This window comes from Pseudoalteromonas sp. M8 (genome assembly GCF_018141365.1).
Classification (GTDB): domain Bacteria; phylum Pseudomonadota; class Gammaproteobacteria; order Enterobacterales; family Alteromonadaceae; genus Pseudoalteromonas.
In genome coordinates this window covers 2406742-2464412 of sequence record NZ_CP047240.1, presented here as the reverse complement: position 1 = coordinate 2464412, position 57671 = coordinate 2406742, and the positions used below count along the sequence as shown (strand labels likewise).

The window sequence follows — 57671 nt, the reverse complement described above, 5'->3', positions numbered from 1 at the left end:
CGGTAACGGCTGGCGAGTTTGGTGAGTTTCAAGAGGGTGTTCGTGCGCTGCTTATCGATAAAGATGGCAAGCCCAATTGGCGATTTAAATCTGTCGCCGAGGTTACAGACGATGCAATAGAACGCTTTTTTGCACCTCGCTGGGATGAAAACGATCACCCATTGCGTGACTTATAAGGAGTGACTTAAATGGCACAAGTAGGATTTATCGGCTTAGGTAATATGGGTGGTCCAATGGCCATTAACCTATTAAAGGCTGGCCACCAAGTATGTGTATTCGATTTGAACCCAGAGGCCGTTGCGACGCTTGAAGCAAGTGGCGCGACGAAGGCGACGGTTGTGAGCGATGTATGTCGCGAAGCTGATTATGTGATCAGTATGCTGCCTGCAGGCAAACATGTTCGAGCAGTGTATACCGGTGATGACGGATTAATCAATTACCTTAGCAAAAACACACAAGTAATTGATTGCTCGACCATTGATGCTGGATCTGCTCAGTTTGTTGGCAACAAGTTGGCAGAATCGGGTATTTCATTTGTCGATGCGCCAGTGTCTGGCGGTGTGGCAGGTGCAGCGGCCGGTACCTTAACTTTTATTGTCGGTGGTAATAAAGCGGACTTTGAACGTGCGCATGTGGTACTGACCAATATGGGTAAGAATATCTTCCATGCTGGAGATATTGGTGCCGGACAAGTCGCTAAGATATGTAACAATATGCTGTTATCAATACTAATGGCGGGCACAAGTGAAGCGCTGCAGATGGGTGTAGATCATGGCTTAGATCCTAAAGTATTGAGCGAAATCATGCTAAACAGCTCTGGTCGTAACTGGACGCTAGAGCTATACAACCCATGTCCTGACGTACTAGAAAATGTGCCTTCTTCGAACGGTTATAAGCCGGGCTTTATGGTTGATTTAATGGCTAAAGATCTTGGTCTTGCGATGCAATCTGCGCAGCAAACGAATTCTGCGACGCCCATGGGGGCTCTGGCGAAGAATTTGTATAACTTGATGCAAAATCAAGGCAAAGGCAGTGAAGACTTTAGTGCGATTTTTAAGCTTTATTCAGAGAAATAGGACACTATGGATATTAACAATAAAACAGTTGTGATCACCGGTGGTGCGCAAGGCTTAGGTCTTGCCATGGCGACTGAAATGGCAAAGCATGGGGCAAAACTTGCCCTGATTGATATGCAAGAAGACGTTTTAGCAGAAGCGAAGCACGAACTAGCTCAATTCGGCACCCAAGTTAACACGTATGTCGCTAATGTTAGTCAAGAATCAGACGTCGAAAATGTGTTTAATGCGATCGTAAATGACTTCGGCGATATTTCGGTATTAATTAATAATGCGGGTATTTTGCGTGACGGTTTGCTACTCAAAGCAAAAGATGGGCAAGTCATCGACAAAATGTCGCTTTCGCAATTTCAATCCGTTATTGATGTCAACCTCACGGGTGTTTTCCTGTGCGGTCGCGAAGCTGCTGTCAAAATGGTAGAAGCGGGTAATGGTGGCGTGATCATTAATATGTCGAGCGTTGCACGCGCTGGTAATATGGGACAAACCAATTATTCAGCGGCAAAGTCTGGAGTCGTTGCGATGACTACCAGTTGGGCTAAAGAATTAGGTCGTTTTGGTATTCGCGTGGGCGCAATTGCGCCAGGTGTGATCCGTACAAAAATGACCGATGCAATGAAGCCTGAAGCCAAAGAGCGCCTAGTGAAAATGAAGCCAGTAGGGCGTCTTGGCGAAGCGCAAGAAATTGCCCATACTGCAAAATATATCATTGAAAACGATTTCTTTACGGGACGTGTCGTTGAGATTGACGGCGGCATTCGCTTGTAATGAAAAAATAGGCTTGGTTTTACAACTTGTAGTCCAAGTTCCTACTTGAGTGTGTGAAGCGGCAATGCAAATTGCCGCTTTTTTATTTGAAAGACATTAAATTAGTTAGGAGAAGTGCTTGAAGTTATCTGGAATACATCACGTCGCTGTTATTTGTTCTGACTACCAAAGATCAAAAGTGTTTTATACCGAAGTACTTGGTTTGCACGTACTCAGGGAGAACTATCGAAAAGATAGAGCGTCCTATAAATTAGATCTTGCGCTGCCTGATGGGAGCCAGGTTGAGTTGTTTTCGTTTCCAAATCCTCCCAAGCGACCATCACATCCAGAGGCGCAAGGGCTGAGGCATTTAGCATTTAGTGTATCAGATATTGATGCTTGTATTGCACACCTTGTGCAGTATCAAGTTGCTGTAGAGCCTGTTCGAATAGATGAATATACAGGCAAACGGTTTACCTTTTTCAGCGATCCTGATGGTTTGCCGCTGGAGCTTTATGAGCAATGTTAGTTAACTACTCTAAAAGGGTTAAATTATGTATGAGATATTAGTGGCGATGGAAATTCATAACAGCGAGCGATATGCCAAATATCGTGAAGCGATGAAGCCAATTTTAAGACAATATGGTGGTGGATTTAGTAACGATTTTCATATTGCAGAAACCTTTCTAACAGAGGGACAGTGTCAAGCTAATCGACTTTTTACCATATATTTTCCTGATCAAGCTTCAATGGAGTCCTTCTTCAGTGATGCTGAATATGTAGAGGTAAAAGCGCGATACTTTGAAGATAGCGTCAGTGGGTTCGATATTTTGGCAAGCTACATTAGGTAAGGCTAAAACAAGGAGCAAAATTGGGTAAAGTTTATTCTATGTGGGTCGATAACATTTAATAACTCCGCGGTAAAATGAATTTGTAACAAGGATATAGGTTATGAATATAAGACCACCATATCAAATGAATAACGGCAATGTTGTAAACTCAACATCGTCAGAAAAACTACATGAAAAGGTCAGAGAAGTTGCGACAAATAGGGCCGACGATGAGCCCAATCAATTACCTAGTTCAGACAATGAATTAACTATTGATTTTTCTTACACACAATCACCAGTCACATACAGTAAAGAATTTTTTCTCAACCTAGACCTCAGCATGATTGGGCTTAAGCGCTATGGGATTCATCGAGAGCATATGGGGACGGATGAAAATGGCCATATTTATAAAGATACCTATGGTGATTTTGAAGGAAGAGAGAAAATTGACGAATTTCTAGCTATTTTCGATCGTTTGGACGAAGAACAAAAAATAAAGTTTTCCCACTTTAAACCAACTGAAGCACTTCTTGATGTTGCTAACAGATTAACTGATGAGGAGCTTGGACAGCTCACCGATTTTATTGTCGAGTCGTTGTCTATCAACATACTTGATCCAAAAAAGGATGATTATTCTACCAAGCTAATAAATAAGCTTAGCAATATGTCAGATGAGGTATTAAAAGATACGGTGAGGACCATGTCTAAGCTGATGGAGCAAGCTAACAATAAAGTCTTCGCAGAACCAAATTTACCAGCTTATCTGCTTGATAAAGACGGCCATGCTGATTTCGATTTAAATGTAAGAGATTTGGGCTTTTTTGAAGATGTAAATGAGTATGGTGACATGAACAACCAATTATTAAATGACTATGCAAAATTTGTCATTGATAACAAATTCTCAGACGGTGATCTTTTAGATCTGAACGCGCATATAGCAAATTCTGATTTTGATACGAGTCGTGGCATGCTAGATATGGCAACCTTGGTTAAGGCAAATGACCGAACTACTTTTATAGAAATGTTAAACGAAGTGGATACGCGGGAGCCGAATAACCTGTTCGCAAGATTGAGCAAACTCAATTACGAAAATGAGAACACAGAATACTTTAGAACTGACAATCGAGAATACGTTAAATTTAAAGGTGCACCAGCTGACGATAACGAAAAAAGTAGGTTATACAATCAGCTGATAAAAGCCTATGAAAATCAGGGGCTCGGTTGGATGAATGACGTAATGGAGCAGTCAGAAGGTATGCCTGTGCGAGCTGAGCTCAATATGTGGCTATCTATTTTAGAAGATGTTGAAGAAAACCCCGGTGCGTTTAAACGCTCAGATTCTGTCGAAACTTGGATGGAGCGCAATTTAGCTGGAATTGTAAATGACTACTATCAAGGCATAAAAGAAAAGGTATATGCGCATAATGAGGAACTAGATAACTTTCTCAATATGTCTATGCTTGAAAGAATTGAACTCGATACAACTGAACTTGACGAACAAACTCCTATAGCTGAATAGAGAAAGATCTATTACATCCCGAATATTGTTCTACACTTAATTAAGAACGAAACAAGCTAGTTAATTCAAAGGCTTGTTTCGAGTTGAGTCTTGACTATATAACGCAGCAACTTCGTTAAGGGAGAGTTTAATGCGCGGCGTGATATTTAGAGGTTTAGAAGAATTAGTTGTAGAAGCGATTGGCATGCAAGCTTGGGATGAGTTACTCGAAGCACATGCACCTGAGGGAAGGGTTTATGTTTCCCCTACATCCTACCCAGATGCAGAGTTATTTGCGTTAGCGCAAGGCGTTGCTGACAAATTGAATAAGCCATTGACAGATGTATTGGCCATTTTCGGACAGTCGTTATTTGGATTTTTAGCGGAAAAGCACAAAGGTATTTCATCAAAATTTACGTCGTTTGAAGAATTGGTTTTATCTATCGATAGCGTGATACACATGGAGGTAAAAAAGCTTTACGATGAACCGAACCTCCCCTCAATTGCGGCGATAGTGAAAGATGACAAAACTATCGTATTAGAGTATTGCTCGAATCGTAAATTGTGTTTTTGTGCGGAAGGGCTTCTTTATGGTGCCGCCCAATTTTACAGTCGCAAACTAAAAATTGAACATCCACAGTGCATGCACAGCGGCGCTAAACATTGCGTACTCATTCTTCATTTGGATTAATTCGATGTCTGAATATAACGACTACAAAAAGGCGTATCTAAGAGAGCGTCGTGCACGTGATGAAGTCGAGTCATTACTTGAAGAGAAAACGCGAGCGTTATATCTAGCCAATCAAACACTTGAACGTCAATTAGCGCAACTTAAGAATCAACAAGCCGTATTAATAAACAACGAACGTATGGCGACGTTAGGGACACTATCAGCAGGCGTTGCGCATGAATTAAATAACCCTTTGGCATATGTGGCAGGTAACCTTGAGTCACTTAATTATTATATCTCGCCCATATTACAGTTGCTTGAGACAGTAAAATTACTTGAGCAAAATGAATTGAGAGGAGATCAATTGGAAGCTCGCCTTATTGATATATATTTAAGGCAACGTATTGACGAAATTACGAATGATTTGCCAGATCTCGTTCACGATACGCTGCACGGCTGCGAGCGAATTAAAACCATAGTAAACGATTTAATGAATTTCTCCCGCTCCAATAATGATAGTTTCGGTAGGGCGTCTCTAAAGTCTATTGTTGAAGACACGCTTCGTTTACTTCATGGTCAACTTAAGGGATACGAGCTGACCGTCGCGGTCGAAGATGTGCCAACTATCTATTGCAAGGAGGGAGCGCTAAAACAAGCGATCATCAATCTTTTGGTGAATGCTAAATATGCGGTAGACATGAGCCATAAATCGCATAAATCAATAGAAGTGTTACTCGCACCGGGTAACGATCAAGATATTATCTTAAGCGTTAGCGACAACGGAATTGGAATTGATGCTGATGTGCTTCCTAGATTGTTCGATCCTTTTTTTACGACTAAGCCTGTCGGTGAAGGTACGGGTATGGGACTTGCCATTACTCATGCGATTGTAAAAGAGCACAAAGGGAAAATTGATGTTCAGAGCCAAGAAGGCGTAGGTAGTCAGTTTACTATTTCCTTTCCTCTGGAGCAGTGAAAAGCTTGCGCCTGTCCCTATTTTATAATACGTTAATCGACTAAATCAGATATATCTCAGTGATTTTCATCTGAGGTTTCGAGCCTCATCTTTTAATACTCAAACGTAATAGGGAAATTATGACGGTTGAAATGAAAGTACCCGTGTTGCCTGAGTTAATAGATACTGCAAAAATTGCAACACTCTATGTAGCCGAAGGACATCAAGTTGCAAAAAATCAAGTCTTATGTGATATCGAAACGAGTAAGGTCGTATTGGAGCTACGAGCGCCAGAAGCCAGCCGTATCGGTAAAATCGTGGTGAACGAAGGCGATGTTTTGAAAGCCGATGCGCTTATTATGTCAATCACTCCAGATCCAGAATTAAACCACTTAGTTGCACTTGAGCCGAAGAGAGTTCATCGGTTGCTCAGTAATGAAGGCATCACAACTGACCATAAGTTGAAAGGAAAAGGCAATATTGATGTGCAGATCGATGTATTACCCGATTTTGTTGATAGCGCAACGATTATTGAAATCTATGTCAAAGAAGGAGATAAGGTTGCTTGTGGCGATAGGCTTTGCGATGTTTATACTGACAAGGTCATCCTCGAAGTTTGTGCTCCCAATGATGGCGTAGTGTGCGATTTTATCAAAAAGCTTGAGCAAGCAGTCGTTGCAGGTGAAACGATCGTCACTTTGTATCACCCCGAGTATATTGGGCCTGAGACTACACTTCCTGAATCGAAAGAAGATAATATTGATGCCTTAATAGCTCAAGTATTGTTAGATCCAGCTTTGGATAATGAACCTTCTACGCTGGTCGAGTTCAATAGGCCTTCTCATCAGGCTACATGCGATAATTTAGAAGCGCATAACGACATAGCGGCAGTTGAAGCAACCGATAGCACGGTTATTGACACACAGCTTAAAAATGAATCTCCCCCTCTTAGTACTCAAACTGGCGATAGCTATGTTGATTTAACAAATGACCATGTTAGTTCAGCTTCAACGCCTTTACGAGCAGAGTCTACAGTTATTGAGCGCATAGGGGAGGGTAACAACAGCGGAGTCGGAGGGGCAAGCTCTGGCAAAGTGTTTACGTTTGCCGCCAGTGTAATCGTTATTGCGCTGGCGGGTTATTTTTTGCTGATATAGCTTCGCGCTTGTAGCATCTGCAAAGAAGTTAACCAGCTATTTTACTCAAAAAGGAGATTTTTAATGAGTTATAATGTCATTGCATATCAAGTCGATGCAGAAAAAGTAAAAGCGGTGTGGGGAAGTAAAGATCAGCAATTTTTGCAACGATTTTTATCCAAATACCGAGATGAAATCGCAGGACAAGAAGACGAGCTGGATGTTAAGGGATATGCCGCTTGCATGGCGAATATTATAAATGGAACGAGTACGGATGAGGACGACGAAGACAACTTTATTTACGGTTATCTATATGAAATGCTGTGCCAAGAATTTGGTGAGATGGTTCGCCATGATGACTTTCTAGACATAATGGAAGATGTGACGCCATCTAATCATAAAGCATTTATTCCTATCCCCAAAAATGATGATTGGCCTGAATTCTACAGCGTCCCTCTTGAAGAATTAGAGCAGGGTCGACAGGTCTTTCTTGGCAGTGACGAAACATACACTAAAGAAACCTCCTATATAGAAACGGTAAACTTCATTTTCGATACAGCAGTTCAAAACCACAAAGCTTTGGTTTTCTTTGGTTATTGATTTGAGGTCTCAATCTACTGATTAAAATTTTTTACAATACATACGGCGCTGTTTGGAGCAGCGCTAATAGCCTCTACATGAAAAGACGATAAGTAACAATAATCTAGCCATAGTCAGTATTCCTTGAGTTTAAGTAATCATGTTGATGTGGCTAGAATAGAAAAAGAAACTTTCTCGAAACTTACAGCTCAGTAATTAATCATATAAATGCAAAATTCATTCGTTCGTATTGCCGTGATGGCTGCAAAAGCTTAGTATCAGGTAACTTTGCAAGCGCTCGAGTGCTTGATATATAAGAATCAAAACCGATTTGCTGAATAATTTGCTATGAAACGCACTGCGTAAATAACAATAAAGTAAAAAGCAAATAGGTAATCTAAAAGAATAAAAGGGCGAACAATGAGTGAAGAACAAAACCAACCGCAGCAAGAGACATTAACACCAGAACAACAGCAGCAAAGATCAATACAATGGCAGCGTAGCTGCGTACAAGCTGCACAAAAACACCTCGCGGATAAAGGAGTGTTACCGCAAAGTATAATTGAAAAAGAATGTCGTTATATTGAGCCATTGGTTGCGCTTTGGAAAATCAAAGGTCAAAACGGCAAAAAGTATTGGGTGATCACAGGTAATCTACCGACGGATCATATTGAGGCTTCCGCTGCAGCGACAGCACGTGAAGCACTGCGCTATTTTTCATTCCATTGGCAAATGAAAGCAGAAGAAATTATGTCTGCAAAGCCAGTAGAAAAAACACAAGCCCAGTTTGCTAATCTACTAGTAAACCGAGCTCATGGTCTATATGACCTTTTCGCTAAAGATGAACTTTGGGCTAATGAAGCATCGTAAACGGTTCCATCTTGAGTGATTGAATAGGGCATTTCAAGCGCTGTCTTGGAATGCCAGCTTCCATAAATACGTGCCCATGCGTGGAAAACCCCGACTGTAAAAATTCGGGCACTTCATCCAAAATGCATTGGATAAAAACATCTTCAAAGCCTTTGTCTTTTGCCAAGTCAACAAGTCCCCCGATCAACGAAGCATAAGCATCTCGATTACGGTGAGATTTGAATATGGCAATGCGGCTTAATAACCCGTCTTCGCACAGTCTCCCTGTGCCAACTGGCCCATCGAATTCGTCAATAATGATTAAGTGCTCAGCAGTGATATCCTGCTGATCAAATTCGACTTCTTTAGGAATATGAAGTTCATACACAAATACGCGCTCGCGTATCGCTTTTAGCTCCAATTTTTTGGTTTGCCAAGTTACTCTACTGATCCTATAACTCATACTGCCCCCATCTACAGATTGCACCTGCATTCCCTGTTTAGCGACAAGCTAGAGCTTGCGAAAACCTTGAAGATCAAGGATTTCGCGGCATATTGTTGTTTTTGTGAACGCGGCTATCTTGTTCTAACAGGCTCTACTCCCAGCCCTCATCGAAGTCAGCATCGGCTGGATCACTGTCTTCAACGAAGTAGGTCCCATCATTAATCAGTTTAGTTAACGTTTGTTTAAATTCCAAACTATTTAATGCAGGAATTATTGCATTAAACTCAAACACAACATGATCGCTTAGCTGCTTTACGGCATCTAAACAATGATGGTCTAATTCATAGTTTTCACCATTAACACTGAACAAAATATGATCGTCACAGATTTGGTAAATAGCACGTACTCCTCCAGCGCGATAAATCAATGGGTTATCTTTGGCGATCTCGAGAAGCTCCAGAGGATCAATTATGGGGTCTAATGGCGCGAGATCCATCTCATGTTTTGGTTCGCTGAGTGTCTTTCCAAGCCATTGACTGTATAGTGCCTTATCTTCAAGTAAAGCATTGAGCAGAGACTTTATCTGTTGTTGGTCGCTGCAGGTGACTTCGCCAATAGACGCTCTGAGTTGTAATTCTGGATCGCTAAAACGGCGTTTGCCAGCTTCCATATCAATTACGTGATCAGCAAAGCTTGAAAGTAAGTCTTTTTGATCAGGCGCTCGAAAGCCAACTGAGTAGTTTAAAGCATCCTCAACTGCATAACCTTCGTGAGGACAAGCTGGCGGAATATATAAGATATCACCCGGTTCAAGAACTGCATCAATGACCGCTTCGAATTGCTCTACTTGTAATAGACTCTTGTTGCGCGCAAATTGCTTTAGGCTGTTGTCCCGTTCGCCAACTCGCCAATGACGTTTACCTTGTCCTTGAATTATAAAAACATCATATTGATCTAAGTGCGGACCAACGCCACCACCAGGAGTCGAAAAGCTAATCATCAAATCGTCTATGCGCCAATTTGGTATGAATCTAAACGCTTCTATTAATTGTGCGGCTTGTGGGTGCCAGTGATCAACGGCTTGGACCAATAGGGTGCTGTTACTATCGGTGAGTAAATCAAATTGTTCAAAAGGGCCGTGATGAGCTTCCCAGTTATTATCGTGATTAGTGACAATTCGAGATTCTATGCATTCTTCAGTTGCAAGGCCGGCAAGTTCTTCTGGCTCAATTGGGTCTTCAAAGTCTCGGAATCCTTGTTTGATGAGTAATGGCTTCTTTTGCCAATACTGGGCAAGAAATTGTTCGAAGGTAAGGTCATTAATTTGCAGTTGATACATAGGGAAATTCCAGTAATAAAAAAGCGAAAGAGTGCACTCTTTCGCTTATTCTATACCAAGTAGTAAAAAGCTGGTGTCGCTTTATACTTAGTTTAGTTCGTCAATGAACGCTTCAGCACGACCGATATAGTTTGCTGGCGTCATTTCTTTCATTTGTGCTTTTACTTCATTTGGCAAGTCTAGGTTATCGATGAAGTCAGCCATGATTTCTTTGTTTACGCGTTTACCACGAGTAAGATCTTTTAGCTTTTCATATGGCTTTTCGATACCGTACTTACGCATTACCGTTTGGATTGGCTCTGCAAGTAGTTCCCAGTTATCATCAAGCTCAGCAAGCAAACGATCAGCATTGACTTCTAACTTGCTAACGCCTTTTAACGTTGCTTGATACGCGATAAGCGCATAACCCATACCAACACCTAAGTTACGTAAAACCGTTGAGTCGGTTAGGTCACGTTGCCAGCGTGAAACAGGTAGTTTTTGTGCAAGATGCGCAAAGATAGCGTTAGCAATGCCAAGGTTACCTTCAGAGTTTTCAAAGTCGATAGGGTTAACTTTGTGAGGCATTGTTGAAGAACCAATCTCACCAGCAATGGTTTTTTGCTTGAAGTGGTTTAGCGCGATATAACCCCAAACGTCACGGTCAAAGTCAATTAAGATAGTATTGAAGCGTGCAATCGCATCGAATAGCTCAGCGATATAGTCATGCGGTTCGATTTGTGTTGTGAACGGGTTCCAAGTCAAACCTAGGCTCGATACAAAACGTTCACTGTGTGCATGCCAATCGTAATCAGGGTAAGCGCTTAGGTGAGCATTATAGTTGCCAACGGCACCATTGATTTTACCAAGCATTTGTACGTTAGCGATTTGCTGGCGTTGACGTTGCAGACGAACATACACGTTTGCAAACTCTTTACCCATGGTTGATGGTGAAGCAGGTTGGCCGTGTGTACGAGTCATCATTGGAATTGACTTATACTCAACCGCTTTGTCTTTGATTGCGCTCAGTAGCTCATCACAGTATGGCAGTAATACCGTGTCACGCGCTTCAGTTAGCATTAGGCCATGAGAAAGGTTGTTGATGTCCTCAGAGGTACATGCAAAATGAATAAATTCATTGACGGCATTTAGCTCGGCATTGTCAGCTACTTTTTCTTTAAGAAGGTATTCTACAGCTTTAACGTCGTGGTTAGTGGTGCGCTCAATCTCTTTTACGCGTGCTGCGTCTGCTTCGCTGAAGTTTTCAACGATGCTATCAAGAAGTGCGTTGGCTTCATCGCTGAAAGCAGGTACTTCTTTAATGGCGTCGCTGCTCGCTAGCGCTTGTAGCCAACGAACTTCTACGATGACGCGGTATTTGATCAAGCCAAATTCACTGAAGATGCTTCTCAGTTCTTTGGTCTTGCTACCATAGCGACCATCCACAGGAGAGATAGCGGTTAACGCTGAAAGCTCCATAATAACTCCTAACTATTTGTTTTTGAACGATACTTAGATAGTGGTATTAGAACCACTACGAATTTTATACCAACTTGATTAATTAAGTGGTCTACTTTGAGGCGATAAAATCTAGTCGATAACACCGCTTCCGCATCCTGCTCACGCCAAGGTACCTACATCCATATAGGCAAGGCGAAAATTTTGCTATTTAGTTGTTCTAAATAAGAAATTCTTAGCCCTGTTAGCGTCAGATTTGCTCCTTCAAATTGAGCAAGTATTAAGACAAATTGGTATTACATATAACTTTTTGCAGCAGTAATGATTTTCTTTTTCGCAAAAAAGAAATGACGACGTTTACCGCCGAGCTGGCGCCACAATACTGCACTACGGATCCCCGCAAGTAATAGCGCCCGAATTTTTTGTTGTGTTGCTGTTTGTTTTAATAGCTCAGGCTTACCGAATACTTGGATCTTAGGGCCAAGAGGGCTTATTACTTGACCGTAAATGTTGGCAAGTGCGGCAACAACTTGGCTTTCACAGATATCAAAGTGTAATAACTGGCGCTCAACTTGCTGAATTTTTTGTGCTAACAAATCAAGAGATTTGCTATCGTTACTTAGCACTCGCTCTAATTGCATCATCGCGCCAACATATTTAACCATTTCAACGTCTTTTTCGCCGCCAGCCGAAAGCTGCTCAATTAGCGTTCGACAGCCTGTTTTGATGGCAAATTTGTCTGGGTAAACGTCCTCTGGGCGTTCAGGAGAAGTATTAATAATGCTTTTTAAAAAGCCCTCAACTTCATTTTCATTGAAGGTGCCGTAACGCGCACATTTTTGTACCAGTTTACTGATCTGACACATTGCCGCCAGAGGCATTACGTATTGGTTTTGCATTATTTAATCACCGACTCAATAATACCGCCGCCAAGGCACACGTCATTTGCGTAGAATACCGCAGATTGTCCGGGAGTTACGGCTTTTTGTGGCTCATCGAATAGCACACGTGCCATACCATCTTGGCCAACTAATAACGTACAAGGGATGTCGGTTTGGCGATAACGTGTTTTTACCGTGCAGCGAGTTGTACCTTGCGGACCTACGCGGTCGACCCAATGTAGTTGATTTGCGTTTAGACCATTGCTGAACAGGCGAGGGTGGTTTTTACCTTGACCAACAACCAGTACATTACGTTCGATATCTTTATCTACCACATACCAAGGTTCGCCGTTGCCTTCTTTAGAACCACCAATTAATAGACCCTTACGTTGACCTAGCGTGTGGTACATCAAGCCTTCATGTTCACCAACATGATTACCTTCGCAATCTTCAATCACACCAGGCTGCGCGGGCAAAAATTTGGCAAGGAAGTCTTTAAATTTGCGCTCACCGATAAAGCAGATCCCGGTTGAATCTTTTTTATCGTGTGTGATTAAGCCTTGGTCTTCTGCAATTTTACGCACTTCTGGCTTTTCAATTTCACCCACAGGGAAGAGTGTTTGCGCAATATGTTCATGGCTTAATGTGTAAAGGAAATAGCTTTGATCTTTGTTCTCGTCATCTCCACGAAGCATAACGAATTTACCGTCACGCTCTGCGCGACGAACATAGTGGCCAGTTGCGATATAGTCTGCACCCAACGCTTCTGCTGCAAACTGTAAAAAGGCTTTAAATTTGATTTCTTTGTTGCACATGATATCTGGGTTTGGTGTACGGCCAGCCTTGTATTCTTCAAGGAAGTGTTCAAACACATTATCCCAGTATTCAGCAGCAAAGTTTACGGTGTGTAGCTCAATACCTAGCTTATCACACACTGCCTGAGCATCTTTTAGATCTTCAGCTGCTGCACAATACTCATCATTGTCATCTTCTTCCCAGTTCTTCATAAACAGGCCTTCTACTTGGTAGCCTTGTTGTTTTAAAAGGTAGGCAGATACAGAAGAATCTACACCGCCGGACATTCCGACAATGACTTTAATGTGACTATTATCGCTCATAATTTCGCTATTAATCTTAATGCTCAGATAGAAAGCGCTTATTATACTCAAATCTCTTTAAATTGCACGTCCGTGAGCTGTTCAAGCGCAGGAGAAAAGTCCCACTAGGAAATGCTAAAGCACTCGATATTCACCGTTTTTAAGATCGCCCAGACTATATTTGCCTATTTGTGCGCGAATAAGTCTAAGCGTGGGATGACCAATATGCGCCGTCATACGACGAACTTGTCTATTACGCCCTTCTTTGATGGAGATAGAAAGCCAGGTTGTTGGGATATTTTTGCGTTCTCTTATCGGCGGGTTACGCGGCCAAACATTGGGCTCAGTTATTACTTCCACTTTGGCAGGTAAAGTTGGACCATCTTTTAGTTCTACACCGTTTCTTAGCGCGTTTAGGCATTCGCTACTTGGCTCTCCTTCGACCTGAACCCAGTAGGTTTTATATGTCGATTTTTTAGGAGAAGTCAGGGTGTTTTGTAATTTACCGCAGTTGGTAAGTAGCAATAGCCCCTCACTATCTCTATCCAAGCGACCTGCAGCATAGACATCTTTGATATCAATAAAATCAGCCAATGTTTGACGATTTTGATCATCAGTAAACTGACACAAAACATCAAAAGGCTTATTAAATAGAACGACTTTTACTTGCTCTGGCGGTAGGGCGGGTTTTGACAGCCGATTAGTTATTGGCTTTTTCCGTGCTGTGTTGTGTCTAGAGAATGCGGGCTTATTAGCATGTGATTTTCTTTTGTTATTTGTATTGGCTCTACTACTTGTGTTCATCGCCACATTCCTAAGGTTCACGAAAAATGGCATTTTAGCGCAATTGCTCCTGAGTGTCGCCTGCAAGCAAAAAAGCGACCCTCAGGCCGCTTTTTGACTGTTATCCGAAGATTACAGTGACGCTAGTACGTCGTTAAATACCGCAGAAGGACGCATAGCTGCGAACGCTTTGTCATCTTCTGGCTGGTAATAACCACCAACATCCATTGCTTGACCTTGTGCTTCATTTAGTGCTGCAACAATATCAGCTTCTTTTGCTGTTAGTTCCGCAGCAACATTTTCAAACTTAGCTTTAAGCTCTGCATCTTTGTCTTGTGCAGCAAGCTCTTGAGCCCAGTACATTGCAAGATAGAAATGGCTACCACGGTTATCAAGCTCTTTCACTTTACGTGAAGGTGACTTGTTTTCATCTAAGAATTTAGCCGTTGCTGCGTCTAGTGTGTCTGCAAGTACTTGTGCCTTAGCATTACCCGTTGTTTGGCTCAAATGCTCAAAAGAAGCAGCAAGTGCAAGGAATTCACCTAGCGAGTCCCAACGCAAGTGGTTTTCTTTTTCGAACTGTTGAACGTGTTTAGGCGCAGAACCGCCCGCACCAGTTTCAAATAAGCCACCGCCATTCATTAGTGGAACGATAGATAGCATTTTTGCACTCGTACCAAGCTCTAAAATTGGGAATAGGTCAGTTAGGTAATCACGTAACACGTTACCCGTTACTGAAATAGTATCTTCGCCCTTTTTCATGCGCTCTAGAGAGTATAGTGTTGCATCCACTGGTGCTTTGATTAAGATTTCAAGGCCATCAGTGTCATGCTCTGGCAGATATGCGTTTACCTTTTTGATAAGTTCAGCGTCGTGAGCACGGGCTTCGTCTAACCAGAAAACGGCAGGTGTATTCGTTGCGCGAGCACGGTTAACCGCTAGTTTTACCCAGTCTTTGATCGGTGCATCTTTCACCTGACACATACGCCAGATGTCGCCTTCTGCAACAGTGTGCTCAAGTAAAGTGTTGCCCGCCGCATTTACAACGCGGATTGTGCCAGCTGATGGCGCTTCAAACGTTTTGTCGTGTGAACCGTACTCTTCCGCTTTTTGTGCCATTAGACCGACGTTAGGGATCGTACCCATAGTACGTGGGTCAAATGCACCGTTTTCTTTACAGAAATCAATCGTTGCGCCGTACACACCTGAGTAACAACGATCTGGGATCACAAAAGCCGTATCTTGTTGTTTACCTTCAGCATTCCACATCTGACCGCTTGAACGAATTGCAGCAGGCATTGATGCATCAATGATCACGTCACTAGGTACATGCAGGTTTGTAATACCACGGTCTGAGTCTACCATCGCGATATCAGGTGCTGTCTCGTAAACGGCTGCAAGGTCAGCTTCGATTTCTTTGCGCTTCGCATCGTCCAACGACTCAATTTTTGAGTACACGTCGCCAACACCGTTGCTTGCATCAACACCGATTTCAGCAAATGTCGCCGCATGCTTTTCGAATACGTCTTTGTAGAATACTTTTACAGCATGACCAAAGATGATTGGATCTGACACCTTCATCATTGTTGCTTTCATGTGTAGCGAGAACAAAACGCCTTTATCTTTTGCTTCTTGTACTTGTACTGCTAAGAATTCACGTAGTGCCTGTACACTCATACGAGAGGCGTCAATGATTTCACCCGCAAGTAGTGGCGTGCTTTGTTTTAGTACGGTGATGTCACCATTGTTCGCTACGTGCTCAATACGAACATCAGTCGCTTCAGCAACCGTTACCGACTGTTCAGAACCGAAGAAGTCACCGTCAGCCATTGATGCAACATAAGACTGTGAGTCTTTAGACCAAGCACCCATTGAATGTGGGTTTTTACGAGCATAGCCTTTGACTGAAGTTGGAGCACGGCGGTCTGAGTTACCTTCACGAAGTACAGGGTTTACTGCACTACCTTTGATTTTGTCATAACGCGCTTTAACATCGGCTTCTTCGTCTGTTTTTGCTTCAGAAGGATACTCTGGAAGCGCGTAACCTTTAGCTTGCAATTCTTTAATTGCTGCACGAAGTTGTGGAATTGAAGCACTGATATTAGGTAACTTGATGATGTTAGCTTCAGGCGTTTTAGCAAGTGCACCTAGCTCAGCGAGTGCATCACCAATACGTTGTTCTTCTTTTAAGTACTCAGGGAAAGTCGCAATAATACGTCCTGCAAGTGAAATATCGCGAGTTTCAACTTCGATATTTGCAGGCTTAGTGAATGCTTGGATGATTGGCAATAGCGAGTAAGTTGCGAGAGCCGGGGCTTCATCTGTTTTGGTATAGATAATTTTCGATGTCATCATCATTCCTAGATAGTTGTGGGCTTTTACGCCGTTCAACAATTGCTAATAGGACTAAGCAACGCAATTTTCACACTCAACAACGTGTCGTTGTCGCTGGTTAAAACGGGACCAGTTCACTAAGCGATTAATGAAAGGTGCAAAAAACCTCGACAATCCTCGTTAGAATCGATGCCTAGGTAGCGCAGCATTAGCAAGTTTGTTAGGTATTTATACTTTTGGCTTATTACAATAACTGGTATTCATTCAGCATTGAAATGCATCAAGTAGCAATATCTAATCAACCTGAAATTGACTTTGCAAGCGTGCTTTAGTCTAACAGTGTTTGCATATGGGGGCTAATTATTAAATTTAAAGTGTAAAAGTGAAAAGTTATAACAAACGTGATAAGGAGAGATTGAAGATTTCTTTTAGTTATTGTGCAGATATTCAAAAAAGAGGAATAAGCGAGCACTCATGTAACCCGCTTTAGCCAAAAACTACGTTAACACTTAAACAACATCTTCCGTAATTGGAGCGATGTTGGTTGCGTGTAGACCCTTAGGTCCTTGTTGTAGCTCGAATGATACATCCTGACCAGCTTTAAGCGTCTTGTATCCATCCATTACAATCGTTGAGTAATGAGCAAAGATATCTTCGTCACTGCCGTCTTCTACGATGAAACCAAACCCTTTGGCGTTATTGAACCATTTGACTTTTCCGCAAGCCATACTTCTACATCCTTCTATAAGTTGACTAAATTAATGTTAATCTACTCTTTTAATTTTGCTAAACTGCCCATAGATTAGACAGTCATGTAAGACTGTAGTTTATATGAGCAAGCAGTCAAGTTTTTTGCTCTTTTTTTTAACATTTTATTTATTTCTCAAATCTATTTGCTTGAGTATATAAGACAAGACTATATTTATTATGAGTGGGACAAAAGATTCGGGTGTATTGGACGCCGTTCGCGAGGAACAGAAGCAGCAGCTTCAACCGCCGCGAAAATATAAAGTGATTTTAAACAATGATGATTACACGCCCATGGATTTTGTTGTCGAGGTATTGACGACATTCTTCAATATGGATAGCGAGAGAGCAACTGAGGTGATGCTTGAAGTGCATCACAAGGGAAAAGCGGTATGTGGAGTATACCCTGCTGACATAGCCCATACCAAGGCTGAGCAGGTAAACCGATATGCTCGTGACAACGAGCACCCGCTGCTCTGTAGTTGTGAGCAGGAATAACCTATAAATTTCTTGTTGGGGGTTGCCAATGCTAAACAAAGACTTAGAACTTACTCTTAACGCCGCGTTTCGCGAGGCCCGTTCTCGCCGTCATGAATTTATGACGGTTGAGCATTTATTACTTGCATTGATCGATAACCCCTCTGCTAGTGAGGCGCTTGATGCCTGTGGTGTCGATATGGATACCTTGAAGCGCGAGTTATCAGAGTTTATTGATGAAACAACGCCTGTTATTCCTGATTTAGAGGAAGACAGAGAAACACAACCAACACTTGGTTTTCAGCGTGTATTACAACGCGCTGTATTCCATGTTCAATCATCTGGTCGCTCAGAAGTAACAGGGGTAAACGTGCTTGTCGCGATTTTTTCTGAGCAAGAAAGCCAAGCTGTTTATTTACTTAAGAAAGCCGACGTTAGTCGTCTAGATATTGTTAATTTCATTAGTCACGGTATCTCTAAAATTGAAGATGATCACGAGCGAGACGATCATGAAGAGATGCAAGACGATAGCGGTGAAATGCAACAGGAAGAGAAAACCAAGCTGGAAAATTTCACTTCTAATCTAAATATTCAAGCGGAATCTGGACGTATTGATCCGTTGGTTGGTCGTGATGAGGAAGTTGAGCGTACGGTTCAGGTGCTGTGCCGTCGTAAGAAAAATAACCCGTTACTCGTTGGTGAAGCGGGGGTTGGTAAAACCGCGATTGCTGAAGGTTTAGCTTATCGGATCGTCAATAATCAGGTACCTGATGTAATTGCTGACGCTGTGGTTTACTCACTGGATATGGGAGCATTACTTGCGGGTACAAAATATCGCGGTGACTTTGAGAAACGTTTTAAAGCGCTACTGAAAGAACTTCAGTCAAAGCCTCATGCGATATTATTTATTGACGAAATCCATACCATTATCGGCGCTGGCGCTGCTTCAGGTGGTGTGATGGACGCATCTAATCTAATTAAGCCACTGTTATCGAGTGGACAGCTTCGCTGTATGGGTTCGACAACATATTCTGAATTCAAGAATATTTTTGAGAAAGACAGAGCATTAGTGCGCCGCTTCCAGAAAATCGACGTGGTTGAACCAAGTGTTGAAGATACCACGAAGATCTTACATGGCTTGAAAGAGCGTTATGAAGAGCACCACGGTATTCGTTACACGCAAAAAGCGTTAAAAGCGGCAGCTGAGCTGAGCGCTAAATATATTAATGAGCGTCATTTGCCTGACAAAGCAATCGATGTCATTGATGAAGCGGGTGCAAGTCAAAGGCTACAGCCAACTTCAAGACGGAAGAAAACGATTAATGTGTCGGACATTGAAGCTATTGTGTCTAAAATGGCGCGTATTCCACAGCAAAGCGTATCATCTAGTGATAAAGAAACGCTTAAGAATCTTGATCGTAACTTAAAGATGTTGGTGTTTGGCCAAGATGAGTCGATTGACGCGTTAACATCAGCTATTCGCTTATCACGCTCAGGTCTTGCTAATGAAGACAAGCCTGTAGGTTCATTCTTGTTTGCAGGTCCTACTGGGGTTGGTAAAACCGAAGTAACCAAGCAACTTGCTAAGTGTATGGGCATAGAGTTTATTCGCTTCGATATGTCTGAGTACTCTGAGCGCCATGCCGTTAGCCGCCTAATTGGTGCGCCACCGGGATATGTTGGCTTTGAGCAGGGTGGACTGTTGACCGAGGCTGCAATCAAGCATCCTCATGCAGTGGTGTTGCTCGATGAAATAGAGAAAGCACACCCAGACATCTACAACATTCTATTGCAGGTTATGGATCATGGTACGCTAACAGACAACAATGGTCGTAAGGCAGACTTTAGAAACATTGTGTTGGTGATGACAACAAATGCGGGTGTGCAAGAGACTGTTCGTCAATCGATTGGATTCCAGCAGCAAGACTACTCTCATGATGCCATGGTAGAAATCAATAAGGTGTTCACACCAGAGTTTAGAAACCGCTTGGATAACATCATTTGGTTCAACCACCTAGAGAAAGAAGTTATCTTGCAAGTTGTTGATAAATTCATTGTTGAATTGCAAGCGCAGCTTGATAAGAAGTCTGTTAATCTGGAACTTACGGCGCAAGCACGAGATTGGCTGGCAGATCTTGGTTACGACAAGGCAATGGGGGCTCGTCCAATGGCGAGGGTTATTCAGGACAACCTGAAAAAGCCTCTTGCCAATGAAATCTTGTTTGGTCATTTGTCTGATGGTGGGACGGTAAAAGTCACAGTGAAAGACAACAAGTTGTCCTTTGATTACCAAACGGAAGCGGTGTCAGCATAAGACCTTTGAACTATAGGATAAAAGCCCAGCACTGCTGGGCTTTTTGTTATCACTGAGTTTGATGCGGCATTACCGTCTTTTAAACTCAGCGTTAGTCGTTCGTGTATACTAATTGCTTGAGTGAACTTGGTATACCTAAGTAACATCAGTATGTTGAAGTCGCTTGGGTATCAACGAGTTTACGGCATCAACTTAGTATAAATCTACACACGCAGATTAACGAGCACGGAAGACCATGGTGCTCCCTTTGAACGCTGAGGTTAGGGTTAGATAATAAATTCAAACGACAAAAAGCCCAGAATAGCTGGGCTTTTTGTTATCACTGAGTTTGATGCGGCATTACCGTCTTTTAAACTCAGCGTTAGTCGTTCGTGTATACTAATTGCTTGAATGAACTTGGTATACCTAAGTAACATCAGTATGTTGAAGTCGCTTGGGTATCAGCGAGTTTACGGCATCAACTTAGTATAAATCTATACACGCAGATTAACGAGCACGGAAGACCATGGTGCTCCCTTTGAACGCTGAGGTTAGGGCTAGATAATAAATTCAAGCGACAAAAAGCCCAGAATAGCTGGGCTTTTTGTTATCACTGAGTTTGATGTGGCATTACCGTCTTTTAAACTCAGCGTTAGTCGTTCGTGTATACTAATTGCTTGAATGAACTTGGTATACCTAAGTAACATCAGTATGTTGAAGTCGCTTGGGTATCAACGAGTTTACGGCATCAACTTAGTATAAATCTACACACGCAGATTAACGAGCACGGAAGACAATACGTCCCTTTGATAGGTCGTAAGGCGTCATTTCAACAGTAACTTTGTCACCAGTCAAAATACGGATGTAGTTTTTGCGCATTTTTCCAGAAATATGTGCAACAACCACGTGACCATTTTCTAGTTCAACACGGAACATTGTGTTTGGTAGCGTGTCAAGGACCGTGCCTTGCATTTCAATTACGTCTTCTTTCGCCATGTGTAGCGTATCACCTCTTGGTTAAATTAAACGATGCAGATTTTGCCCAAAAGCGGGGAATAAGTAAAGTTACAAGCTGATTTTTTGTTAATTTGGTCGTTTATTCAGCCAGTTTTACTAAAGTTTTTCGCTTCTATTCCTAACGCATCTCAAAATCTGGAGCCATATTACTAGGCAAGGGCGCTATTCTAGCATAGGAAAGTCTGCTAGTAACGCATGTTTTTTGTCCATGCAACGGGATAATAAGGGTGTAAAAGGAGAAGTATTCCTGCATTTGAGCTTAAGCATGCAGGAATACTAAGCACTAACCACAAGATTGCGGGGGAGCGGGATCAATATCTTGCCAAATATCTTTAACTAACTTTTGTGCTGGAACAAATTGGGTTTTGTAACGCATTTTTTTACATTCGTCGATTTGATAACCCAAGTACAAATAGGGTTTATTCTGTTTCGCCGCCTGTTCTAACTGAGCCATGATCATGATAGTACCGATACTTAGTGATTCATACTCAGGATCGAAAAAGGTGTAAATAGCAGACAATGAATAGGGCATTGAATCTGTGACCGCCACTGCAATTAATTTATCTTTGTGCCATAGCTCGATAAAGACGATGTTCATCCAACGACAAAATAAGAAGCTTTCGTACTGGAGACGGTTAGGTGGGTACATAGAGCCATCGCTGTGGCGTAGACTGATATATTTCTCGTATAACGGATAGTATTCAGGCCGCTCCTGATGGCTAATAATAAGCTGATAATCTTGTTTTAATTTATTACGTTTGCGCTTTTGAGATTTACTCGGTTTAAATTCTTGAGTTAATACTCTTACTGATTGACAAGCTGAGCATGCGGGACAGTGCGGACGATAAATCTGGTCTCCACTGCGGCGAAACCCTAATGCTAACAATTGTTCAAATCTATCTGGGCTGTAACAATTTGGGTCTAGAATAACCAGTAACTGTTCCTTCTGCTCAGGTAAATAACTACAACTAAATTGTTGGCTCAGTCCGATTTTAGAAGGAAAGTGTTCATTCATAGATAGCTTTCAACTCCTGAGGCTGCCACATTGATGATGGGATCTCAAATCGATCCGCCAATCTAAGTCTAGTCAAAAACTCGCTCCTTGGTACAACTTTTAATCCCAAACTTGTTAAATAAGGATTTTCGAGTTGGCAATCAATAAAATGTGCTTGATGGGCTTTGAGCCAATTAACCAGTGCCCACATCGCCATTTTGGACGTATTAGGTAAGGTGTGGAACATAGATTCACCACAAAATACACCGGACTGCATGATGCCATAGAGCCCGCCAACGAGGTTGCCTTTATCCCATACCTCCACACTATGTGCTAATCCCTGAATGTGTGCTTGCTGATACGCAGCCAACATCGCATTCGTGATCCAAGTACCTTCAGCGGCCATTCGTTGATTTCTACAAGCTTGAATCACTTGTGAAAAGGCGGTATTGATTGTGACGGTCGGACTGAGTTTGCGTTGGGCTTTTCTTAGCGTTTTACCACAATGAAAATCTTGAAGCTCCAAGATCCCGCGTTCGCTTGGGCTCCACCACATGATTGGCTCACCTTCATTAAACCAAGGAAAGATCCCATTGGCATAAGCGTTTTTCAGTCGTTTTACCTGTAAACACCCGCCAATGGCAAGCAGTCCATCTGGTTCAGACAAGGCATAGTGATTTGGCGGAAAGCGAAAGTCATCGCGGGCGAGATGGAACAGTTGTTGGATCATTGAACAAACTACAAGATTGTTATTTATTTCAATATAGCAAATTAAGGCAAGGAGGGAAGTGGGCCAGTCTAGACCGACCCATTTATCTATTATTTTTGGCTGTCTAAGAAGCGCTCTGCATCTAGTGCTGCCATACAGCCTGTACCTGCTGAGGTAATTGCTTGACGGTAAATGTGGTCAGACACATCACCTGCTGCAAATACACCTTCAACACTAGTCTGTGTTGCATTACCATTGAGGCCTGATTGCACTACCAAATAACCATCTTTCATCTCTAGCTGGCCCTCAAACATATCTGTGTTTGGTTTGTGACCAATCGCGATGAAAACACCAGCAAGATCAAGCTGCTCTGTCGCTTCTGAATCAGCATCTTTGATACGAATACCAGTAACACCCATCTCATCACCTAGCACTTCATCTAGTGTACGATTTAGGTGTAATACTACGTTACCGTTCGCCGCTTTATCCATTAAGCGATCGGCAAGAATTTTCTCACTACGGAAAGAATCGCGGCGGTGAATAACATGTACTTCTTCAGCGATATTTGATAGGTAAAGTGCTTCTTCAACCGCGGTATTACCACCACCAACAACCGCAACCTTTTGACCACGATAGAAGAATCCATCACAAGTTGCACAAGCAGATACGCCACGGCCTTGGAACGCTGTTTCAGACTCAAGACCAAGGTATTTAGCAGATGCACCTGTTGCGATGATTAACGCATCACAAGTATAAGTGCCTTGATCGCCAGTGAGTGTGAAAGGGCGCTTCGTCACGTCAACTTTGTTGATGTGATCGAAAATGATTTCAGTTTCAAAGCGCTCTGCATGCTCTTTCATACGGTCCATAAGAGCTGGACCCGTTAAACCATGTGCATCACCAGGCCAGTTCTCGACTTCAGTAGTTGTAGTCAGCTGACCACCTTGCTGCATACCTGTGATTAGTACTGGGTTTAAATTTGCCCGTGCTGCGTATACCGCGGCAGTGTAACCCGCAGGACCCGAACCTAAAATCAACAGTTTGCAGTGTTTTGCATCGCTCATGTAATTTTCCTAACTAAATTCTAAAAAATGCTATTAAGCAAAAGTTTGTTCGATTCTATGTAATTCAATAGGGAAGTAAATAAAAAACCGTAATCTGATTTGGTATAAATTGGCAAGTTGTCAAAAAATTTGTACTGTTTTGTTTTAAATCGACTACAGATTGAGCAATCTTGTTCGGGACTAGCAAAAAACAGCAGTATTTCATGACCTCAGGTTTTTTTTTTGATATGTTTTAGAGAATTTTGTTTTGCTATCAAGAGTTGATAGCCTAATTGAAAAGGTACATATGGCATTTTGGCAGAATACCCCAGGCTTCGGGTTAAGTGCACAAGATTGTGAGGTGTTAACTGATGCTAAGCAATATCATCAGACACTTTTACAACTGATCTCACAGGCAAAAACGCGTATTTATATCACCGCACTTTATTTACAAGATGATGAGGCGGGTCGTGAGATATTGCACGCATTGCACGAGGCTGCACAGCAAAATCCAGACTTAACGGTAAAAGTGTTGGTTGATTTTCACCGTGCGCAACGTGGCCTGATTGGTGCTGAAAAGTCAGAAGGCAACGCCAAGCTATATTGTGATTTAAAAGAGCAGCTAGGCACTCAAGTTGAAGTGTATGGTGTGCCGGTAAAAGCAAAAGAGCTTTTTGGTGTGTTGCATTTAAAAGGCTTTGTTATTGACGACATCCTGCTTTATAGCGGTGCTAGTTTAAATAATGTCTATTTGCATCAAGATGAAAAATACCGCCTAGACCGCTATTTTGTGATTAAACAAGCACAGCTCGCTGATAGCTTTTGCCACTTTACCGATCATGTGCTGATAGCGTCTGACGCAGTACCTAGACTCGACATCCGCCCATTACCTACTTTATTCGACATTCGTACTGAGCAAAAACAGCTGATGAAACAGTTGAAAAAGGCCAGTTATGATATTTCAAAGGCGAACAGTCGAGAAGGTCTTACGGTTCGTCCATTTTTAGGTTTTGGTCGTAGAACTAATAAGCTAAACCGTCTTATTAAGGCGCTTTTCGATACCACAGAACAAGAGTTAGTGCTTTACACCCCTTACTTCAATTTTCCGGCTCCTTTACTTCGCTCATTACGTCGTTTACTGAAAACAGGTAAAAAGGTGACAATAGTGGTGGGGGATAAAACGGCAAATGATTTCTATATCAGTCCAGAGCAGCCATTTAGCCGAATTGGAGCGCTTCCGTATTTGTACGAAACCATTTTGTATAAATTTATCAAGTCGCAACGCCGCTTCATAACTGCCGGATTGCTGGATGTGTATCTGTGGCAAGATGGCAACAACTCGTTTCACTTGAAGGGAGTGAGCAAAGATGGCGATACGCATTTAATGAGTGGTCATAACCTCAACCCAAGGGCATGGGGGTTAGATATTGAAAATGGTATTCTAATAGAAGATCCCGACAAAGCATTGTTACCTCAAATCGAGTTAGAAAAACAAGAGATATTGAAACATTGTCGCCGCATCGACAGCCACGATGATCTCGAGACACTAGCGGATTATCCAGCACCTGTGAAAAAACTTCTTGGCCAGGCTAAGCGTGTGAAAGTCGACTTTATTATCAAGCGTTTTATTTAATTCAAACACTGTCAGTTTTTTAAAAAGGGACGAGCGTCCCTTTTTTACTTTCTTATTTTTGATTATACGCTTCGTTGTGTGAGCTTGCTGCGCGACCTGATGGATCGGCATTGCGCTGGAAAGACTCGTCCCAAGCAAGCGCTTCGGGCGTTGAACACGCCACAGACTTGCCGTGAGGAACACACTTAGCTGCCGCTTCTCCTGGGAAATGCGACTCAAAAATGGTGCGATAATAATAGGCTTCTTTGCTATCCGGTGTATTGATTGGATAGCGGTAGTGGGCGTTTTCAAGATCCGAATCGCTCACTTGCTGACTGACATACTCTTTTAGCGAATCGATCCAGCTATAGCCTACACCATCAGAAAATTGTTCTTTTTGGCGCCACAAAACGTCATCGGGTAAATAGCCATCAAACGCCTCACGGATAATGTGTTTTTCGATACGGCCATCTTTACACATTTTATAGTCTGGGTTGGTACGCATGGCAATATCGATAAATTCTTTATCTAAGAAGGGAACACGTGCTTCAACCCCCCAAGCTGCCATCGACTTATTTGCACGTAAGCAATCAAACATATGCAGTTTCGAGACCTTTCGGTTTAGCTCATTGTGAAACTCCTCTGCATTTGGTGCTTTATGGAAATACAAATAGCCGCCAAATAGTTCATCTGCCCCTTCACCGGATAGCACCATTTTAATGCCCATTGCTTTAATGTAGCGTGCCATGAGGTACATAGGAGTAGAAGCGCGAATGGTTGTGACATCGTAGGTCTCTAGGTGATAGACCACCTCTTTAAGGGCATCGAGCCCTTGTTGGACGGTAAAGTGAATGGGATGGTGAACTGTGCCGATTTTATCCGCTACCTTTTGTGCTGCAGCGAGATCGGGTGAGCCTTCCAAGCCAATGGAAAATGAGTGAAGTTTTGGCCACCAAGCATCGGAAGCATCATCATCTTCGATACGCTTTGCTGCGAACTTTTGTGTGATAGCGGAAATCACTGAAGAATCGAGACCACCAGACAACAACACGCCATATGGCACATCGCACATCAATTGGCGTTTTACTGCGGCTTCTAGCCCATTTTTAACCGCTTCGGGGCTGGCCTCATTGTCTTTTACAGCACTAAACGCTTGCCAGTCGCGTTGGTAATACTCTCTTGGACCCCCTTCTTTTGAATACCAATAATGGCCAGGAGGAAACTCTTCAATTTGTGTACAAATAGGTGTGAGCGCTTTCATTTCGCTGGCGGCATAGAGGTTACCGCTTTGATCACGGCCAGTGTAAAGTGGAATGATACCGATATGATCACGACCAATTAAAAAGGCATCTTCCGTTTCATCGTACAAACAAAATGCAAAAATTCCATTGAGATCATCTAAAAACTCAGGGCCTTTTTGCTTGTATAGCGCCAAGATCACTTCACAGTCTGACTCTGTTTGAAATTCAAATGGAACGGTCAGTGCTTTTGCAAGCTCTTTATGATTATAAATTTCACCATTTACCGCCAAAATATGTGTTTTTTCAGGGTTAAATAATGGTTGTGCGCCGCTAGAAACGCCGACAATTGCCAAACGTTCATGAACTAGGATGGCTTTTTCACTTGAATATACCCCTGACCAGTCGGGGCCACGGTGTCTTAATTTTTTTGACATTTCGATCGCTTGCTCACGAAGTGCAAGGGGATCGGTCTTGATGTCAAGTACGCCGAAAATTGAACACATATTTCCTCATTCCTATTGATGTGTTGATAATATCAACAAATTATTATTGCTCACGGAAGCATAGTTACCATGAGATAGTTTAAGTTCTACCAAAAATAATTTGATAAGTCACACAATGAAATAGAGAAAATGTGAATTTTTTGTGATGTGCAATGGTGCAATCTTGCACCATTTTGGGGCATTACTTATTAGTGTGTCGTTCCAGCGACAAGCTTAATATCTTGCTTTTGTGTAATGGCACTGGTTAATAGGATTTTTATTCCTTTAACTAGGGTGTCAATGTCCATACTGGGTGCACCAGGGTGGTGCGCCGCTTGGGAGGGCAAGTATGGAATATGCACAAAGCCACCACGGCACGCTAAGTCATGTGTACTAAGATAGTGCAGTAATCCATACATCACATGGTTGCACACGTAAGTGCCCGCAGTATTAGAAATACTTGCAGGAACTCCCGCCTGAATCGCACTACTTAGCATACTTTTTATTGGTAAAGAGGCAAAGTAAGCATCGGGTCCGTGTGTAACGACTGGTGTATCTATCGGCTGGTTTCCTGCGTTGTCGGCTATTCTGGCATCGTTAACGTTAATCGCGATACGTTCGATGGAGATATCACAGCGTCCACCAGCCTGGCCTAAACAGATCACGATGCTTGGGTGATACTTATCTATTGCTTGTGTTAAAGACTCAATACTTTTGTCAAATTCACAAGGTAACTCTTTTGTGTGGATCAGGTGGCCTTCAATGGTCTCACCTTCTAATAGCTGAGCTAATTGCCATGAAGGGTTGATGGACTCACCACCAAATGGGGTGAACCCAGTAACGAGGACACAAGGTTTACTGTAACTGGACATTAAAAAACGACTCCGTACATAAGAAAAATATTAATCACCAATAACGTTATAGCGGTTGGTATTTGCACTTTAATGACTTGGTATTTATCTTTTAAATCTAACAGTGCCGCTGGCACTATGTTGAAGTTAGCGGCCATCGGTGTCATCAGTGTTCCACAATAACCCGAATACATGCCAATTGCTACAAGCGGTGCAGGGTCAGCGCCGTGGCCTTGGATCAAAAATGGCAGCGCAATACCCGCCGTCATTACCGGAAATGCGGCAAAAGCATTGCCCATTATCATGGTAAATAGCGCCATGCCCACACAATACAGTACAACGAGCATAAAACGGTTATCTGGCGAAATAAACAATGTCACTAAGTCTTGGATAGCAGTGCCTGTGTTGGCGACGATAAATACACCGCCAAGCATTGCTAACATCTGTGGCAATATTGCTGCCCACCCTATTGAATCGACTAAGCGACGAGACTCAGAAAGTGCTTGTAGTGGACTGCCTTTGGTTATTTTCCAGCTCACCAGCAATGCGATGGTGCAAGCGAGTGTCAGTGCTGAAAGCGTCACATGTTCCTGATCGAATAGATAAAAATCGCCGAGCTGGATCTCACTTAAGATGATAGTGCAGATAACGGTAACTATTGGAATAAGTACAGCAGGAACAAACAATTTATTACCAAACCGATTTGCATCTTCTGTTTTAGCTCGTTCGCACGGCATGTCGTAATTTCCCATGGAAACCATATTCATACCTGCAAGTAGTGCGATGATCACCACGTTGATGCCAATCCATAAATATGTATTTCGGTCACCAATCAACGCGATAGAAGCATCACCAAAGATAAAGACAGAGCCAAATAAAAACCAAAATAGGGCGGTGGTGAGGCGCTTAGGATGGGCCTTATCTTGTAGCGTTTTCACCACTAAAAACATCACAATAAAGCCAATTAATAAATAGATGTTGTCAATTGAAAGTAAGCTAGATTGCGCGTCAGGAGTGTTCATTAAGCTCATAATGACTCCTCCTTAAGCGCTGAATTTGTATTGCTAGGTGTTTGCTCTTCTTCGCTTTGTTGCTGCTGACAGCGCGCAATTTCTGCCCGGATTTTTGCCTCAAATCGCGCTAACCGGAAAAGATGAACAATGAGCGCGGCAATTGCGGTTGGTATTGCCCAAAGTCCGATATGTAGCGGTTCAATCCCGGCAATGCCGTTTTCTTTTAGAAATGCATCCATCAGTAGTACAGCACCAAAGGCGATAAAAATATCCTCGCCAAAGAACACGGCAATGTTATCGCAGGCGGCAGCATGTGCGCCTATCATGTCTTTTACATCTTGTGGCAGGTCGCCGTATTGGTTTGCCGCAGCGCCGATCGCCATCGGAGCAAGCAGTGGTCTAACGGTTTGCGCTTGGCCCGCTAAATTGATTAACCCCAGCGCAGCGGAGCACTCACGGACCACAAAATACATACTTAAAATTCGAGAAGTGGTTGCCCCTTTTATGCCCGCAACCCAAGCTTTAGCGCGTTGCTGTAAACCGTAACGCTCTAAAATCGCAATCACGGGTAAGATAAGTAGAAAGCTTGCAAGCTGGCGAGAGTTCATAAACTTTTCGCCAAAGGTGGCAATTAAGTCGACAAAGTCTATCCCAACGGCAAAGCCAGTAACTAGACCTGCCGAGGTGACAACCAACAAGGGATTAAACCTCAGAGCAAAGCCAATAACAATCACAGCAATGCCCGAAAGAGGAAGGAGATTTAGCTCAGTCATTTTGTTGTTCTTTATTTTTAAGCGCTAGCCTTAGCTGATTGAGATGCGCCTGTACTCGGTGAGATTCCTTTGCTGCATCTATAAGGGATGTTGATTTTAAATGGATACAATCGCCCGCGCCCAATTGGCTCAAGTGGCGCATATCGGCTTGAATGATGGTACCAATAATTGGATAACCGCCTGTGGTTTGGCAGTCATTCAATAGGATAATGGGCTCGCCACTAGGGGGGAGCTGAATAACGCCTGGGTGGACAGCTTGGGTTGCAATATTATGTGCATGCACTAGGCTACTATGGCCACTTAGGCGAATACCCATACGATTACTGCTGGGATTTACTTTCCAAATGGTGTCGTTTAATACACTCAGTGTCTGTTTGGAAATTAACTCGAGATGTGGGCCTGGGATAAAATGAATGAGCTTTTCGTAGCTGGGCTGCAGGCCACCAACGGCGTCCTTGGCAGTGCTTGGCGTGTAGCTCAGCTTGTCCCCTTGTTTAAGAGCTCGGCCGCTTATACCCCCAAAGCCTGCCATGAGATCGGTTGAATAACTCCCAAGCAGCTTGTCTATGTTGGTAAATCCACCTTCGACCACCAAATAAGCGCGTAAACCATCGCGGTTTTGTTTAAATGTTAGCTTATCTCCAGCTTTAGCCCTGTAGCGCCAGCAAGGGTATATCACTTCATCGTTTAAAGCAGCATTGAGATCTGCCCCTGTGATAACAAAGTTAGTGGGGGCGTGGAAGTGAAACTCGCATAAGCCAATGGTCACTTCAATAGCTGCATTATCGTCGTCATTTGACAAGAGTGTATTTGCAAGTTTAAGCGCAACAGGGTCGATGACACCTGCTTGACTTACTCCTAAGTGGCGAAGTCCTTGACGGCCAATGTCTTGAATAGTTGAAAGTGGCCCAGGTTTAATAACTTCTAGCATGATTTCTCCACAAAACGCACGATATCTCCTGGTTGCAGCAAGCTTGCTGACGCAGAATTTGGGTCAAATAGCGTAGTATTGGTTTGTCCAAGTAAATGCCAGCCACCGGGAGATTGACTCGGATAAATTGCACTGTAGCTGTCTGCGATGGCAATACTGCCTTTGGGGACTTTGGTAATTGGTGTGGATTTTCTGGGTAATTGAAGCGCAGCTGGTAACCCTGACAAGTAAGCAAAACCGGGTAAGAAGCCAATAAATTGTACTTGATAATCAACGCTTGAGTGCAGCTCGATAAGCTGTTTTGGTGTCAGTTGTAATTCGTCCGCTATGCGTTCAAAATCCTGTCCGAATTCTTTGCCATAAAACACCTCAATATGATGGTGTGTTGGCTTTACCTCTGCTACCTCTAGGTCTTGCCAATGTGCTTGGATTTTATGTTGCCACGGATCGGCTTTACGGGGGTCTTTTAAATAGGCAGTAACGGAAGATTTGGCAGGCACCACATCAATAAAATCACCGCTACTATCAAGCCATTTCTTGAGGGCGAACAGTCGTTGATTAATTGGACTTTTGCTATCAGGCAAACATGTTGCATTTACAACAATTGCTTGCTCACCTAATAGATAACAACTCACATCGGACATAGACAATAACAATTGGTTGCTTTGGTAAACGTTATATTTCTTATAACACACCTCGCAATTGAAACGAAGTTATTGCTATCAGTTGCCATTTTGTTGAAGTCACAAAAAAGCCGTGTTTAAACACGGCTTAAAATCTGAGGATTTATTTAGCAGTTAATAGCCACTCGCTTAAGAGGCGAACGCCATAGCCTGTACCACCAGTTGGTACTTCGTCTTTGGCTGAGCTTGAAAGTGCGTTACCGGCAATATCGATATGAACCCAACGGGTGTCACCTGCAAATTGTTGTAGGAAAGTTGCAGCAGTTGTTGCACCAGGACCACCTGAACCTACGTTTTGGAAATCGGCGATGTCAGATTTTAGTTTGTCCTTATAGCCAAGCGGTAGACGCCATACGTTTTCGTTCACAACCTTACCTGCGTTGGTAAATTCTGTAATTAAGCTATCATCTTCAGAGAAAATTGCTGAATATTCATTACCAACTGCACGAATTTTAGAGCCCGTTAATGTCGCGACGTCAATCATGATCTCAGGGCTGTAATGTTTACGTGCATACCACATCGCATCAGACAGCACCAAACGGCCTTCAGCATCTGTGTTGACCACTTCTACGCTAATACCTTCTGCAGTGCGCAGTACATCACCCGGTGCAATTGCATACTGAGACACCATATTTGCCGCCATACCCATGACTGCTACCACGTTTAAGTCTGCTTTGCTTAGCGCCATTGCTTTTACTGTACCAAGCACGGCAGCTGCGCCCGCCATGTCAGATTTCATGCGTGCGATCGAAGCGCCGGTTTTGATGCTATAACCACCAGAATCGAAAGTAATACCTTTACCGATCAGGGCAATTGGTGTCTCGCTGTTACCTTTATAATGTGCAACAACTAAGCGAGAGCCGTGCTCACTACCACGGCCAACGCCCTCAAGCGCACCCATGCCAAGTTCTTTAAGTTCAGCTGGTGCTAGTACTTTTACTTCAATGCCATATTGTTCAAGTTCCTTTGCCGCTTTTGCAAAGTCTACTGGAGTCATTTCTGTTGCGACTTCAGAGGTTAAGTCGCGCGCTAAAAACACGCCAGCTTGAATGTGTTGTAGTGCTTTATACTGAGCCTGTGTTGCTTGTTTATCGGCAACGTCGAAGTGATAGCTTACGTTAAAAGTGTTTGGCTCTTTTTTGTATACTTCGAAGGTGTGGTCACGAAGGTTTGCACCGTGTGCAAATTGTGCTGCTAGTTCTGCATTTGAAAGCGCTCCCTCAACGTCTTCGAATGCAACCGCAACATTCTCCAGCTTTTTACCTTCAAATTTAGCGTGTAAGTTACCGCCAAGTTTGGTCATTTTGCTCGCGTTGAGTTCGCCTGCATCACCCAAACCAACAATGAAGATACGCTTATAATCAGAGTCTACCGGCGCTAATACCTCAACTGTTTTGCCATACGCGCCTTTAAAATCTTCAGCAGCAATTGCGCGCTCCAATTGTTTACGAGTGTCTTTATCTAGGAACTTTAGGTTACTTTGGTTTTCACCAGCTTGAAAAAGTACCAGTGCATCAGCGTCTGCAAGCTTGGTATTGAACTCAAAGTCAGCGGCATTTGCAGAAGTCATACTGGCAACCGCCAGCGCTAAAGCAGAAAAACGCGTAGTCAATGACATAATTTTATCCTCAGATAACTAAAATTGCGGCGTTTTTACCTCATTTGGAGAAATTTAGACACAATTTGTCGGTGAAGTAACAGCTTTTACCGTTCAGTGACATTAGGTAAGCGGCTTGTCAGCACGGTGCCTAATATCGTGACCATAATGTAGAGTGCAAGTAACACATTAATTGAAAATACCGAGGCGACGACACCAAGTGCACTTGTTAATAAAAGTACAATACCGATAATTGTGTTACTGAGCGTGACGTAACTGGTGCGTTTGTTTCCTTCGGCCATATCGACCACGTAGGTTTTGCGGCCCACGCGCACGCCTTGGTGAGCGATGGCAATGACAAAATAGCAAAGTGGAATAAACCAGATTTTTTCTAGCAGTGAAGAATAAAATAAAGAAGTTGCCAGTAGTACAGCAGTGATAGCAACGGTGATTGTAGCACCATAAATCATTACGTGTTTACTGGATTGATCGGCAAGGCGACCCCAAAATGCACCACTGACTAAACTAGCAAGTCCAGATACCGCTAACAAAGCTGCCAACACCCATGCACCGTTGCCAATATTCTGCTGCGCCAGCACGGTGAAATAGGGCGGAATAAGCGCAGAACTTAATAGCAATCCACGGGCTAAAATGAACTTTTTAAGTATTGGATCGGTTTTCAACAGTGCTAAATCTTGCTTTATTTTATCTAATCCGCTTTCACCACCTTCAGTTGCCCCTTCATATTCTTTGATTTTTGAGAACGTTAACGCACCAATCAGCCAAAAGATTGCAGCTAGTACCAGTGTGATCACAAAGTTGACGTTGTTTACTTGAGTGGCAGCGATAAAAAGCCCAACACCAAATGTAACGGTTATAAGTCCACTGACAGAGGCGGCTTGGCCGCTAAGCTGGCCGCGCTTTTGTTTAGGGATAGTTTTACCGATGACATCTTTTGACGACACGGAACTTAAGCTGCGGGCGATGCTAAAAATCGCCAGTAATCCAAGTACCAACCAAGCGTATAATTGATTTTCAGTTTGCTGCCATGCAAGCAGTGCCATAAGTAGTACACAAATAGCTTGAGTAAGTGCGCCGAGAGACCAAAGGTGCTTTCGTTTAGCGTGCTTACGCACCCACTGGCCAATAAACAATTGTGGGATCAGTGAACCGGACTCGCGAATGGGGACCAGAGCCGATATCATATAAGCGGGAGCACCGAGTGATTGCATCAGCCAAGGTAGCGTGATCTTTGGGTTGAGTAGGGCATCTCCTAATTTGCTAAATAGTTGACTCAATAAAATAAGTACGTAGTTACCGGGAACTTCTTTACACGCCTTATCGTCAATCGCTTTACAGGCACGCGCTTCGTCATCATTGGTTAGCTTTTGATAGAGATTCTCACTTATTTTACTCACACCCATTCCTTTATTTTGCAGACAGCCTACTTCACTATCATGAACGACTTTAGATGAAATGATAATTAACCTTTAGCGGTCTCATTTAATACGCAGTAAATCATATTAAGTTCAATAAGTATGAAGTGATAGTCATACTTAGTTGTGACATACAGCATAGAGAGGGTAGTGATGAGAACATTACAGGTGGCCGCATCGATAGGGTTTATCATGATGTTAGGTGTGGGTGTATCGGCGCTCGCGGGGACAGATATGCCCAAGCCTAAAGTTGATGGCGCAAGTAACCATATTAAAACGTTAGTGTTGGGCTCCGGTTGTTTCTGGGGTCCTGAAAAGCGTTATGAAAAAATGACGGGCGTGATAGATGCTGAATCTGGCTATGCCGACGGTAAAGGGTTTAAGCCAAGTTATAGAGAAATCATTAAATCGAGCCGACGTTTTGATGAAGACAACTATGCGGAGGTGGTAAAGGTAACTTACAACGCAAATCTTATCACCACCGATGCGCTGCTAAAGTACTACTTTGAAAGTCATGATCCAACCCAAAAAAATCGGCAGGGTAATGACGTTGGAACGCAGTATCGTTCGATCATTCTCTATACTGACGATCAACAAAGTGACAAGGCCCACACATTAAAAGCGCAGTATCAACATTTATTATCTGAGCAAGGCTATGGCGACATTCAAACCAAGATTAAGCCGCTTAGAAAATTTTATCCAGCGGAAGAGTATCATCAAAACTACTTAACCAAGAATCCCAAGGGATACTGCCCAGATCACAGCACGGGAGTGACCTTTGATAAGGTTGCGAAAGATAAAACAGATAACACTATGCTAGCCCAAGGTAAGCATATCGTGATTGTTGATGCTAAAAGCTATTGCCCTTATTGCGAGAAGCTAAAAAAAGAGGTGTTAAACGACTATCAAGGTGATATACCACTTCATTTTCGCTATGCAGATCAACTCGAGGGACTAATGATAAAAACCGCGACTTGGGCGACGCCAACGATCTTATTTATTGAAAATGGTGTTGAGTCTTTAGGCTTTCAAGGTTTTATGGCGAGAGAAGAGTTTTACAAGGCACTCGGAGCTTTTAAGCTGGGTCGTTCAGAAGCTTTTGACATTGCCTTTCAAAAAGGCACAGAGCGACCATTTTGCAAGCAGTATGATATCTTTAAAAACACACCAGATGGCGTATTTATCGATAAATTAAGCGGCAAGGTTCTTTTTGACACCCGAGATAGATTTAACTCGGGCACTGGGTGGCTGTCGTTTACCCACCCAGTAAAAGACAGCGTGACCTATCACAAAGATTTAAGCCACGGAATGGTGAGAACTGAAATACGCTCAAAAAGCAGTGGCATTCATTTAGGCCATGTCTTTAAAAATGAAGGGCCAAAAGGTCAAGACCGCTATTGTATCAATGCCCAAGTACTTGAGTTTAAAGCGAGAGAGGTGCTTTAGGCATTACGCCTAAAGTTACCTTTTGCTCCAGAGCCAGAGATAAATTTAAGTCGAAGTTACTTTTGTGCATTAAGAGAGCGTGTTTACTTGTTAACTTTTGAAAGTGGTACTTTGGTTATTTTCTCCTCAAATTTGATCTGCCATTTAAAATACGTAAAAGTAATTCTCATGCACTGTATACATATTCTATGTCTGTTTTGTTTGTGGTGGCTCATTTCGGTACCGACAGCTTTAGTTTAAATAAGGGAGTAAAGACAGGTTTTATTGCCCGTAAACTTATTGGGAACGAATGAGAGTATTATGTTATGATATAACTCTTAGACAACGAAGGATTTAGTCATGCTGACCTTAGCGCCATTCACCGCAACTCATGTAGAGGCAGTGAAACGAGTACACCTTGCGGAGGAGCAAATTCAATTTGCCGGTACCGCTGAATCATTTTTAGAAGATCAAAGTGAGACCACCCATTTGCATGTCATAAAGGTGGCTGATGAAATTATCGGATATTTTAAGTTTGATATTGCATATTCGAACACATATTCGTTTTGCCCAAAAAGCGGTTTAGGTTTAAGAGCATTTGTCATAGATAGCCAGCGACAAGGTCAGGGTCTAGGGACATTAGCCGCGAGTACATTGGTCCCCTATGCGCAGGCAAGTTATCCAGAGTTTGAGTCAATATATTTAACCGTAAATTGTAGAAACCCAGCGGCGATTACCTGTTACCTAAAAGGTGGATTTGAAGACACAAATGAAAAATACCTCGGTGGTCCTGCTGGCCCTCAACATATTATGAAAGCGTCTCTGATAAAAAAGCACAGTAGTGCATTATGACGTTGTACTATTTCTTTATCATTTAGTGCTTGAAGCACCTATATTTACCAAGAAATATAGTGGCGATAACAGAGATGGCAAGGAGGAAAAAGCACCTTTGGCTGTTTTTTTAAAGGTGTTGTAACCGCTTTAGATGCTTTTTCAAAGAGGCTCCTCTTAACATCGAAATTAATTGCGAGCAGATAACTCAATTTTCCGAAGTGCGTAAAGTTGAGCTCGCCATTGTCGTATTTGTCACCAACAAGCTTTGCAGAAGCGCGGCCGGATTTAAAACCATAACTTGCGATTTGGCTCTTATCTCGCTTGGTGCTCTTGGACTTAACTTAATAGCAATTGTGCTTTACACGCCTCGTAGTGATCTCATGATAGGTTGAACATGCCGTTGACAAGCATATCATAGCGCTAATTTGAGAGAGTGTATCAATTTTGTCATTTTCCTTCCTTGACGTACTTTTTTATTCGTCGCGAACAGTACGAGATAGGCGACAAAAATTTAATTATTTGACGCGAATTACATTGCTAAAGTCATAAAATAGGCGTATACATCGCGTCGAATTCTCGCTTTCTTTTTTAGGTGTATCTGTGGACTTTTTTTGGGTGTTGTTACTCATTAGCTTGAGTGCAGTTTTCGCGCTGTGTGAAATATCATTGGCAGCGGCACGCAAAGTTAAATTACAAACCTTATTTGATCTTGGTGACGTTAGAGCCAAGAAAGTATTGTATTTGCAGGCTAATGCGCATCAGTTTTTTGCTGCGGTACAGGTGGTACTCAATGCCTTGGCAATTGTTGCGGGTATGATAGGCGAGTCGGTGTTTACTCCTTATGTATTACAACTACTAAACTGGGTTGCGAGTTTTATGTATGCCGATGTTGCAGCTCATGCCTCGATGTTATTGCAAATATCCACAGTGGTGTCGTTTTTACTGATCACATCGTTATTTGTACTGTTTGCTGATTTATTGCCAAAGCGAATAGCTATGGTTATCCCAGAAACTATCGCGATGCGATTTATCCATCTAATGCTTGCCAGCGTATGGATTTTTAAGCCTATTATCTGGCTATTTAACGTGTTCGCTGATTGGATTATAAAGCTATTCAATTTACCAAATGAGCGTGACGAACAGGTAACGCGTGATGATATTTATGCGGTGGTTGATCAAAGTGCTGAGCAGGGTGAGCTGTGCGAACACGAGTACAATATCATTGGCAATGTGCTCGACCTTAACCAGACTAATATTACCCAAGCGATGATCAATCGCGATGCAATCGTGTGGTTAGACATTCAAGAATCAGAAGAAAACCTGAGCACGTTAATTCAAGCGCACAGTTTTCAACAGTATTTGCTGTGTGACGGCTCGCTCGACAAAGTGATAGCTGCACCTGAAGCCAAACAACTGCTTAGTAATATTTTGGCTAAAAAGCCGTTACTGGATGGTCAACAACAAGAATTCCATAAGCCGGTAATTTTACTTGATACTCTAAGCCTTTCCGATGCGCTAGATGGGTTGAAAAGTCATGAAAGCAACTGTGCGGTGGTGATCAATGAATTCTCAACAGTGGTCGGGATGGTAACGTTATCCAGCATCTTGAATTTAATTGCACTGAAAGACGACCAAGCAATAGAAGCCCAATTTAGACAAAAGGATAACACCCGATGGCTAGTGCAGGGCGATATGTCGATTAAGGACTTTCAAGCTTCGGTGATTGAGTACGAGTTTGAGCCGATTGAAGCCATAGAAACCTTAGCCGGTTTTGTGATCCACAGGTTAAAGCATTTTCCTGCCGAAGGAGAGTCGTTAGAAGTTGATGGTTTTAAGTTTAAAGTAATAGAAATTCAAGGATTGGCCATTAGGCAAATTGAAGTAACCAAAGAGCCCCAACTATAAGGGGCTCAGTGTTTCCAACACCGCGTTGATTTCTTTTAGCACCAAAGCCGAGGAGTCCTGCATAAAAAAGTGCCGACCAGGTATTGCTTTAGGCGCGATACCTTGTTTAAAGCAGCTTTCCCAATGTTGCATATCCATCCCTGTTGCTGCTTTATCCCGAGTACCATATAACACGGTTGCAGGGACGTCGAGTTTACAAGTTGAATCGTATTGATAGGTCTCTCCCAGCTTAAAGTCTGCTTTTAACGTTGGCAGCATCAGTTGTTGCAGTTCGATATCGTTGAGCAAAGCCGGTGGTAACCCGCCCATTAAATTTACCGAGTCGATGAACTTCTTATCGTCAAGAGTATGGTAGGGGGATTTTCTTATCGCATATTGCGGTGCCTTCCTTGCTGCAATAAACAGGTGTTTAACGATATTACAGCTGCTATGTTGAAGTGCTAAGGCAAGCTCATACGCAATATAAGCGCCATTGCTATGACCGTAAAAAACGCTGGGTAATGGCGTTGCTTCGCTCAAAATAGATGCTATTGCTGCGACCAAGGTATGAATATTATCAATGGCAGCTTCATGACTTCGCTCCTTTCTCCCGGGTGCTTGGAGTGCATATAAAGCGACATCTTTTGGTAGTTTTTCTGCCCAATTTTGGTAAACAGCTGCATCTGCGCCAGCAAAAGGAAAGCAAATGAGTTGTTTGCGAATGGTGTTAGGCTTACTGAGTAAGGAAAACCATTTGGAAGTAGAAAGCTGGTGGTTTATGCGCTCTTCTATTTTATGGGTAATCACGATACCTCCTTCACGGAGTAATCGGTAGCACTTATTTTGCTAGCAATGAGCCCTAAATGATTTCTAGCTAAATACAAGCTTAAAGCTGCTTGAATAAGCACAGTTATCACAGACAGATGCCATAGTAACTCTACGGAAACTCGTTGTGTAAGTACGAGCCAGATAACAGGTAAAACAAAAGTGAATAGTCTGGAAGCATTGCTTATAAGAGAGGGGAAAGTATTACCTGTAGCCTGAAATATTCCCGAGCAACTATAAACGATACCAGTGGCGATGAAGTTAAATGCAACAATCTCCAAAAAGTACTGCGTTTGATCGATGACATTTGCATCATTTGAGAAAGGAGTGGCAAGCAGGGAGCCGCAGTTTATTGCGATAACAGACATGAACAACATAATGATTGAAACACAGCACATTACCCAAAAAAAAGCATATTTAAATCGTGCTAAGTTATTTGCACCAAAGTTTTGCCCTGCAACTGCAGGAAGCGAAAAGACAACAGCCATCATGGGTAGAGAAAGTCCTTGAATTATCTTTGAACCGATACTGAGTGCTGCTTGGACATCCGTTGTGAGATCTTTGATTGCCCAAAACGTCAGCGAAATGTAGCAAAAGGTTAGCGTTAACTCGAGCCCAACGGGTCCGCCGATAACGAGTAGTTTTTTGATGGTAGAACGATCAATTTTCCATGCTTTTAGATCAATTCTTAGATAACCATCTGCTTTTCTGAAATATAAAAGGGTAACGACAATAGCTAATATCATGGAAATTGAACTTGCAAGTCCAGCCCCCGAGATCCCCATGGAAGGGATGAAACCCCAACCGGTTATAAGTAAAGGGGATAGCAAGATATTGAGAAGGAGAGATCCGAGCTGAGCAAACATCATAGGTTTAACTATTCCTATACCTCGCATCGCTGCTCCCAAAGTAATAAATAAAAATTGCATTGCGAGACAAGGAATAAACCATTTAGTGTAAATCATAGCCGCTTCTCGAACTGCCAAGTCTGTAGTGGTATGTTGAAGGTAAAATTGGATCACAAATAGCCCAAAAGATAGCACCACCAATCCTAATATGCAGGACAATAAAATCGCTTGATTGAAGATTGAGTTTGATTCAGCTTGGTTTTTCTTGCCCACGGAGTTCGCAATTAACGTAGCGGTTCCAACGTTTAAAATCTGGCTAATCGCAAAAATAAAAAAGAGTACGTTGCCAACTAAGCTGAGTGCCGTCGTTTCTGCATCACCTAGCTGAGATACAAAATAGAGGTCGGTAAACATATAAAGTGTATGGACAAGCATACCGATAGCCAGTGGCAAGGCCATTGATATGATATGTTTTGGAATTGAGCCTTGAGTTAAATCTTTCACACTATCATCCAATATCATGGGTTGTTGATGGCACTTTTTTCGGCCTATTTGCCGTGCGTTTATCAATATTGCTGTAATTTGGACGTTTGCCTTTTGAACTTATAAACCACTTAAAAGGGTGCAAAATACCAAGTCCAATGGCTGAAGGGGCAGGGAACAAATGTGGTTTAGTAACACCAATTTCCTGAGGTGAGCGCTCGGGGTGGTACTGGAAACTGTTAAAGGCTTTATCCCAAATGCTTAGTTCAGAGCCGTAGTTTCCAGCTTCTTGTAAGTTGGTGCTGTGGTGAAACCGGTGCAACTCGGGGGTTGCAATAAGATGATTTAGCCATCCCATTTTGACATTGATATTGGCGTGTATGAAGTACCCTTGCAATACCGTAAATTGACCGGCAATAAATACGCTTTCGGCAGAAAAGCCCAAGAGTAGAAAGATAAGTTGAATAGTAACTGCGCTTATAATTACTTCAAATAGATGTACAACAACATTATTACTTGTTGTGACCTTGTTCGGAGTATGGTGAATACCATGAAAGCTCCACAAAGATAGGTACTTGTGTTGCAATCTATGAAGCCAATATCCCGTAAATGAACTAACGAGAATTGCTAGTAACACATTTTGTGACAGTGTTAGTGCATTTTCCTGAGGTGCCAAATAAATGGAGATGGTGCGAATGATGCCCGCGCCAATCGCGCCATAAATCATCACTAAAATGAAATAACGTCCATCTCTTTGCCATTCCTTTTTGCTTGGATGCCAGCTATGTCGAAAAGGATTTATTCTTTCCATCACAACGAAGTAAAAAATAACGAATAAAACGGTGAAAAAAGTAGTGATACCAAGTTCAAGTTTTTCTGTAATCGCAAGTAAACTAATTGCACTAACTATTAAGAAAATGATTGGGTAGCAGAGTATACTCATAGCTTGAGTGACCCTATTTTTTATAGCTAAGTTATGCATATTGCTCATTCTCTTTTGGTTGCGTTGCAGTGTTGGCATGGCTTAACAAGGGCGTGACTCGAAACCTTTTGCTATCTTGTAGACAAAGATATTGGGCTATATGTCTGCCGCTAGCCACGGCCTGAGCTACACCATTTGATGTTCCCCAGTGACCGGAAAAATAGAAATTATCTAAGTGAGGTAAAGTGGGCCCATGTCTGTTGATGTATTTTTCAAACTCTTCAGAGTAAGGAGAGAATGGGTCCCAACCTAATACTGTGCCATTGTAGTTTTTGGTATATCGTTCACAAGTAAGCGGTGTGACAACATCTATAAACTCAACGTTGTTCTCTAATTCCTCAAAGTGCTGAGAAAGAAATTGTAGTATCTTGGAGCCAACGTCTTTCTTGGCGACTTTATATTCTACAGAGCGTCTTCGACGGGTGTGACTATTTCGTCCAATACTGATATGTTCGGATTGAACACTGTTTGCGTTTAAATTTTGCCATGGTTGACTGTCAGTAAGGTAAGTAATGTAGAGCACTGACTTACCTTCAGGAGCCTGCTTTGGTAATAGAGTGCTTCTAACTTGTACAGCTATTCCGCCGTGGTTAATACCTATCAACTCTGATTTCAGTTTATCGTCTATTAGATAGGTTGAATAAGGATCATGATCAGTGTAATCCTTATTAACGGCAATAAATACGGCAACTAAGCTAGGAAAAATGATGCCCTTTGGATCGTTATGCAGTTGGCTATACATTTTATCCATTACAGGGTGAGGGTAAGCACTCTTTAATAAGTGTTGTGTTGTGTTGTAACTATCGCTTGCGCTGATCACGTAATCTGCAAAGTGTTCTTGTCCGTTGCTTAGTCGTACCCCAATAGCTTTATTGTTTTCAACCAAAATTTGGTCGACTTTCGCTTTATAGTGGATTTTTCCACCTAGTTTTTCCACTCTGCTAGCCAACTTTTTAGCCAATCCTAATGAGCCGACATCCGGAACTCCTATCGTTTTATCAGCGGCATTGGCAATATTAAAAGCGAAGGGCATAACTGGAAAGTTCCCAAGTCTGTCATAAATTATCCAGTTAAGAGATTCAGCTAAAATTGGATTATTAAAGCGTTTTGAGTAGTCTTCTATACTGATAGACATTGTGTTCATCAATGTTTTCATGTAGGGAAGCAACTTCCACATCATTTTAGCTTTTTCCCACCATGTCATGAGTCCAGTATTTTTTAGAAATGGAAAGTGGGGACTACAACCAGCTAGTTTTCTAATATAGCCGCAAAACTCTTTAATATGCTTGGTATCTTCAGGAAATTGTTCGATTAAACTTAACTCGAGCTTATCGGGATCTGCGTGGAAGGTAACTTTTTGTCCATCTGGAAAAATTACGGTGTTGAATGTTTTAATGTGGTAGATTGAAACGTCATCGAGGCAACCAAGTTCATTCCAAATTAATGACATCTCATCTTTGTGACCTGTACCTTTTAACCAACTCAAGCACCAATCAAAAGTAAAGTCCTTTCGCTGCCAAGAAGTACAGCATCCTCCGGGAGTTTCATGTAGCTCAAATATTGTCGTTTCGTAACCATTCATCTGGCTGTATGCTGCGGTGCTTAGACCTGACATGCCAGCTCCGATAATAATGACTGATTTTGTATTTGTTGACATTGTTATTCCTTGTCATATTCGGCGTGCATGTAATACAGCTAAGCATCGCCGAATAGTTATCTTGATGGCCTTAAGCTGTTTCGCAGGTAAGTTCTTGAAGCACGGCGGCAATCTCTTGGCACCAGTCGTTGATGCGCTGCTCGGTGAGTTCTGGTTGGTTATCATCATCAAGCGACAAGCCGAGAAACTCACTGCCGTCTTCACTTAACCCTTTAGACTTGGTGAAGTGATAACCTGAATTTGGCCAGTAACCAATTGCTGTGGCGCCTTGTTCGGTTAGTTTATCGTGTAAGATGCCGATACCGTCTTGAAACCACTCATCATAACCAACTTGATCGCCTTGACCGAAGATAGCCACGATTTTTCCGCTGAAATCCTGTTGTGCTAGGCTTTCCCAACGTGATTCCCAATCATCCTGTAAACCACCGTATTCCCACGTTGAAATCCCAAAAATCAAAAATTCATAGTTCTCGGTTAAGGTTAATTCAGTATCTGCTATATCAAAGAGGTCGATGGTAAACTGGTTTAGGTTTGCTTTTATTAATTCTGCTGCGGCTTCAGTGTTACCTGTTGTGCTGCCATAAAATAGGCCAATACGAGTACTCATAATATTTCCTTTTAATTCTCTTGGTTAAGCAACATGCTGCTTTTGTTCGCTATAAGATTGAGGTTGGTGTAGTGGGTTTTCACCGATCCAAGCCTGAAACGGCTTGTCATCATCACGGCATACAAAGTGCAGAACATGTCTGCCTGTAGCTGCAGCGCGGATCAACCCGCCGGTTGTCACCCAGTGACCAGCCATATAAAAGTTGCTAAGGCCTGGCAGTCCCGTTGTCCCGTTGGCATTTATTTCGTCTTCTAAACTTTCACCACTTTCCAAAAATGGCTGCCACGCCAATACCGTTCCTTTGCTGTTGCGGGTATAGCGAACTTGGGTCAAAGGGGTTGCGATGTCGATATATTCGATATGCTCTTTTAGTCCCTCAAAATGAGTGGAGAGCTTATTGATTATAAATTCACCTAAGGTCTTTTTAGCGAGGCGATATTGAACGCTACGCTTGACCCTAGTGTGATGGCGTTTAGTCGCCGTTGTTTCTTGGAAATTATTTAATTCAGCCCATGGCTCATAGGTTGAGAAGTAAGTGATATAAAGCACGGATTTGCCTTCTGGGGCGATATGAGGGTAGTGTACATTGCGCACCTGCACATTGATCCCCGGGTGCGTCATACCAGGGCAGTGGACCAGATCTTGTTGGTCTAACAAGTGGGTGCGGCAATGGGGATGATGGGTATAGTCCTTGTTTACCCCCAAAAATACAGAGACGTATCCTGGGAACATTTGACCATCGGTCTCCCTTAACTCGTCGTATAGCTTGTCTAACACTGGGCTGGAATACTGGCCATCAAGCATGTTTTTTACCACATCCGTACCGTCACATGCTGAGATCACGATATCGGCATACATTTTTTGGCCGTCGCTGAGCTCGACACCGATGGCTTTGTTGTCTTCGACCAAGATCTTGTGTACTCGGGTGTTGTATATGATGTCACCCCCAACTTTTTATATCTTGCTTCCATCGATTGTGCGAGACCTAACGAGCCACCCTCGGGCACACCTGCATTTTTTTTCGCCGCGCAGGCCAAATTAAAGTAGAAAGGTAGCAGTGGGAAACTGGGATGTTGCTCATAAAAGATAACGTTAAATGCTTTTTGCAGCAGCGGATGTGAAAACTTAGCAGCAAAGTCCGACATCAATGTCGCCATGGATTTGCGGATTAAATTGAATTTTTTGATGAACGGCCACATCATTTTTAGCTTTTGCCAGCGTGACATAATGCCAACTGGCACCAGAAAGGGATAAGCGTCTATCATTTTGACGAATTCACGAATGCCATCGCAAAATTGTTTGATGAGTTTCTTGTCTGCGGGAGAAATACTTAAGAGGTGGGCTTCGAGTTTATCTGGATCTGCGTAGAAATGTACTTCTCCTAATTCTTCATCAATAACTGAATTGAAGATTTCAAAGTCTCTAATTTCTTTATCATCCAGCGCACCTAACTCTTGCCAGATTTGATTCATGCCGTTGCCTGAGCCACTACCCAGTAGCCAGCTAATACACCAATCAAAAATATAATCTCTACGTTCCCACGATGTGCAGCAGCCGCCGGGAATATCGTGCAGTTCTAAGATCACGCTCTTGTAGCCGTTCATTTGTGCATAGCTACCGGTTGAGAGTCCACCCATGCCGGCACCTATGATGATCATAGATTGTCTTTGTGTGGTCATAATTCTGTCCTTAAAGTCGTTAGAAAGCCCCAAAGCGATGGCTTTGGGGCGAGCTGTTACTCCACGTTTGTTGCTATTACCGCTCGGCTTTGGGTATCCTGTAGAATACTTTGCATAATTGCGCCGTTGCCTGCCTGCATCATATCGGGCATCAACATTTCCTCATGTTTACCAACTCCCTGATAGGTAATGACTTCGGCGTCTGATGCTGCATCCCAACTGGTTAGACGAGCAGCTTCTGCATGTGCATTTTGCTCGACGATAAAGTGCAGTTTTGCGTGAACCTGACCTAAGTTTTTCACTTCATAACACCAATCGATATAGTCTCTCGCTTGTGCCAGTGTATGCTCGTGTACCGTATTTGAGCCGGTGTGGCGGGCGAAATGTGCTTTTAACTCTTGTTCAAAGTGCGCGAAGTCTTGCTCCCGCATTTTGACTGTTTCGGTGATCCTGAATGAGTCTAAGATCACCACATCCCCGACACGTTGACCTCGGCTTTCCAGTTCCTTAGCAATCTCAAAGGCTAAATTACCACCAAGGGAGTATCCAAATAGGGTATAGGGGCCATGAGGTTGAATTTGCATAATTTGGTCGGCATAGTCGCTAACCTTAGTGTCACTTTCGAGGTAGTTAAAAGAGATCACTTCAGTGTTAGGCAATGCGTCGGCAAATGCCTTGTAAACGATGCTGTAACCACCCGCTGGTGGTAGCGCAAATAAACGAGTAGATTGACCCGCATTGAAGATAAGGTAAGGGGACGCGCCCGTTTCTTTTCCTGTTACTACATCTTCAATTGCACTCGCCATGCCATGTAAGGTTGTAAATCTAAATAGCTGATTAACTTCCATTTTGATGCTGAAGGCTGATTGGATCCTGACCATTAGCTCAATCAAATATAAAGAGTTACCGCCAAGGGCAAAAAAATCATCATGAAGACTAATGGATTTTTGCCCTAGCATATTGGACCAAATCTCAGCGAGCTGCTGCTCAAATAAGGTGGCAGGCGCTACGAATGCTCTTACCAACTCGGCGAGTTCAACCTGTGGTAATGCCGCTGCATCGATTTTACCGTTACTCAGTAATGGAAATTGATCAATAGCAACCAGCTTACTAGGTACCATATAGCTTGGTAGCTGGTTCTCTAACTGCTCGAGGACAAACTCAGTACCGACCGCAAGATCCGACTCAAAGTAGGCAATTAATTGGGTTTGCCCGTGTACTTCTATCCCTTTTACATAGCTTCGCTTAATTCCTGGGATCTGGTTGATGCTAGACTCAATTTCTCCAAGCTCAACGCGGTGACCTCGTATTTTTACTTGGTTGTCGATACGTTGCAGAATATGTAGGTTGCCGTGTTTGTCCCACTTACCTAAATCACCTGTTTTATATACCCGTAGGGTGCTATTTTCTGACACGGGAAGTTGGATAAATTGGCTGGCATTTTTCTCTGGATTATTGAGATAGCCAAGACTTATGCCTTGCCCCGCAATTGCAATTTCGCCGACTGCGTTACTGGATACTAATTGGTTTTGCTTATCGAGCAAGATAAGTTGCGTTGCATTGAAAGGCTTGCCGATAGGCACCGTTGCACTGGTTTCTAAGTACTGCTCTGATTCCTCAAAGAAACTACTGTCTATGGTTGCTTCAGATGTGCCGTAGGAGCTAAATAGTCGAGCATCTTCTTGTAGCAATCCTTTGAGTGCGCGGTATTCAGCGATTTGCCATTGCTCAGAGCCAACAATCACTCTACGTAAGCTGGTGAATCCAACCTGACTTTGTTTTGCGAATAAGATGAGATTACGAACCACAGAGGGCACAAACTCAACCGTATCAATCTGCTGTGTCTCAATGAGGTCATACAACACCGGCATGTTCAGCATCATATTTTTAGGACACAACACTAAGTGCTTCGCATTGTAAAATGCGCGCGCGAGATCGCCACAAAACACATCAAAGGTTGGGCTGGCCAATTGTAAATGATGAGAGGTGGGTGCTAAATCAAATTGGGCTAACCAGTCCACAGCGATCGTAGCCCAGTTTTGATGGCTGACCTGGACAGCTTTTGGCGTACCCGTGGAGCCAGAAGTAAAGACAATATACGCGATGTCATTTGGCTGATGATTTAACGCCAAATTGTGCTCGCTGATTTCATCTCGTTGGCTTTGGAAGCTTTCCCAAAGTAGTGTAGGGTGATCTGATGTTAGCGCTTCGTCGCAAAGTAGTAACGCGCAGCGACTTTGCTCAAGCAACAGTTGCTTGCGTTCATTGGGTTGCTGCGGGTCAATTACCACAAAATGATGACCTGCTTTTAACGTAGCGATACAAGCAACAACTAATGCGATAGATTTTTCAAAATGTAAGGCAATCGTTTGACTAGGTTGGTTATCTAGCTGCGAATTAATTAGTCGCGCCAACTGATTTGCCTGACCGTTCAGTTCGCAATAGCTCAAAGTAGCAGCCAATTCTCCGGCATTTGTTGCACAGGCAATGCTGAGGGCAGGAAGCTCAGGACTATGTTGCGCCGCATTTTCTATTTGGCTGACCAAAGTCGGTAATGCAGGTGCGTTTTGTTGACTTTCAGCAAATGTCGCCAAGGCATCTATTGCGTCTGGACTTGTTAAGGCAAGCTCCGAAAGTGGCCGATTTGGACTATCAACGACCATTCGCGTCAGTGCGATATAGTCCCGAGCCAGCTGCGCTATCGTTTCGGTTTCGAATAGATCGGTATTATATTTTAATGTGCCTTTGAACACGCCATTTTCTTCATAGGTCGAAAGCGTAATGTCAAATTGACCTTCTTCTTCAGGCAGTTCCATTAATTGCATAGGAAAGCCCTTATAGTACGCGACATTATTTTCATCCATATGCGATTGCTCAACGCGGTGATTGAGCATTACAAACATGACCTGAAATACCGTAGAGCGGCTGGCATCATGTTCAATACCAAGCTTATCCACTAACAGCGCAAACGGATATTCTTGGTGATCTAGTGCGTTGAGGGTAATGTCTTTCACCTGCGCTAAAAGCGAAGTAAAGTGCGTTTCAGGATCAAACCTTGCGCATAGCGGTAGGGGATTCACAAAGTAACCATAGACGTTTGAAAACTCTGGATTTGTACGACCGGCCACGGGACTGCCAATAATGATCTCATCCTGCTGAGTATATTTATGCATGACTGCGTAATAGATGCTAAGCAACGCCATGAACATGGTGGACCCTTGTGCCTTTGCAAGGGTATTCAATGAAGACGTGAGGGCTTTATCCAACTCAAAATGATATGAATCACCAACGTTGGTGAGTACCGCAGGTCTAGGTTTGTCGGTTGCAAGGTCTAATACGGGGATCTCAGCAGGTAAGTGATTCTGCCAAAACTTATAGTTTGCCGCGCCGCGTGGAGAGTGAACAAAGCGTGTTTCCCAATCGACAAATTTTTCATAGCTTGACGTTATTTCGCTGAGTGCTAACGGTTCACTTTTTGCAAAATGCGCATACAGTGACTGCATTTCATCGATAAACATGTAATTTGACCATGCATCTGAGATGATGTGATAAATCGTCACTGCAAAGTAGTAGCTTTGATCATTCTGCTTATACAAATACAGTCTAAACAGCGGGTCGTGCTCAAGGTCGAAAGGCTGTTCATTGTCTGCAATCATCATAGGTTGAATATCTTCCCAAGACTTACCATGTACATCAATGACTTGCAGTGCATCCTCGCGATGAGTCCAGACTCTTTGATAGGGTTCGCCATCTTTAAAGAAGAAGTTTGTTCTTAACATTGGGTGGCGAGCAACTACAGCACTAAGGGCTTTTTTCAGCGCGTCGATATTCAGGGCACTAGGAATGTGCATCGCGCCGCCGATATTGTAGGAAGCGCTACTTGGGTTGAGTTGATTGATAAACCAAATCGCTTTTTGTCCATAGGAAAGTGGGAATTCAGCTTCCACATTGGCATCAGATACGATAATAGAGTTAACCTTGGTCTCGGAAACCGGCTGAACCTGCGATGTTTCTGTGGTTATGACTTCAAAGCCAAGCGACTCAACGAGTTTGTCATTAAGCTCTATACTTAATTCGTTGATAGATGCACCACTTAGAAGGCGTACAATCGTTAGGGTTTCACCAAAATGGGTGGTGATCTTATTTCTCAGCTCTGTTGCCATAATAGAGTCAATACCGAGATTACCGAGCGATAGATCTAATTCCACTTGCTCTCGTTTACAGCGTAATACTTGGCTGACAGCATTAGCGAGGTGATCGGCAACAAGCGGTAATCGAAGCGCGCTGTCTGTTTGCTGGTATAAAGGAGCAAATTCTTGCTCTTGGTGGCTTTGCTTATCGTTTTCTTGGGTAGCCAAGTGACTAAATAAACTCGGCTTTCCTGCATACCAATTGGTTACTTTGGACCAATCAGCGTCACACACTAAGAGTTGAGGTTGCTCTTGGTCTAGAATACGTTCAAGCACGGCCATCCCCGCACTTGGTGAAATGCAGTTCATACCCCTTTGGTTTTTGTAATGTTCGGCGAGACCCAACTCTTCAATCATACCAATAGCCCAAGGACCCCAGTTGATACTCAGCGCCGGAAGACCCTGATTGCGACGGTAGTGGGCGAGGGCATCTAAGAAAGCATTGCCAGAAGCATAGTTTGTTTGTCCTGCGGTAGTGACTTGAGCCGCGACAGAGGAGAAGAGTACAAAATGTTCGAGGTCAACTTTACTGAGTGCTTTGTGAAGCATCAACGCACCAATCGCTTTGGTGTCAAACACACCGTCAAATGCTCTGGTATCCATATTGCCAAGTAAGGTGTCATTGACGATACCAGCACAGAAAAATAATCCGTTGATCGGTGCTTGTGCACTTAGATGATAAGACTCAAGGGCCGCGTGAAGTTCACGCTCTCGAGTTAAGTCTGTCTGCCATAACGAGACATTAACGCCCTGACTCTCAAGGTGTTGAATAAACCGAACGCGATCATAGTTACGGTCGCTTGAGGTAAGTTCTGACCAACTCTTACGCTCAGGTAATTGACTCCTACCAAGCAAAATGAGCTTTCGTGCACCTCTATCGACGAGTAGCTGACAAACTAACTGACCGATTGAACCAAATGCACCCGTGATCAATTGTGCTTTATGGCTTTGCACGCGAGTTGGGAAGGCGGGTTGAAGTGACGTTGCCTGCTCTAAACGAGCAACATAGGCCTGATTTTCCCTAAAAGCAACTTCCCCTTCTTGGCGGTCACTTAATAATCTGACTGTGATATGTTCGGCATCATTTTGGCCATCAACATCGATGAGGCCACCCCAATTATCAACCAATTCTTGCTGTGCGAGCACTCGGCTAAATCCAGTTAACGAAGCGGACATCACCGCGGTAAGTTGCTCACTATTAACGAGGCTGGCGTTGCGTGTTACCACGTAAAGCGGGAATTTACAGTCTTGTTCAATTACGGTTTTGGCTAGATTTAACAATGAATGTAGCGACTGACGTTTTTCTCTTTGCAGTTGAGCAAGGGTCAGTGATTCTATCGCGCTGTTATCTAGACTAAAGCAATGCACAACGCCACGAATTTCTTGTTTGCCCAAAGTCTCGATAAGTTGTGACAGGTGATCCCGTGAATCGGGAACTAGCCATGCATGACAATGGTCTCTGTCGATATCAAAGTATTCTCCAGATTTAACGATACAGCTAGAGTGGCCAAGCTTTGCTAAACGTTCGGCTACCTGTTCGGCTGTTCCTGATTGATCTGCGAGGAGCACCCAACGCCCCGATGTGTCAGTTTCTTGTATTTCCTGATCAGGCTCTGCAAGCCAATTGACTTGGTAAAGCCAGCTATCTATGGTTCTGGTGGTGATCCCACTTGCAGCGGAGTCAACGCTTTGTGCAATAAAGTTTTTGATAACACCAAAGACTTGACCAGACTCATCACAGAGGTATAAATCACCGACCGTTTTTTCGTCGTCACGATGAGTGATTTGGGTATAACACCAAAAATCAGTATTGTTCTGCCCGCAAAGCAGGATCTGCTCTAGCATCACTGGTAAGCGGATAGAGAATTGCTGAGCATTAGCACTTGCAAGCTCTGTAAATACTAACGTCTGGAAGCACGCATCTAGTAGACTTGGGTGTAGGGTAAATTGTGTTGTTCGCTCAAGTTGAGTAGGCCAAGAGATTTTGGCAAGCACGCCGTTGTCTGTTGCCCAGATCTGTTCAATGGCTCTAAAACATGGACCATATTCGTAACCAAACTCTTTTAGGTGTGCATAAAACTCATCGTGCTGCTGCGCGCTGGTAGCGGCACTACGAATAGCATTGAGATCAATAGGCTCAGCAAGGTTGGCGCTTTGTACTCGGCGGATTGTCCCTTGAACATGGCGGGTCGTTTTACCATCTTCAAGGCTTACCACTTTAAAATTCGGTTCATCATGGTGCAAAATGAATTGCACATTGGGAGCGTGTTCATTATTCAAAAATAACGCTTTATCGATGACAAAGTGGTCGAGTGCATAGCTGCCATTGCCCCAAGTCTCTTTGGCTGCAGCATACGCCATTTCAATAAAGCCAGCAGCGGGGAAGAGGGTATTGCCTTGGATTTGGTGACAGCTTAAAAAACTATCGCGATTTGTGTCGGTTACCGCGTTCCAAACATGTTCAGCTTCACTGCGTTTACGGCCCAAGAAAGCATGGTTACTTTGCCCTAAACGCACTTGATTAAAGTACTCAGGCTCGGTCCAAAAGCGTTCTTGCAAGAACGGGTAAGTTGGCAACGTAGTGAACTTACCTCGACCATTTATGGCTGACCAATTTAATTCAAAGCCTAAACCAAACAGTTGAGCTACGGCGTGGTAATAGGTGTGTTGCTCGTCGGATTTACGGCGCATACTCGAGACGACAACGCTTGAGCAACTTTGTTCTTCTGCGGTTTCGGCAATAGATGCGCCAAGCACAGGGTGTGGACCTAGTTCCAAAAATGCTTGGTAACCTTGTTGTAATATTGCACGGGTGGCATCAACAAAACGCACGGCTTGGCGGACGTTGAGCCACCAGTAGTTAGCATCAAGCTCAGGCCCCTCTGCAAGTGTTCCTGTTACCGTTGAATACAATGGAGTATGTGCGGTGTTAGCTTGAATACCAGCTAAACACTCGAGCAATTCGGTCTTAATCGGTTCCATAAACTGGCTGTGATAGGGCACTTCAACGCGGAGAAACTTGCAAAACACACCAGCTTCGCTCAGTTGTGTTTCGATACTGTGTAACGCATTTTCTTCACCAGCTAGGGTGACAGAGTTTGGACTGTTTACTGCTGCAATTTCAACTTGGTCGTTGAGATAAGGCGTGACATCACTGTCAGAGAGTCCTACCGCCATCATTTTACCTGTGTTGCGGCATTGATGTTGTAAACGGCTACGATGGACTACGATGGTGCAAGCATCTTTTAATGAGTAGACCCCGGCTTCATAAAATGCTGCTGCTTCACCAGTACTGTGGCCAACAATGACATCAGGTGAAATGCCGTGTTGACGCCACATTGCTGCAAGTGCAACTTGCACGGCAAAGTTTGCCGTTTGAGCGAGCCAAGTATATTGCATGTTTGACGCTGATTCATCGGCAAGCATTTCATCAGCCAATGACCAATTTGTAAGTGTTGACATATAGCTATCACACTCATCGATCATCGCTTTAAAAGTTGGCTCTGATTGGTACAGCTCACGGCCCATTGCCCACCATTGTGGCCCCATGCCGGTGAAGACCCATACGAGTTTTTGCTCATCTTTTTTCAGCGTGCGCAATGTACTGGCCGCAGCAAATTCAGCATCATGAGTTAGTGTTTGCAGTTGTTGTTGCAGATCCTCTGCATTTTTGAAACAAATTGCATGACGATATTGGTGATGTTCACGGCGCTCACCCAGTGTGTAGATAATATCACTGAGAGATGCATCGCTGTCTTGCAAAAATTCATTATGTGCTTTGGCAAAGCGATGGATCCCGTGTTGATCTCTTGCACTCAATGGATAAAGTTTTAGGCCATTCTCATTTGCTGGAGGTATTGATGGTACTTCTGGCGCAACAAATTCTTGAATAACCGCGTGGGAATTGGTTCCACCGAAACCAAAGGAGTTTACCCCCGCAACGGCTAAACCTTGATGCTTAGGCCAAGGTGTAAGTTTAGTGGGGATCTCATACGGCGCATTGGCGTAATCAATCTTAGGATTAATTGATTTTAAGTGTAAATGCGGTGGGATCTGTTTGTTTTGAATGGCTTTGACCGCCTTGAACAAACCAGCCATGCCTGCGGCTGCCTCGGTATGGCCAATATTGGTTTTTACTGAGCCAATGTAGCATTTATCGTCTTGATTACGGTTGATCCCAAGGAGTGTTCCAACTGACTTTGCTTCAATTGGGTCGCCAACAGGCGTGCCTGTGCCGTGCATTTCAATGTACTGCACTTTACCGGGGTCAATATTCGCTTTGGCATAGGTTTCTTTCATCAAGCGCAATTGGGCATCGCCGTTTGGCACCGTGATCCCTTGTGTTTTACCGTCTTGGTTTACACCGGTGGCTAAGATCACCGCATGAATTGGGTCGCCATCCTTAATCGCATCATCTAAGCGCTTGAGCACAACGACGCCAGCGCCTTCAGCGCGGACATAACCGTTTGCGGAGTCGTCAAAAGCATGAGAAAAACCAGTCGGAGATAAGAAACCGCCTTTAGACTCGGATACTGTATATTGTGGTGCCAAATGTAATAGCACACCACCTGCGAGTGCCATATTACTTGCCCCGGTCTGTAGGCTTTTACAGGCCATATCTAATGCGACAATAGAGGAGCTACAAGCAGTATCGATGGACATGCTGGGGCCATTAAAGTCAAAAGTATGAGAGATGCGATTAGAAAGCATCGTCATCATAACACCCGTCGCAGTGTGAGCATCAATGTTGTCAAAATCTGGGTTAGTGAATTGCATGATTTTATAATCAAGCGTAAACCCACCCATGAAAACGCCGACCGACTCTCCTGCGAGTTCAGATGGCTTTTGCCCACCATCTTCCAACGCTTCCCAAGTTACCTCCAGCAGTTTACGTTGTTGAGGGTCCATAAACTCGGCTTCACGAGGCGTGATCCCAAAAAATGCTGGATCAAACTTATCGATATCATCGATATAGCCACCCCATTTTGAGCTCAACTTGCCTTTATTCGCTTTGACAGACGAATAATGAGTATCGATATTCCATCTCGACTCTGGGGTTTCTATGATGCAATCGACACCATGTTTAATATTTTCCCAAAACAATTCAGGACTATTCGCGTGACCTGGGAAACGACAACCCATGCCAATAATTGCTATCGGTAGCGTGTCGTTTGCGGGGCGAACAGAGCGTTCATTTTCGATTGCCATAATGCATTCCTTGAAGTTATCTATTTTCTGTTAATTAGCGAAGTTGCAGCAGTTCATCTTGAGTGGTTGAGTGAACATGAAGCGTAGGGTAGAGCAGGCGTTTATAGATGCCGTAGTAAAGTTGTTGAAGCTGGATTAAGTCGGATGTTGTTGTGTGTTCATCTATTTGATGAATGGTTTTGTTCACCAATCCAAGTTCTAATACTGAGGTTGATATTTCAGCAATAAAGCGGCCATCCGACGTTCCCCCTGCGGTCGATAGTTTTGGTGTGAAATGGCATTGGCTGTTGATTTCATCGCAGACGATAGCGAGGGATGGAGAAGGGATCTCATCATTATTTACGCAGTAATAGGGTTTACAGGAGTTATTGGTCGTTAATGCATAATTGAGTGTATGTTTTTCGATGGTTTCTCTGACCAGCTGGACCAATTCATATTCGTTGTATGCGGGTGTATAACGGATATTAAAATTTAGCTGACATTGGCTTGGAATGATGTTGTCAACAAAATCGCCAGAATTTACATGAGTGAATTGTAGTGTGGTCGAGTCAAAGTTATCACAGTGCTTAGGCCAATCCATTGACAATAATGCTTGCATAATATTTTGCGCTAGATGGATGACATTGGTCGCTTTTTGAGGGTAAGCCACATGTCCAGTTTTACCATGTAAATTGATGGTAAAAGACAAAGCACCACGGCGACCGACTTTCAGTGTATCTGCTACTTGCGCTTCTGAGCTTGGCTCTCCGACCAAGGTAAAATCAAATGTGATACGCTGCTGTTTTAAAAACTGAGTGATCCGCTTGGTTCCGTGTTCCGCTTCGCCTTCCTCGTCGCTAGTGAGTAGCAACCAAAGCTCTTTTTCCGGTATTCCAAATTCTGTCACTAGAGCCTCAATTGCACAGAAAAATGCGGCAATAGCGCCTTTCATATCAACAATACCTCTAGCGAAGAGGCAGCCATTGTGTTCTGTCAGCTTAAAAGGGTTAAACTGCCAATCTTGTGCACTTCCGGCCGGTACTACATCGGTATGACCAAGAAAAGCAAACCTAGCATCGCTGTTGTTACCTATGCTTGCTACTAAGTTACTTACATCACGAACGGGTAAGTGTTTGATTGAAAAGCCCAAAGCTCGTAACTCTTGTGCTAACCACAGTTGACAACCAACGTCATCTGGTGTGATCGACTTAAATGCGACTAACTGCCTTGCGATGTCAACAACGCGGTGGCTGGTATGTTTATCCTCATCAATACCTTGAAGCTCGTCATGAAGAGCTTCGATATCCTCTAGTGCTTCAGAGACAAGTTCAAAGCAAGTGCTTGAAGAAAAGTCATTCATCTCAAAAAACCTTAATGCAGAAGTATGATAAATAGGCAATTAAAAGCTTGTTTGTACACATTTTAATTACACTGCGTTCACAAGTTGCGTATTCAAACATTGAAATTCTTTAGATGCTAATGATTTTATTTTGACTAAATTAACCTAGATAATTTTATTGTTGTTTTTTATGAAGTAATCAAATTTGTTATTTTTAATGCTGTTTGTCTAATTTTGATATTTGAGTTTTATTGAATTAATTTTGGTGTAAATGCTCTATGTACTAATATTCTGAATGTGTGAAAAGTAATTTGTCTTAATAATCAGGGGCGGGTTTTTGTTTCTTGAGTTATGTCTTGTGTTATTCGGAATTAAAAAAATGATGGTGTTTACGTTAATGAAATTGTTATTTTTTTAAGTGTGCGAGTTTGTTGTGTAAATTGCGCTATTAAGATAAATGGAATTAAACTTCGTTATTCATTTTTGTTATTTTAACTATGTTTTATATTTCTATTTATTCTAAATGTAAGAGACCTAAAAGGTGTGGGCATACGTATGTGGGCAAGATTTTTTATGATGAAGTTTTAAGGTTTAAATTATTTTTATAAATTTAATGAATTTATTCTTGAGTTGTCATATTTAATGAATAAAATAGCGGGCGCTATAGAGCTTTTATTCAATATTTTGATTACTGTTACAGTATTTTGCTGTTTTTTATCTATAGCGCTGACTTAAATTAAGGATGAAAAATGAAAAAGCTAATCACTGCACTCGTTGCATTCACCGCATTATCTGTATCTGCTCAAGAAGTAGAAGAGGCGAAAGCACTCGTTACTCAACAGAACATTAAAATTGTTGCCATTGGCCAAAGCGGCTGGGATCCAATTTGGAGAGAGCCTACCTGTAGCATCCAAAAAACGGATGAAGATGCTGTAGGTAATGCTTACATGATCAGTCATTACGACATGTGTTTATGCCAAAACAGTAAAAAAGCGAGCTATCTGATTGAAGATACACAAAGCAACCCTAAGCAAGCAGCGGTTATTTGTTACCTAGAGCAGTAAGCTAGTCAACAGCAGCAGAGCAAAGTACTTGCACTTTACTCTGCTTTTATTACTGGTGTTTCCTTTAAGTTCAAATTAGCTAAATTAACTGATTTTTTGCTTTGGTGTGCTA

General features: G+C 42.9%; 47 protein-coding genes (1 of these 47 running past the window's edge). 18 read left to right on the top strand and 29 right to left on the bottom strand.

Features of this window, described 5'->3' with window-relative positions:
- The 11 genes from GSF13_RS15625 to GSF13_RS15575 form a co-directional block, all read left to right on the top strand.
- A protein-coding gene (locus tag GSF13_RS15625) for an enoyl-CoA hydratase/isomerase family protein (RefSeq protein WP_174168768.1) crosses the window boundary here: on the top strand, window positions 1-176 show its final stretch. The gene continues 964 nt to the left of window position 1, outside the view; 176 of the gene's 1140 nt are visible here — the last part of the coding sequence; the start codon falls outside the window, past its left edge; it ends in the stop codon at window positions 174-176.
- Between the two features lie 12 nt (window positions 177-188).
- The gene (gene mmsB, locus GSF13_RS15620; protein ID WP_099029248.1) at window positions 189-1076 is read left to right on the top strand and encodes a 3-hydroxyisobutyrate dehydrogenase; all 888 of its coding nucleotides are present in this window, start codon (window positions 189-191) and stop codon (window positions 1074-1076) included.
- Between the two features lie 6 nt (window positions 1077-1082).
- Complete coding sequence (locus tag GSF13_RS15615; protein WP_010604931.1) at window positions 1083-1844, top strand: SDR family oxidoreductase; 762 nt, start codon at window positions 1083-1085, stop codon at window positions 1842-1844.
- Window positions 1845-1962: 118 nt separating this feature from the next.
- Window positions 1963-2352, top strand: a complete 390-nt coding sequence (locus tag GSF13_RS15610) for a VOC family protein (RefSeq protein ID WP_010604930.1) — start codon at window positions 1963-1965, stop codon at window positions 2350-2352.
- 25 nt (window positions 2353-2377) lie between these two features.
- A complete protein-coding gene (locus GSF13_RS15605; RefSeq protein WP_211866201.1) occupies window positions 2378-2674 on the top strand; it encodes a DUF1330 domain-containing protein in 297 nt (98 codons plus the stop codon).
- 100 nt (window positions 2675-2774) lie between these two features.
- On the top strand, window positions 2775-4172 hold the full coding sequence (locus tag GSF13_RS15600; RefSeq protein WP_211866199.1) for a hypothetical protein: 1398 nt from the start codon (window positions 2775-2777) through the stop codon (window positions 4170-4172).
- Window positions 4173-4302: 130 nt separating this feature from the next.
- A complete protein-coding gene (locus GSF13_RS15595; RefSeq protein WP_010604927.1) occupies window positions 4303-4842 on the top strand; it encodes a heme NO-binding domain-containing protein in 540 nt (179 codons plus the stop codon).
- Between the two features lie 4 nt (window positions 4843-4846).
- A complete protein-coding gene (locus tag GSF13_RS15590) occupies window positions 4847-5797 on the top strand; it encodes an ATP-binding protein (RefSeq protein ID WP_102056913.1) in 951 nt (316 codons plus the stop codon).
- A 119-nt stretch (window positions 5798-5916) separates the two neighbouring features.
- Window positions 5917-6933 carry a biotin/lipoyl-containing protein gene (locus tag GSF13_RS15585; RefSeq protein ID WP_206472036.1) on the top strand — a complete coding sequence of 339 codons (1017 nt, stop codon included), beginning with the start codon at window positions 5917-5919 and terminating at the stop codon, window positions 6931-6933.
- A 63-nt stretch (window positions 6934-6996) separates the two neighbouring features.
- Window positions 6997-7512, top strand: coding sequence for a hypothetical protein (locus tag GSF13_RS15580; RefSeq protein WP_211866197.1), 516 nt, complete (start codon window positions 6997-6999; stop codon window positions 7510-7512).
- Window positions 7513-7911: 399 nt separating this feature from the next.
- Window positions 7912-8361, top strand: coding sequence for a DUF4826 family protein (locus tag GSF13_RS15575; protein ID WP_010604923.1), 450 nt, complete (start codon window positions 7912-7914; stop codon window positions 8359-8361).
- Here GSF13_RS15575 and GSF13_RS15570 read toward each other — a convergent pair.
- From GSF13_RS15570 to cspD, 8 genes are all read right to left on the bottom strand, one after another.
- On the bottom strand, window positions 8345-8803 hold the full coding sequence (locus GSF13_RS15570) for a GNAT family acetyltransferase (RefSeq protein WP_029215775.1): 459 nt from the start codon (window positions 8801-8803) through the stop codon (window positions 8345-8347). The two genes, GSF13_RS15575 and GSF13_RS15570, sit on opposite strands and share 17 nt — an antisense overlap.
- A 133-nt stretch (window positions 8804-8936) precedes the next feature.
- Window positions 8937-10124 (bottom strand): cupin domain-containing protein, encoded by a 1188-nt coding sequence (locus GSF13_RS15565; protein ID WP_211866195.1) that lies wholly within the window; start codon window positions 10122-10124, stop codon window positions 8937-8939.
- 87 nt (window positions 10125-10211) lie between these two features.
- Window positions 10212-11582 (bottom strand): adenylosuccinate lyase, encoded by a 1371-nt coding sequence (purB, locus tag GSF13_RS15560; protein WP_102056909.1) that lies wholly within the window; start codon window positions 11580-11582, stop codon window positions 10212-10214.
- Between the two features lie 275 nt (window positions 11583-11857).
- On the bottom strand, window positions 11858-12460 hold the full coding sequence (gene hflD, locus GSF13_RS15555; RefSeq protein ID WP_206471232.1) for a high frequency lysogenization protein HflD: 603 nt from the start codon (window positions 12458-12460) through the stop codon (window positions 11858-11860).
- On the bottom strand, window positions 12460-13560 hold the full coding sequence (gene mnmA / locus GSF13_RS15550) for a tRNA 2-thiouridine(34) synthase MnmA (protein WP_010379287.1): 1101 nt from the start codon (window positions 13558-13560) through the stop codon (window positions 12460-12462). Before mnmA ends, hflD begins: the two co-directional genes overlap by 1 nt.
- 114 nt (window positions 13561-13674) lie before the next feature.
- The gene (locus GSF13_RS15545; RefSeq protein WP_010604917.1) at window positions 13675-14343 is read right to left on the bottom strand and encodes a pseudouridine synthase; all 669 of its coding nucleotides are present in this window, start codon (window positions 14341-14343) and stop codon (window positions 13675-13677) included.
- Window positions 14344-14454: 111 nt separating this feature from the next.
- Window positions 14455-16674 carry an NADP-dependent isocitrate dehydrogenase gene (locus tag GSF13_RS15540; RefSeq protein ID WP_211866193.1) on the bottom strand — a complete coding sequence of 740 codons (2220 nt, stop codon included), beginning with the start codon at window positions 16672-16674 and terminating at the stop codon, window positions 14455-14457.
- A 491-nt stretch (window positions 16675-17165) separates the two neighbouring features.
- Window positions 17166-17384, bottom strand: a complete 219-nt coding sequence (gene cspD, locus GSF13_RS15535; RefSeq protein ID WP_010379294.1) for a cold shock domain-containing protein CspD — start codon at window positions 17382-17384, stop codon at window positions 17166-17168.
- A gap of 199 nt (window positions 17385-17583) precedes the next feature.
- On the opposite strand from cspD, the gene clpS reads away from it, so the two are divergent.
- Together clpS and clpA are read left to right on the top strand one after the other, a co-directional pair.
- A complete protein-coding gene (gene clpS, locus GSF13_RS15530) occupies window positions 17584-17901 on the top strand; it encodes an ATP-dependent Clp protease adapter ClpS (RefSeq protein ID WP_010379297.1) in 318 nt (105 codons plus the stop codon).
- Window positions 17902-17929: 28 nt separating this feature from the next.
- Entirely contained in the window at window positions 17930-20194 is a 2265-nt protein-coding gene (gene clpA / locus GSF13_RS15525; RefSeq protein WP_010604915.1) for an ATP-dependent Clp protease ATP-binding subunit ClpA, read from the top strand.
- 756 nt (window positions 20195-20950) lie between these two features.
- On the opposite strand, the gene infA is transcribed toward clpA, so the two are convergent.
- From infA to trxB, 4 genes are all read right to left on the bottom strand, one after another.
- Window positions 20951-21169 carry a translation initiation factor IF-1 gene (infA, locus tag GSF13_RS15520; protein WP_002962494.1) on the bottom strand — a complete coding sequence of 73 codons (219 nt, stop codon included), beginning with the start codon at window positions 21167-21169 and terminating at the stop codon, window positions 20951-20953.
- A 304-nt stretch (window positions 21170-21473) separates the two neighbouring features.
- Window positions 21474-22205, bottom strand: a complete 732-nt coding sequence (locus GSF13_RS15515) for an arginyltransferase (protein ID WP_010604914.1) — start codon at window positions 22203-22205, stop codon at window positions 21474-21476.
- Complete coding sequence (gene aat, locus GSF13_RS15510; RefSeq protein ID WP_010604913.1) at window positions 22198-22914, bottom strand: leucyl/phenylalanyl-tRNA--protein transferase; 717 nt, start codon at window positions 22912-22914, stop codon at window positions 22198-22200. Before aat ends, GSF13_RS15515 begins: the two co-directional genes overlap by 8 nt.
- A gap of 89 nt (window positions 22915-23003) precedes the next feature.
- Window positions 23004-23957, bottom strand: coding sequence for a thioredoxin-disulfide reductase (gene trxB, locus GSF13_RS15505; protein WP_174168783.1), 954 nt, complete (start codon window positions 23955-23957; stop codon window positions 23004-23006).
- A gap of 286 nt (window positions 23958-24243) precedes the next feature.
- Here trxB and pssA point away from each other — a divergent pair, with 286 nt between their 5' ends.
- A complete protein-coding gene (gene pssA / locus GSF13_RS15500) occupies window positions 24244-25569 on the top strand; it encodes a CDP-diacylglycerol--serine O-phosphatidyltransferase (protein ID WP_211866191.1) in 1326 nt (441 codons plus the stop codon).
- Between the two features lie 52 nt (window positions 25570-25621).
- Here pssA and asnB read toward each other — a convergent pair whose 3' ends face one another.
- The 8 genes from asnB to GSF13_RS15460 form a co-directional block, all read right to left on the bottom strand.
- Window positions 25622-27292, bottom strand: coding sequence for an asparagine synthase B (asnB, locus tag GSF13_RS15495; RefSeq protein WP_211866189.1), 1671 nt, complete (start codon window positions 27290-27292; stop codon window positions 25622-25624).
- Between the two features lie 188 nt (window positions 27293-27480).
- On the bottom strand, window positions 27481-28143 hold the full coding sequence (gene pcp / locus GSF13_RS15490; RefSeq protein ID WP_010604909.1) for a pyroglutamyl-peptidase I: 663 nt from the start codon (window positions 28141-28143) through the stop codon (window positions 27481-27483).
- Window positions 28143-29153 carry a DUF979 domain-containing protein gene (locus GSF13_RS15485; RefSeq protein ID WP_206473155.1) on the bottom strand — a complete coding sequence of 337 codons (1011 nt, stop codon included), beginning with the start codon at window positions 29151-29153 and terminating at the stop codon, window positions 28143-28145. Before GSF13_RS15485 ends, pcp begins: the two co-directional genes overlap by 1 nt.
- Window positions 29150-29908: a DUF969 domain-containing protein gene (locus tag GSF13_RS15480; RefSeq protein WP_010372454.1), complete on the bottom strand. Its 759-nt coding sequence runs from the start codon at window positions 29906-29908 to the stop codon at window positions 29150-29152. Before GSF13_RS15480 ends, GSF13_RS15485 begins: the two co-directional genes overlap by 4 nt.
- Entirely contained in the window at window positions 29901-30839 is a 939-nt protein-coding gene (locus GSF13_RS15475; RefSeq protein ID WP_174168787.1) for a biotin-dependent carboxyltransferase family protein, read from the bottom strand. Before GSF13_RS15475 ends, GSF13_RS15480 begins: the two co-directional genes overlap by 8 nt.
- Entirely contained in the window at window positions 30833-31483 is a 651-nt protein-coding gene (gene pxpB, locus GSF13_RS15470) for a 5-oxoprolinase subunit PxpB (RefSeq protein WP_010604906.1), read from the bottom strand. Before pxpB ends, GSF13_RS15475 begins: the two co-directional genes overlap by 7 nt.
- Before the next feature lie 142 nt (window positions 31484-31625).
- Entirely contained in the window at window positions 31626-33140 is a 1515-nt protein-coding gene (locus GSF13_RS15465) for a leucyl aminopeptidase (RefSeq protein ID WP_211866187.1), read from the bottom strand.
- A gap of 86 nt (window positions 33141-33226) precedes the next feature.
- Window positions 33227-34543, bottom strand: a complete 1317-nt coding sequence (locus GSF13_RS15460; RefSeq protein ID WP_249122684.1) for an MFS transporter — start codon at window positions 34541-34543, stop codon at window positions 33227-33229.
- Window positions 34544-34747: 204 nt separating this feature from the next.
- On the opposite strand from GSF13_RS15460, the gene msrA reads away from it, so the two are divergent.
- The 3 genes from msrA (at window position 34748) to GSF13_RS15445 (ending at window position 38719) form a co-directional block, all read left to right on the top strand.
- On the top strand, window positions 34748-36001 hold the full coding sequence (msrA, locus tag GSF13_RS15455; RefSeq protein WP_174169079.1) for a peptide-methionine (S)-S-oxide reductase MsrA: 1254 nt from the start codon (window positions 34748-34750) through the stop codon (window positions 35999-36001).
- A gap of 339 nt (window positions 36002-36340) precedes the next feature.
- Window positions 36341-36832, top strand: a complete 492-nt coding sequence (locus GSF13_RS15450; protein ID WP_010604901.1) for a GNAT family N-acetyltransferase — start codon at window positions 36341-36343, stop codon at window positions 36830-36832.
- A gap of 582 nt (window positions 36833-37414) precedes the next feature.
- Window positions 37415-38719 (top strand): hemolysin family protein, encoded by a 1305-nt coding sequence (locus tag GSF13_RS15445; RefSeq protein ID WP_211866182.1) that lies wholly within the window; start codon window positions 37415-37417, stop codon window positions 38717-38719.
- Here GSF13_RS15445 and GSF13_RS15440 read toward each other — a convergent pair.
- The 9 genes from GSF13_RS15440 to dapE form a co-directional block, all read right to left on the bottom strand.
- Complete coding sequence (locus tag GSF13_RS15440) at window positions 38714-39505, bottom strand: thioesterase (RefSeq protein ID WP_211866180.1); 792 nt, start codon at window positions 39503-39505, stop codon at window positions 38714-38716. The genes GSF13_RS15445 and GSF13_RS15440 overlap by 6 nt on opposite strands.
- On the bottom strand, window positions 39502-40875 hold the full coding sequence (locus GSF13_RS15435) for an MATE family efflux transporter (RefSeq protein ID WP_249122683.1): 1374 nt from the start codon (window positions 40873-40875) through the stop codon (window positions 39502-39504). Before GSF13_RS15435 ends, GSF13_RS15440 begins: the two co-directional genes overlap by 4 nt.
- A 4-nt stretch (window positions 40876-40879) precedes the next feature.
- Complete coding sequence (locus GSF13_RS15430; protein ID WP_010604897.1) at window positions 40880-41836, bottom strand: sterol desaturase family protein; 957 nt, start codon at window positions 41834-41836, stop codon at window positions 40880-40882.
- On the bottom strand, window positions 41829-43493 hold the full coding sequence (locus GSF13_RS15425) for an NAD(P)/FAD-dependent oxidoreductase (protein ID WP_211866177.1): 1665 nt from the start codon (window positions 43491-43493) through the stop codon (window positions 41829-41831). The genes GSF13_RS15430 and GSF13_RS15425 overlap by 8 nt, the downstream gene beginning before the upstream one ends.
- Window positions 43494-43563: 70 nt before the next feature.
- The gene (gene fldB, locus GSF13_RS15420; protein WP_010604895.1) at window positions 43564-44100 is read right to left on the bottom strand and encodes a flavodoxin FldB; all 537 of its coding nucleotides are present in this window, start codon (window positions 44098-44100) and stop codon (window positions 43564-43566) included.
- 24 nt (window positions 44101-44124) lie between these two features.
- The gene (locus GSF13_RS24770) at window positions 44125-45009 is read right to left on the bottom strand and encodes a hypothetical protein (protein ID WP_249122682.1); all 885 of its coding nucleotides are present in this window, start codon (window positions 45007-45009) and stop codon (window positions 44125-44127) included.
- Window positions 44940-45779 (bottom strand): NAD(P)-binding protein, encoded by an 840-nt coding sequence (locus GSF13_RS24765; RefSeq protein WP_249122681.1) that lies wholly within the window; start codon window positions 45777-45779, stop codon window positions 44940-44942. The genes GSF13_RS24770 and GSF13_RS24765 overlap by 70 nt, the downstream gene beginning before the upstream one ends.
- Window positions 45780-45835: 56 nt before the next feature.
- Complete coding sequence (locus tag GSF13_RS15410; RefSeq protein ID WP_211866175.1) at window positions 45836-55177, bottom strand: hybrid non-ribosomal peptide synthetase/type I polyketide synthase; 9342 nt, start codon at window positions 55175-55177, stop codon at window positions 45836-45838.
- Window positions 55178-55211: 34 nt separating this feature from the next.
- Entirely contained in the window at window positions 55212-56516 is a 1305-nt protein-coding gene (gene dapE, locus GSF13_RS15405; protein WP_211866173.1) for a succinyl-diaminopimelate desuccinylase, read from the bottom strand.
- A gap of 728 nt (window positions 56517-57244) precedes the next feature.
- Between dapE and GSF13_RS15400 the strand changes: the two genes are divergently transcribed.
- On the top strand, window positions 57245-57559 hold the full coding sequence (locus GSF13_RS15400) for a hypothetical protein (protein WP_010604891.1): 315 nt from the start codon (window positions 57245-57247) through the stop codon (window positions 57557-57559).
- Window positions 57560-57671 lie beyond the last annotated feature (112 nt).

Bases quoted from the DNA above. Each gene is read 5' to 3' on its own strand.
- GSF13_RS15595 (WP_010604927.1), top strand. From the start codon at position 4,303: ATGCGCGGCGTGATATTTAGAGGTTTAGAAGAATTAGTTGTAGAAGCG.
- pssA (WP_211866191.1), top strand. From the start codon at position 24,244: ATGGCATTTTGGCAGAATACCCCAGGCTTCGGGTTAAGTGCACAAGAT.
- GSF13_RS15430 (WP_010604897.1), bottom strand. From the start codon at position 41,836: ATGCATAACTTAGCTATAAAAAATAGGGTCACTCAAGCTATGAGTATA.
- GSF13_RS15450 (WP_010604901.1), top strand. From the start codon at position 36,341: ATGCTGACCTTAGCGCCATTCACCGCAACTCATGTAGAGGCAGTGAAA.
- GSF13_RS15400 (WP_010604891.1), top strand. From the start codon at position 57,245: ATGAAAAAGCTAATCACTGCACTCGTTGCATTCACCGCATTATCTGTA.
- msrA (WP_174169079.1), top strand. From the start codon at position 34,748: ATGATGTTAGGTGTGGGTGTATCGGCGCTCGCGGGGACAGATATGCCC.
- GSF13_RS15480 (WP_010372454.1), bottom strand. From the start codon at position 29,908: ATGACTGAGCTAAATCTCCTTCCTCTTTCGGGCATTGCTGTGATTGTT.
- GSF13_RS15590 (WP_102056913.1), top strand. From the start codon at position 4,847: ATGTCTGAATATAACGACTACAAAAAGGCGTATCTAAGAGAGCGTCGT.
- GSF13_RS15580 (WP_211866197.1), top strand. From the start codon at position 6,997: ATGAGTTATAATGTCATTGCATATCAAGTCGATGCAGAAAAAGTAAAA.
- infA (WP_002962494.1), bottom strand. From the start codon at position 21,169: ATGGCGAAAGAAGACGTAATTGAAATGCAAGGCACGGTCCTTGACACG.
- asnB (WP_211866189.1), bottom strand. From the start codon at position 27,292: ATGTGTTCAATTTTCGGCGTACTTGACATCAAGACCGATCCCCTTGCA.
- aat (WP_010604913.1), bottom strand. From the start codon at position 22,914: ATGATCCAACAACTGTTCCATCTCGCCCGCGATGACTTTCGCTTTCCG.
- GSF13_RS15515 (WP_010604914.1), bottom strand. From the start codon at position 22,205: ATGAATGAACACTTTCCTTCTAAAATCGGACTGAGCCAACAATTTAGT.
- GSF13_RS15425 (WP_211866177.1), bottom strand. From the start codon at position 43,493: ATGTCAACAAATACAAAATCAGTCATTATTATCGGAGCTGGCATGTCA.
- GSF13_RS15570 (WP_029215775.1), bottom strand. From the start codon at position 8,803: ATGAGTTATAGGATCAGTAGAGTAACTTGGCAAACCAAAAAATTGGAG.
- GSF13_RS15565 (WP_211866195.1), bottom strand. From the start codon at position 10,124: ATGTATCAACTGCAAATTAATGACCTTACCTTCGAACAATTTCTTGCC.
- pxpB (WP_010604906.1), bottom strand. From the start codon at position 31,483: ATGTCCGATGTGAGTTGTTATCTATTAGGTGAGCAAGCAATTGTTGTA.
- pcp (WP_010604909.1), bottom strand. From the start codon at position 28,143: ATGTCCAGTTACAGTAAACCTTGTGTCCTCGTTACTGGGTTCACCCCA.
- mmsB (WP_099029248.1), top strand. From the start codon at position 189: ATGGCACAAGTAGGATTTATCGGCTTAGGTAATATGGGTGGTCCAATG.
- cspD (WP_010379294.1), bottom strand. From the start codon at position 17,384: ATGGCTTGCGGAAAAGTCAAATGGTTCAATAACGCCAAAGGGTTTGGT.
- GSF13_RS15465 (WP_211866187.1), bottom strand. From the start codon at position 33,140: ATGTCATTGACTACGCGTTTTTCTGCTTTAGCGCTGGCGGTTGCCAGT.
- dapE (WP_211866173.1), bottom strand. From the start codon at position 56,516: ATGAATGACTTTTCTTCAAGCACTTGCTTTGAACTTGTCTCTGAAGCA.
- GSF13_RS15475 (WP_174168787.1), bottom strand. From the start codon at position 30,839: ATGCTAGAAGTTATTAAACCTGGGCCACTTTCAACTATTCAAGACATT.
- GSF13_RS15615 (WP_010604931.1), top strand. From the start codon at position 1,083: ATGGATATTAACAATAAAACAGTTGTGATCACCGGTGGTGCGCAAGGC.
- clpS (WP_010379297.1), top strand. From the start codon at position 17,584: ATGAGTGGGACAAAAGATTCGGGTGTATTGGACGCCGTTCGCGAGGAA.
- GSF13_RS15410 (WP_211866175.1), bottom strand. From the start codon at position 55,177: ATGGCAATCGAAAATGAACGCTCTGTTCGCCCCGCAAACGACACGCTA.
- GSF13_RS15485 (WP_206473155.1), bottom strand. From the start codon at position 29,153: ATGAGCTTAATGAACACTCCTGACGCGCAATCTAGCTTACTTTCAATT.
- mnmA (WP_010379287.1), bottom strand. From the start codon at position 13,560: ATGAGCGATAATAGTCACATTAAAGTCATTGTCGGAATGTCCGGCGGT.
- GSF13_RS15460 (WP_249122684.1), bottom strand. From the start codon at position 34,543: ATGGGTGTGAGTAAAATAAGTGAGAATCTCTATCAAAAGCTAACCAAT.
- clpA (WP_010604915.1), top strand. From the start codon at position 17,930: ATGCTAAACAAAGACTTAGAACTTACTCTTAACGCCGCGTTTCGCGAG.
- GSF13_RS24765 (WP_249122681.1), bottom strand. From the start codon at position 45,779: ATGACCACACAAAGACAATCTATGATCATCATAGGTGCCGGCATGGGT.
- GSF13_RS15585 (WP_206472036.1), top strand. From the start codon at position 5,917: ATGACGGTTGAAATGAAAGTACCCGTGTTGCCTGAGTTAATAGATACT.
- purB (WP_102056909.1), bottom strand. From the start codon at position 11,582: ATGGAGCTTTCAGCGTTAACCGCTATCTCTCCTGTGGATGGTCGCTAT.
- GSF13_RS15575 (WP_010604923.1), top strand. From the start codon at position 7,912: ATGAGTGAAGAACAAAACCAACCGCAGCAAGAGACATTAACACCAGAA.
- GSF13_RS15605 (WP_211866201.1), top strand. From the start codon at position 2,378: ATGTATGAGATATTAGTGGCGATGGAAATTCATAACAGCGAGCGATAT.
- GSF13_RS15600 (WP_211866199.1), top strand. From the start codon at position 2,775: ATGAATATAAGACCACCATATCAAATGAATAACGGCAATGTTGTAAAC.
- GSF13_RS15545 (WP_010604917.1), bottom strand. From the start codon at position 14,343: ATGAACACAAGTAGTAGAGCCAATACAAATAACAAAAGAAAATCACAT.
- fldB (WP_010604895.1), bottom strand. From the start codon at position 44,100: ATGAGTACTCGTATTGGCCTATTTTATGGCAGCACAACAGGTAACACT.
- hflD (WP_206471232.1), bottom strand. From the start codon at position 12,460: ATGCAAAACCAATACGTAATGCCTCTGGCGGCAATGTGTCAGATCAGT.
- GSF13_RS15540 (WP_211866193.1), bottom strand. From the start codon at position 16,674: ATGACATCGAAAATTATCTATACCAAAACAGATGAAGCCCCGGCTCTC.
- trxB (WP_174168783.1), bottom strand. From the start codon at position 23,957: ATGAGCGATGCAAAACACTGCAAACTGTTGATTTTAGGTTCGGGTCCT.